This window comes from Providencia sp. PROV261 (genome assembly GCF_028477945.1).
Lineage (GTDB): Bacteria > Pseudomonadota > Gammaproteobacteria > Enterobacterales > Enterobacteriaceae > Providencia > Providencia stuartii.
Map to the genome: position 1 here is coordinate 115,344 of NZ_JAMPMC010000017.1, position 57,671 is coordinate 173,014.

General features: G+C 43.5%; 54 protein-coding genes (2 of these 54 cut by a window edge). 33 read left to right on the forward strand and 21 right to left on the reverse strand.

Translation table 11 applies throughout. From position 1 onward, the window contains the following. The 15 genes from hemN to greB form a co-directional block, all read right to left on the reverse strand. On the reverse strand, positions 1-318 hold the beginning of the coding sequence (gene hemN / locus PR675_RS12190; RefSeq protein WP_060561277.1) for an oxygen-independent coproporphyrinogen III oxidase. 1,056 nt of this gene lie to the left of the window's left edge; the window shows 318 of its 1,374 coding nt (coding positions 1-318); its start codon is at positions 316-318; its stop codon lies off the left edge, out of view. A gap of 210 nt (positions 319-528) precedes the next feature. After that, positions 529-1,056: a Der GTPase-activating protein YihI gene (yihI, locus tag PR675_RS12195; protein ID WP_004923620.1), complete on the reverse strand. Its 528-nt coding sequence runs from the start codon at positions 1,054-1,056 to the stop codon at positions 529-531. A 200-nt stretch (positions 1,057-1,256) separates the two neighbouring features. Then, the gene (locus PR675_RS12200; protein WP_004923617.1) at positions 1,257-2,591 is read right to left on the reverse strand and encodes an NCS2 family permease; all 1,335 of its coding nucleotides are present in this window, start codon (positions 2,589-2,591) and stop codon (positions 1,257-1,259) included. 215 nt (positions 2,592-2,806) lie between these two features. Next, positions 2,807-3,559, reverse strand: a complete 753-nt coding sequence (locus tag PR675_RS12205; protein WP_004923612.1) for an amino acid ABC transporter permease — start codon at positions 3,557-3,559, stop codon at positions 2,807-2,809. 1 nt (position 3,560) lies between these two features. After that, positions 3,561-4,313: an amino acid ABC transporter permease gene (locus PR675_RS12210; RefSeq protein WP_014657009.1), complete on the reverse strand. Its 753-nt coding sequence runs from the start codon at positions 4,311-4,313 to the stop codon at positions 3,561-3,563. A 102-nt stretch (positions 4,314-4,415) separates the two neighbouring features. Then, the gene (locus PR675_RS12215) at positions 4,416-5,246 is read right to left on the reverse strand and encodes an ABC transporter substrate-binding protein (protein WP_004923605.1); all 831 of its coding nucleotides are present in this window, start codon (positions 5,244-5,246) and stop codon (positions 4,416-4,418) included. A gap of 308 nt (positions 5,247-5,554) precedes the next feature. After that, positions 5,555-6,271, reverse strand: a complete 717-nt coding sequence (gene phoU / locus PR675_RS12220) for a phosphate signaling complex protein PhoU (RefSeq protein ID WP_014657010.1) — start codon at positions 6,269-6,271, stop codon at positions 5,555-5,557. Between the two features lie 13 nt (positions 6,272-6,284). After that, positions 6,285-7,061, reverse strand: a complete 777-nt coding sequence (pstB, locus tag PR675_RS12225; RefSeq protein WP_004923601.1) for a phosphate ABC transporter ATP-binding protein PstB — start codon at positions 7,059-7,061, stop codon at positions 6,285-6,287. A gap of 37 nt (positions 7,062-7,098) precedes the next feature. Next, a complete protein-coding gene (pstA, locus tag PR675_RS12230) occupies positions 7,099-7,980 on the reverse strand; it encodes a phosphate ABC transporter permease PstA (protein ID WP_004923598.1) in 882 nt (293 codons plus the stop codon). A 1-nt stretch (position 7,981) separates the two neighbouring features. Beyond that, on the reverse strand, positions 7,982-8,938 hold the full coding sequence (pstC, locus tag PR675_RS12235; protein WP_004923595.1) for a phosphate ABC transporter permease PstC: 957 nt from the start codon (positions 8,936-8,938) through the stop codon (positions 7,982-7,984). A gap of 112 nt (positions 8,939-9,050) precedes the next feature. Then, positions 9,051-10,094, reverse strand: coding sequence for a phosphate ABC transporter substrate-binding protein PstS (gene pstS / locus PR675_RS12240; protein WP_004923592.1), 1,044 nt, complete (start codon positions 10,092-10,094; stop codon positions 9,051-9,053). Between the two features lie 484 nt (positions 10,095-10,578). Beyond that, complete coding sequence (locus PR675_RS12245) at positions 10,579-11,337, reverse strand: hypothetical protein (protein ID WP_272526079.1); 759 nt, start codon at positions 11,335-11,337, stop codon at positions 10,579-10,581. Positions 11,338-11,524: 187 nt separating this feature from the next. Beyond that, positions 11,525-12,856: a two-component system sensor histidine kinase EnvZ gene (envZ, locus tag PR675_RS12250; RefSeq protein ID WP_071599669.1), complete on the reverse strand. Its 1,332-nt coding sequence runs from the start codon at positions 12,854-12,856 to the stop codon at positions 11,525-11,527. After that, the gene (gene ompR, locus PR675_RS12255; protein WP_004923581.1) at positions 12,853-13,572 is read right to left on the reverse strand and encodes an osmolarity response regulator transcription factor OmpR; all 720 of its coding nucleotides are present in this window, start codon (positions 13,570-13,572) and stop codon (positions 12,853-12,855) included. The genes envZ and ompR overlap by 4 nt, the downstream gene beginning before the upstream one ends. Positions 13,573-13,819: 247 nt before the next feature. Further along, positions 13,820-14,305: a transcription elongation factor GreB gene (gene greB / locus PR675_RS12260; protein ID WP_014657013.1), complete on the reverse strand. Its 486-nt coding sequence runs from the start codon at positions 14,303-14,305 to the stop codon at positions 13,820-13,822. A 158-nt stretch (positions 14,306-14,463) separates the two neighbouring features. Between greB and PR675_RS12265 the strand changes: the two genes are divergently transcribed. From PR675_RS12265 to PR675_RS12285, 5 genes are all read left to right on the forward strand, one after another. Next, a complete protein-coding gene (locus tag PR675_RS12265) occupies positions 14,464-16,797 on the forward strand; it encodes a Tex family protein (RefSeq protein WP_014657014.1) in 2,334 nt (777 codons plus the stop codon). A gap of 337 nt (positions 16,798-17,134) precedes the next feature. Further along, positions 17,135-17,365, forward strand: a complete 231-nt coding sequence (gene feoA / locus PR675_RS12270; protein ID WP_036942241.1) for a ferrous iron transporter A — start codon at positions 17,135-17,137, stop codon at positions 17,363-17,365. A 56-nt stretch (positions 17,366-17,421) separates the two neighbouring features. Beyond that, on the forward strand, positions 17,422-19,740 hold the full coding sequence (gene feoB / locus PR675_RS12275) for a Fe(2+) transporter permease subunit FeoB (protein WP_060561279.1): 2,319 nt from the start codon (positions 17,422-17,424) through the stop codon (positions 19,738-19,740). Between the two features lie 12 nt (positions 19,741-19,752). Continuing rightward, positions 19,753-20,004, forward strand: coding sequence for a FeoC-like transcriptional regulator (locus PR675_RS12280; protein ID WP_040132687.1), 252 nt, complete (start codon positions 19,753-19,755; stop codon positions 20,002-20,004). 94 nt (positions 20,005-20,098) lie between these two features. After that, complete coding sequence (locus tag PR675_RS12285) at positions 20,099-21,385, forward strand: hypothetical protein (protein WP_060561280.1); 1,287 nt, start codon at positions 20,099-20,101, stop codon at positions 21,383-21,385. A gap of 44 nt (positions 21,386-21,429) precedes the next feature. On the opposite strand, the gene bioH is transcribed toward PR675_RS12285, so the two are convergent. Beyond that, positions 21,430-22,209, reverse strand: coding sequence for a pimeloyl-ACP methyl ester esterase BioH (gene bioH / locus PR675_RS12290; protein WP_060561281.1), 780 nt, complete (start codon positions 22,207-22,209; stop codon positions 21,430-21,432). 33 nt (positions 22,210-22,242) lie between these two features. On the opposite strand from bioH, the gene PR675_RS12295 reads away from it, so the two are divergent. The 7 genes from PR675_RS12295 (at position 22,243) to PR675_RS12325 (ending at position 29,333) form a co-directional block, all read left to right on the forward strand. Continuing rightward, a complete protein-coding gene (locus PR675_RS12295; RefSeq protein WP_014657020.1) occupies positions 22,243-22,926 on the forward strand; it encodes a hypothetical protein in 684 nt (227 codons plus the stop codon). A 63-nt stretch (positions 22,927-22,989) separates the two neighbouring features. After that, entirely contained in the window at positions 22,990-23,568 is a 579-nt protein-coding gene (gene nfuA / locus PR675_RS12300; protein ID WP_014657021.1) for a Fe-S biogenesis protein NfuA, read from the forward strand. A gap of 89 nt (positions 23,569-23,657) precedes the next feature. Beyond that, positions 23,658-23,981, forward strand: a complete 324-nt coding sequence (gene glpE / locus PR675_RS12305; protein ID WP_004923549.1) for a thiosulfate sulfurtransferase GlpE — start codon at positions 23,658-23,660, stop codon at positions 23,979-23,981. Positions 23,982-23,997: 16 nt separating this feature from the next. Beyond that, a complete protein-coding gene (gene glpG, locus PR675_RS12310) occupies positions 23,998-24,843 on the forward strand; it encodes a rhomboid family intramembrane serine protease GlpG (protein WP_014657022.1) in 846 nt (281 codons plus the stop codon). A 30-nt stretch (positions 24,844-24,873) separates the two neighbouring features. Then, on the forward strand, positions 24,874-25,632 hold the full coding sequence (locus tag PR675_RS12315) for a DeoR/GlpR family transcriptional regulator (protein ID WP_004923543.1): 759 nt from the start codon (positions 24,874-24,876) through the stop codon (positions 25,630-25,632). A 294-nt stretch (positions 25,633-25,926) separates the two neighbouring features. Then, on the forward strand, positions 25,927-27,435 hold the full coding sequence (gene glpD, locus PR675_RS12320; RefSeq protein ID WP_272582750.1) for a glycerol-3-phosphate dehydrogenase: 1,509 nt from the start codon (positions 25,927-25,929) through the stop codon (positions 27,433-27,435). Positions 27,436-27,764: 329 nt separating this feature from the next. Next, entirely contained in the window at positions 27,765-29,333 is a 1,569-nt protein-coding gene (locus PR675_RS12325; protein ID WP_150376107.1) for an ATP-binding cassette domain-containing protein, read from the forward strand. Positions 29,334-29,375: 42 nt separating this feature from the next. Here the strand turns inward: PR675_RS12325 and PR675_RS12330 are convergent, their stop codons facing one another. From PR675_RS12330 to PR675_RS12340, 3 genes are read right to left on the reverse strand one after another with little or no spacing between them, the layout of a single operon-like run. Further along, positions 29,376-29,870 carry a DUF2569 family protein gene (locus PR675_RS12330; protein ID WP_014657024.1) on the reverse strand — a complete coding sequence of 165 codons (495 nt, stop codon included), beginning with the start codon at positions 29,868-29,870 and terminating at the stop codon, positions 29,376-29,378. A 13-nt stretch (positions 29,871-29,883) separates the two neighbouring features. Then, the gene (locus PR675_RS12335; protein WP_014657025.1) at positions 29,884-30,243 is read right to left on the reverse strand and encodes a DUF488 domain-containing protein; all 360 of its coding nucleotides are present in this window, start codon (positions 30,241-30,243) and stop codon (positions 29,884-29,886) included. 37 nt (positions 30,244-30,280) lie between these two features. Next, the gene (locus PR675_RS12340) at positions 30,281-30,835 is read right to left on the reverse strand and encodes a DUF2569 family protein (RefSeq protein ID WP_060561283.1); all 555 of its coding nucleotides are present in this window, start codon (positions 30,833-30,835) and stop codon (positions 30,281-30,283) included. 198 nt (positions 30,836-31,033) lie between these two features. Between PR675_RS12340 and PR675_RS12345 the strand changes: the two genes are divergently transcribed. Then, positions 31,034-31,933: a DNA-3-methyladenine glycosylase family protein gene (locus PR675_RS12345; RefSeq protein WP_004923520.1), complete on the forward strand. Its 900-nt coding sequence runs from the start codon at positions 31,034-31,036 to the stop codon at positions 31,931-31,933. 86 nt (positions 31,934-32,019) lie between these two features. On the opposite strand, the gene poxB is transcribed toward PR675_RS12345, so the two are convergent. After that, complete coding sequence (gene poxB / locus PR675_RS12350) at positions 32,020-33,744, reverse strand: ubiquinone-dependent pyruvate dehydrogenase (protein ID WP_004923516.1); 1,725 nt, start codon at positions 33,742-33,744, stop codon at positions 32,020-32,022. A 1,105-nt stretch (positions 33,745-34,849) separates the two neighbouring features. Here poxB and proP point away from each other — a divergent pair. From proP to PR675_RS12365, 3 genes are all read left to right on the forward strand, one after another. After that, on the forward strand, positions 34,850-36,352 hold the full coding sequence (gene proP / locus PR675_RS12355; protein WP_004923504.1) for a glycine betaine/L-proline transporter ProP: 1,503 nt from the start codon (positions 34,850-34,852) through the stop codon (positions 36,350-36,352). Between the two features lie 27 nt (positions 36,353-36,379). Continuing rightward, positions 36,380-37,831, forward strand: coding sequence for a deoxyribodipyrimidine photo-lyase (gene phrB, locus PR675_RS12360; RefSeq protein ID WP_014657027.1), 1,452 nt, complete (start codon positions 36,380-36,382; stop codon positions 37,829-37,831). A gap of 77 nt (positions 37,832-37,908) precedes the next feature. Next, the gene (locus PR675_RS12365; protein WP_060561284.1) at positions 37,909-38,220 is read left to right on the forward strand and encodes a monooxygenase; all 312 of its coding nucleotides are present in this window, start codon (positions 37,909-37,911) and stop codon (positions 38,218-38,220) included. A 92-nt stretch (positions 38,221-38,312) separates the two neighbouring features. On the opposite strand, the gene paaZ is transcribed toward PR675_RS12365, so the two are convergent. Beyond that, positions 38,313-40,373, reverse strand: a complete 2,061-nt coding sequence (paaZ, locus tag PR675_RS12370; protein WP_004923491.1) for a phenylacetic acid degradation bifunctional protein PaaZ — start codon at positions 40,371-40,373, stop codon at positions 38,313-38,315. A 321-nt stretch (positions 40,374-40,694) separates the two neighbouring features. On the opposite strand from paaZ, the gene paaA reads away from it, so the two are divergent. The 17 genes from paaA to PR675_RS12455 form a co-directional block, all read left to right on the forward strand. Next, a complete protein-coding gene (paaA, locus tag PR675_RS12375; protein ID WP_036944051.1) occupies positions 40,695-41,633 on the forward strand; it encodes a 1,2-phenylacetyl-CoA epoxidase subunit PaaA in 939 nt (312 codons plus the stop codon). A 22-nt stretch (positions 41,634-41,655) separates the two neighbouring features. Further along, complete coding sequence (gene paaB / locus PR675_RS12380) at positions 41,656-41,943, forward strand: 1,2-phenylacetyl-CoA epoxidase subunit PaaB (protein ID WP_004923482.1); 288 nt, start codon at positions 41,656-41,658, stop codon at positions 41,941-41,943. A 9-nt stretch (positions 41,944-41,952) separates the two neighbouring features. Then, on the forward strand, positions 41,953-42,711 hold the full coding sequence (gene paaC / locus PR675_RS12385; RefSeq protein WP_004923476.1) for a 1,2-phenylacetyl-CoA epoxidase subunit PaaC: 759 nt from the start codon (positions 41,953-41,955) through the stop codon (positions 42,709-42,711). Between the two features lie 4 nt (positions 42,712-42,715). Then, on the forward strand, positions 42,716-43,225 hold the full coding sequence (gene paaD, locus PR675_RS12390; RefSeq protein ID WP_014657032.1) for a 1,2-phenylacetyl-CoA epoxidase subunit PaaD: 510 nt from the start codon (positions 42,716-42,718) through the stop codon (positions 43,223-43,225). A 10-nt stretch (positions 43,226-43,235) separates the two neighbouring features. Then, positions 43,236-44,294, forward strand: a complete 1,059-nt coding sequence (gene paaE, locus PR675_RS12395) for a 1,2-phenylacetyl-CoA epoxidase subunit PaaE (protein ID WP_060561286.1) — start codon at positions 43,236-43,238, stop codon at positions 44,292-44,294. Between the two features lie 9 nt (positions 44,295-44,303). Continuing rightward, positions 44,304-45,077 carry a 2,3-dehydroadipyl-CoA hydratase PaaF gene (gene paaF / locus PR675_RS12400; protein WP_004923466.1) on the forward strand — a complete coding sequence of 258 codons (774 nt, stop codon included), beginning with the start codon at positions 44,304-44,306 and terminating at the stop codon, positions 45,075-45,077. Between the two features lies 1 nt (position 45,078). Continuing rightward, complete coding sequence (gene paaG / locus PR675_RS12405; protein WP_014657034.1) at positions 45,079-45,873, forward strand: 2-(1,2-epoxy-1,2-dihydrophenyl)acetyl-CoA isomerase PaaG; 795 nt, start codon at positions 45,079-45,081, stop codon at positions 45,871-45,873. Position 45,874: 1 nt separating this feature from the next. Then, complete coding sequence (locus PR675_RS12410; RefSeq protein ID WP_036942264.1) at positions 45,875-47,413, forward strand: 3-hydroxyacyl-CoA dehydrogenase; 1,539 nt, start codon at positions 45,875-45,877, stop codon at positions 47,411-47,413. Next, complete coding sequence (gene paaI / locus PR675_RS12415) at positions 47,410-47,847, forward strand: hydroxyphenylacetyl-CoA thioesterase PaaI (protein ID WP_060561287.1); 438 nt, start codon at positions 47,410-47,412, stop codon at positions 47,845-47,847. Before PR675_RS12410 ends, paaI begins: the two co-directional genes overlap by 4 nt. Continuing rightward, positions 47,847-49,049 carry a 3-oxoadipyl-CoA thiolase gene (gene pcaF / locus PR675_RS12420; RefSeq protein ID WP_014657035.1) on the forward strand — a complete coding sequence of 401 codons (1,203 nt, stop codon included), beginning with the start codon at positions 47,847-47,849 and terminating at the stop codon, positions 49,047-49,049. Before paaI ends, pcaF begins: the two co-directional genes overlap by 1 nt. A gap of 201 nt (positions 49,050-49,250) precedes the next feature. Continuing rightward, positions 49,251-50,561, forward strand: a complete 1,311-nt coding sequence (gene paaK / locus PR675_RS12425; protein WP_014657036.1) for a phenylacetate--CoA ligase PaaK — start codon at positions 49,251-49,253, stop codon at positions 50,559-50,561. A gap of 163 nt (positions 50,562-50,724) precedes the next feature. After that, entirely contained in the window at positions 50,725-51,663 is a 939-nt protein-coding gene (gene paaX / locus PR675_RS12430) for a phenylacetic acid degradation operon negative regulatory protein PaaX (protein WP_004923446.1), read from the forward strand. 45 nt (positions 51,664-51,708) lie between these two features. Then, positions 51,709-52,302, forward strand: a complete 594-nt coding sequence (paaY, locus tag PR675_RS12435; protein ID WP_004923444.1) for a phenylacetic acid degradation protein PaaY — start codon at positions 51,709-51,711, stop codon at positions 52,300-52,302. Positions 52,303-53,516: 1,214 nt separating this feature from the next. Continuing rightward, positions 53,517-54,095: a fimbrial protein gene (locus PR675_RS12440; protein WP_004923436.1), complete on the forward strand. Its 579-nt coding sequence runs from the start codon at positions 53,517-53,519 to the stop codon at positions 54,093-54,095. A 55-nt stretch (positions 54,096-54,150) separates the two neighbouring features. After that, positions 54,151-54,846 (forward strand): fimbrial biogenesis chaperone, encoded by a 696-nt coding sequence (locus tag PR675_RS12445; RefSeq protein ID WP_072503009.1) that lies wholly within the window; start codon positions 54,151-54,153, stop codon positions 54,844-54,846. Between the two features lie 21 nt (positions 54,847-54,867). After that, a complete protein-coding gene (locus tag PR675_RS12450) occupies positions 54,868-57,360 on the forward strand; it encodes a fimbria/pilus outer membrane usher protein (protein WP_272582751.1) in 2,493 nt (830 codons plus the stop codon). Positions 57,361-57,373: 13 nt separating this feature from the next. Continuing rightward, positions 57,374-57,671: the 5' portion of a fimbrial protein gene (locus tag PR675_RS12455; protein WP_040132675.1), read on the forward strand. 770 nt of this gene lie beyond the right edge of the window; only the first 298 of its 1,068 coding nucleotides appear in the window; the start codon lies at positions 57,374-57,376; its stop codon lies beyond the right edge, outside the window.

Consider the following 57,671-nt stretch of genomic DNA (forward strand, 5'->3'; position numbering starts at 1 on the left):
TGTAACGGTTCGCCCTTTTAATAAGGCTGCACGTTGAATAATCTCTTTTTCGATGACCTGCAAGTATTCATCTGCTTTATGTTTTTGCCGTGTCACCAGTTTATTGCAGCCACAAAAATAACAAAGCTTATGGCAAAAAGGGATGTGAACATAGAGCGATAATGGGTTTTCAGGGTAGCGTTGAGTTGCAGCCACAAACGCACTCTCATCATACTCTTGGTTAAATTCCAAAGCTGTCGGGTATGACGTATAGCGTGGCCCTGAATAATTATATTTTTGGATGAGAGAGAGATCCCAAACGATATTTTGCTCTGACATTAACATTCCTCAATTGCGCCGAATACCTACTTACAGGCTGTATCTTATGTTTTTTTATTGGCGAACTTATATACACGACATAATAACATAAAAGAAATTATAACTTGTGATTGGCAAGAGAGAGTTGATGCAGCACCAAAAGTCGCATGACTTGAATGAATTTTAACCAAAACCTCCTCCGGCAGTGCACCGGAGGAGATAGAAAAACGATTATTTACTTTTCAGGATACGCATAATGTCATCCAGTTTATCTTCGTCTTCTTCTTCATCGTCGTCGGTCAGTTCAATACCTAAAATAGACATCAGCTCATCAATGCGGTCTAAACAAGTATCAATATACGCCTGCTCTTCCGCTGTCACCGTTTCACCATCTTCTAAACGCGCCAACAAGCTATCTAAACGATCGTCCTGCTCAAGCATTTCAAGCTCTTGCTCTGGTGATAATTTAACTTTTACTGCCGGCTCTTTAGCGGGCGCTGGGCGTGTTACCACCGCATTATCATCAACAACCAACGGAATCGGTTTTTTGCTACCCACACGTGGGTCTAGGGCCTGATTTTGATTTCCAGACTTGCTATTCGTTGATTTTTCTTGATAACGCGCCCCTGATTTATTACCACGATGCTTTTTCTGGCGTTTGCGCTCACGCCCTTCTGCATTAAGCTCTTCTTTTGTTTTACGGTACTTTTTCTTGGTTTTGCTGGCGGTTTTACTTGCCGGTTTTTTTGGTGAATTCATGGTCTGATACCTTGATAAGTCAGTTTCTGCTGCGGAATCTAGCAGAATCCCTCAAGCTGTGAAAGCACTTGAGCAGCAATTAAAACGGTTTTTTGCATTTTGCTTGTCAGTCTTATTGATTATAGCTCGAATTGATAGCAATTAAGAGTATTTGATGACAAAACGGCTCCAAGAAGGGAGCCGTTAGATAAGGAAGGTGATTAGGCGTCGACTAAAACCATTTTTAAAATAAATAAAATGGAAACTAAAACAACACATAACCCTAAGTCGCGCCAACGACCAGTACCGATCTTCATTGCACAGTAAGCGATAAAGCCTAATGCAATACCTTCTGTAATCGAAAAGCTAAATGGCATCATGACCGCAGTAATAAATGCAGGCACCGACTCCGTCAAATCATCCCACTTCACACGCGTTAAACTGGATGTCATCAACACGCCAACATAAATCAGCGCGCCCGCGGTTGCATAAGCAGGAACCATACCCGCTAAAGGAGAAATAAACATGGTTAATAGGAATAACACCCCGACCACAATGGCAGTCAGACCAGTACGCCCACCAACAGATACCCCCGAAGAGCTTTCGATATAAGCGGTTACCGATGATGTTCCCATTGCAGAGCCGGCAACAGAACTTAAGCTATCCACATAGAGTGCTTGCTTCATGCGCGGGAATGTTCCGCGAGCATCAGTAATGCCAGCTTTATCCGTAACCCCAATCATTGTGCCGGATGAGTCGAATAAGTTAACCAACATAAAAGCAAAGATGACCCCAGACAGCGCCAAGTCCAGTGATCCCAAAATATCGACTTGCCCCACTACACTGGTGATGCTAGGTGGCAAAGAGAAGATGCCGTTGAACTTCACATCGCCTAATGCAAGGCCAATCAAGGTAGTGACCACAATGGAAACTAATACTGCTGCATGAATATTACGGGCAGCTAAAATTGCAATAATGAAAAAGCCCAGAGCACCTAACCAAACGTTATGTTGGGTGAAGTTACCAATGGAGACTAAAGTGTCTGGATTCGCCACGATAATACCTGAATTTTTCAGCCCCATCATGGCAATAAATAGACCGATACCGCTGGTGATCCCCACACGCAAACTCAATGGAATATTTGCAATGATCCAGTAGCGGATACGAAAGAGTGTTAGAATAAAGAGACCCACAGCGCCCCAGAACACAGCGCCCATCGCAACTTGCCATGAATACCCCATCGCCCCAACGACGACAAAAGCAAAAAAGGCATTTAGCCCCATTGCTGGTGCCACCGCGATAGGTAGGTTTGCTAATAACCCCATCAAAATACTGCCGATAGCCGCAATTAAACAGGTCGTTACGAATACGGCTTTAATGTCCATCCCTGCGACAGATAAAATTTGAGGGTTAACAAAGACAATGTAGACCATTGTGAGGAAGGTTGTAAAACCTGCAACGACTTCAGTTTTCGCCGTTGTTCCGTGTTCTTGTAATTTAAACACGCGTTGGAACAGACCCTGTTGTTGCACAGAGCCAGAAGATTGATTACTCATTAGATATTGCGCCCAAAAAAAGTTTTTTTCGCCCTATCCTACAACAAACAAATCGAGAGTGTTACCGTTAAAATGAAAAAAAGAAAACGTTTGCGTGATGATAATACTCAAAAGTGCGTTAACTTACTGATACAGCAAGATGAATTGGAATTTACAGAAAAAAGAAATTTTTGCGTGATCGTGGCGGCGCCATTTGCACCGCCACATTATGATGATTACGATAAGGCGAGTAGCTTCTGCCTACGCCAAAAGAGTAATGACCGCTTCGCAGCAAATGGTTTAGCCCCACGATGATGACTTAAACGTTTTGCTATCAAGTTGGCGACAATTTCTAATGTCAGACAGATGACAAAGTAAATAAACGCGACAAATAAGAAAATTTCGAGTGGATAAACCATTTCACGGTTATTCACCTGTGTTGCCAAAAATGACAGTTCAGCAACGCCCACAATGTAAGCCAAAGACGTGTCTTTAATCAGCGCAACCCATTGGTTAATAAACGATGGCACCATCATGCGTAATGCTTGGGGTAAAACTATTTGCCAAAGCACTTGCCAACGGCTAAAACCTAACGATAAGCCAGCCTGCCATTGCCCTTTGCCTATTGCTAAAATGCCCGCCTTAACCGCATGGGCCAAATACGCCGACGTGATTAAGGCGAGAGCGCAAATCACTGAGGCGATACCCGGTATTTCGGTTCCGAGCACAACGGGCAAAAAGAAATAAGTCCAAAAAATCAGCATAATGACGGGAATGGCGCGGAAAAAGCCTAAAACAGCAGCGAACAGGTTCATCCAGAAACCACGTAACATCGCTAAGGCAACACCACCAAGCGTACCGAATACAATCGACATTGCCCCCGCGACCAAGCTGATAATTAATGTTAATGCGGCACCTTCAATAGGGCCATCTGGAAACGCACCAAACAAAAGGTACTGCCAGTTTTGCTCAATGACTGAAAAATCCATCTTACACACTCTCCACTAAATTACGTTGCGCTCGCCACTGCCCCCAACCTTCCATTACCGCGATAATCGCAATATACAGCACAGTGGCTAGGCCAAATGCCGTAAATGTCTGTAGTGTTTGGCTTTCAACCTGACGTGATACATAAGATAGCTCAGCCACACCAATCGCCATGGTTAAAGAGGAGTTTTTAACGACATTCATGTATTGCCCGAGAAGAGGTGGCATGGCTATTTTAACGGCCTGGGGTAGCACCACATGTTTCATCGCTTGCCACCCTGTTAAACCCAGCGCAAAAGCGGCATATTTTTGGCCTTGTCGTACACCACGAATACCGGAGCGTATTTCTTCGGCAATAAATGGTACGGTATATAACGTTAAGCCAATAAAACCTGCTAAAAATTCAAACGAAGGCCAACTGAGCGTCATCCCCGCAAATGTGATTTCGTGGGGAGTATTAAGCCACGCCATCATATCCGATGATAAAATTTCACCGGAAGCGAAATACCAGAAAAAGAGTTGAACCAACAACGGGGTATTGCGAAAAACGGAAACATACACTCCGACAATCCAGCGTAGCGGAGCAATTTGGCTATCCCTTGCCGCAGCAACCACAAAACCTAATAACGTTGCAGCGATAATGGTACAAATGGAGATCCAGAGGGTCAGTAAAAAACCATAACCAAACCATTCCAAATACTCGGGAGCTAAAAAATGCTCAGAAAGAAACTCGCCGCTCGTTAATTTTTCAAACATAAGTGCTGCCTTTTATAACTAAGAACCCCGCGATAATATGCGGGGCTATTTATTCTATGCTTATCGACCAGTGAGCATGGAATCGGCGAAATAGAACGCCTATTATTTTTGCTGATCCAGTGGTGCAAATTTGAACTCACCGCGAGGTTGAGCGGCCTTTGTATCAGGGCCAAACCAACGGTTATAAATCTGTTCTGCTTTGCCTTCTTTTTCAAGCTTCAACAACGTGTTATTCACATTTTCGATTAAACGTGTTTCACCTTTAGCGGCAGCAACCGCTTGATATTCGCGAGTGATGCTAAATGGAGAGATTTCAAAATCTGCTTTGACTTTCTCAGGTAAGTTACCAAGTAATCCCACTAATTTTGCATCGTCTTGGGTAATTGCTTGCACGTTACCATTGCGTAAAGCCGCAAATGCCTGTGGTGTATCATCATAAGAAATGACTTTTGTATTCGGATAACGTTCACGTAATGTCACTTCTTGCACGGTACCTTTGTCGGCACCAATACGTAAAGGTGCGATATCATCAGGCGTCTTCAATACCCCTTTACGCGCAATAAACTTTTGCCCTGTTGCAAAATCAGGAATAGAAAAATCAACCTGCTTAGCACGTTCATCAGTGATAGTGAAATTTGCCCCAATTAAATCGACTTTACCTGAAGTCAGTAGTGGAATACGGTTTGCTGGGTTGGTTGGACGCAACTCTAACTTGACGCCAAGGTCATCCGCTATCGCCTGTGCGATATCAACATCATAGCCCGCGAGTTTTTTCGTTTGTGGGTCAATAAAACCAAATGGTGGGTTACTGTCAAAAACAGAGATACGGATCACACCCGCTTGCTTAATATCATCCAGCTTATCTGCATTGGCGACATTGGCCACCAGCGCAAGGCCTGCAAGTAGTGCGGTAGTTAAAACGCGAGCTTTCATTGAACACCTCTGACGGTAAACTTATGTAAATTGACCATCCCAAGTTATCAAGGAACGCTTATTTCTTGAAATACTATTAGTTAATATATTTATATCAAAAAAGAATATATAAATGCGGATATAAAAAAAGGGCAAACACCATCGGAGACGCCCTAAATTATGGTCTAAACCATGAATAGCCTTTTCTTATAACGAAAAGGAAAAACGGAAATGTTTAAAGGTTGACTAGAGCGGGTATCACCCCAGACGAAAAAGAAAGTTTGTACCAAGGAGTCACCGTGAGGCGGCCCCTTGGCGGCATTACCTCGTTATTCCTTCTTAGTGATCATCTTTTCTAAGCGATCACCACCTACATGACGGAAGTCTTGGCCTTTGACATAGTAAAAAATAAATTCACAGATGTTTTGGCAACGATCACCGATACGTTCAATAGAGCGAGCACAAAACAGCGCAGTCAGTACACTTGGGATAGTCCTTGGGTCTTCCATCATGTACGTCATCAGTTGACGCACGATCCCTTCGTATTCTTGGTCTACCTTTTCATCTTCTCGATAAATCCGAATGGCTTCTTCCAAGTCCATGCGTGCAAAGGCATCTAAGACATCATGCAACATTTGCACAGTATGACGACCTAATGACTCTAGGCTCACCAATAACGGCTGGTGCTGGTGAGAAAACTTTTCCAATGCAGTTTGGCAAATTTTATCGGCAACATCACCAATACGCTCAAGTTCGGCAATCGTTTTAGAAATTGCCATAATCAGTCGCAAATCGCTCGCTGTCGGCTGGCGTTTTGCGATAATTTTCACGCATTCTTCATCAATAGCCACTTCCATCATATTGACTTTATGGTCATTTTCGATAACTTCGCGCGCAAGAGCCTCATCCTGATTATGCATCGCTGTGATAGCTTTGGTGAGCTGTTCTTCAACCAGCCCTCCCATTGTCATCAACTCTGTATGGATATGTTCCAGTTCAGCATTGAACTGCCCAGAAATATGTTTGTTGTGGTTCAGCGTATCCATAGTCGGCTCCATATCAACCGTAACGACCAGTAATGTAGTCTTCAGTTTGTTTCTTTTCAGGTGTGGTGAACATCTTGTCTGTATTATTAAACTCAATCAGCTCACCCAAATACATAAAGGCCGTATAATCAGAACAACGCGCAGCCTGTTGCATATTATGAGTTACGATCACCACGGTGTATTCAGATTTGAGTTCGCTGATCAACTCCTCAATGCGCCCTGTTGAAATTGGGTCAAGAGCTGAACACGGCTCATCAAGCAATAACACTTCAGGGCGGATAGCAATACCACGTGCGATACATAGACGCTGTTGCTGACCACCAGATAGGCTATAACCACTTTGATGTAATTTATCTTTGGTCTCATTCCACAGAGCCGCTTTGGTTAATGCCCATTGAACGCGCTCATCCATCTCTACACGAGAGAGTTTTTCAAACAGGCGTACACCAAATGCAATATTATCGTAGATTGACATTGGGAATGGCGTTGGTTTTTGGAATACCATTCCGACCTTGGCACGTAACAGAGCGATATCCTGTTTGTCTGTCAGAATATTTTGACCATCAAGTAAGATTTCACCTTCCGCACGCTGTTCACCGTACAGCTCATACATTTTATTGAAGGTACGCAGTAAGGTCGATTTACCGCAACCAGATGGGCCGATAAAGGCGGTGACTTTATTTTTTTCGATATCTAATGAGATATTTTTTAATGCGTGGAATTTCCCGTAATAAAAATTAAGGTCACGTACTTTAATCTTACTGTTTGCAATATCATTTGCATTAATCATGGCAACTTCTCTCTATAAATCTTTATTCAATCCGGGGTTAGTGTTTTTTCTGAGCAAACACAACACGTGCGACGATGTTAATTAACAAGACACATAGGGTGATTAATAGAACCCCTGCCCATGCCAGTTGTTGCCATTCAGAGAACGGGCTCATCGCAAATTTAAAGATAGTGACGGGTAAGTTAGCAATTGGCTCATTCATATCCGTACTCCAGAACTGGTTCGACAGTGATGTGAACAGTAATGGTGCGGTTTCCCCCGCAATACGAGCAATAGCCAGCAAAATACCTGTAATGATCCCGGAGACAGATGCTTTAAGCGTAATCGATAAAATCATTTTCCATTTTGGCGTACCTAGCGCATATGCGGCTTCTCGTAAGCTATCCGGCACTAACTTCAACATGTTTTCAGTGGTACGGATAACAATCGGAATTTGCAACAACGCCAATGCGATAACGCCAGCCCAGCCAGAGAAGTGCTGCATTTGCGCCACCACAATGGTATAGACGAATAGCCCCACCACAATCGATGGTGCTGAAAGCAAAATGTCATTAATAAAACGCGTTACAGAAGCTAGCCATGATTTACGGCCATACTCTGCCAAATAGATCCCTGCTAAGATCCCAAGCGGTGTACCCACGACCGTTGCCCACAAGATCAACAGCCCACTACCTACGATAGCATTAGCAAGGCCGCCCCCTTCCGTATTCGGTGGAGGAGTCATTTCTGTGAACAAGTTCAATGACATGCCATCGAACCCTTTGGTAACGGTTGAGAACAAAATCCAAATTAACCAGAACAGCCCAAATGCCATTGTTAGCATCGAAACAAACAGAGCGATTCGGTTAACTTGGCGTCGCCATGCCTGACGACGGGCTCGTTCTTTTTGATTAACGACAATATTATCGGATGTCGACATATTAACGGCCCTCGTTCTTCGCTAAACGCATAACCATGAGTTTTGATATCGCCAGAACAATAAAGGTGATAACAAATAGAATTAACCCAAGTTCCATCAGCGCAGCGGTATGTAGACCACCTTCCGCTTCGGCAAATTCATTCGCCAATGCAGAAGTAATACTGTTACTCGGCATAAACAACGAGAAACTATCCAGTTGATACGTATTACCAATTACAAAGGTCACCGCCATTGTTTCACCAAGCGCGCGCCCTAAACCTAACATTACCCCACCTATCACACCGTTACGTGTATAAGGCAGAACAATATTCCAGATCACTTCCCATGTGGTACAACCGATACCATATGCTGACTCCTTCATCATGACAGGTGTTTGTTCAAACACGTCACGCATGACAGAGGCAATATAAGGAATGATCATAATGGCGAGGATAATACCTGCTGCCAAAATACCAATCCCGAATGCAGGACCTGAGAAAAGCTCACCGACAATTGGGATACTCGACATCACATTGCCAACAGGCTCTTGAAAATATTCCGCAAACAGCGGCGCAAAAACAAACAGCCCCCACATACCATAAACGATACTAGGAATGGCAGCGAGAAGCTCAATCGCAATCCCTAATGGGCGTTTTAACCAATTAGGTGCAAGTTCAGTTAAGAAAAGAGCAATACCAAAGCTCACGGGTACTGCAATAATCAGGGCTATCAGTGATGTGACGATGGTGCCATAGATAGGCACAAGCGCACCAAACTCCTCAGCGGGAGCATCCCATTCTTTAGTCCATAAAAACGAAAACCCAAATTTTTGCATACTCGGCCACGAGGCAAAAATAAGGGAAATAATGATGCCACCAAGCATTAACAAAGTGATTAGCGCGGCAATTTTGACTAATGCGCCAAATATCACATCGCCTGACTTGCTCGGTGCTTTAAATGCCGTTGTTTTTTCGGCCATGCGCTTTGTCTCATCCTACACCTACTTTATTTAGTAGGATTTAGTTACTACGTCAGAAGGCGGATGTTAATCCTAAGCATCCGCCTACCATTACCAACCCGAGGCTCACTGATTAGAACAGTGGTTTGCCTTGGCTATCTTTGACTTCTGTTTTCCATGCTGCACGAATTGCTGTCACAACTTCTTGAGGAAGGATAGCATAATCCAATGCTTCTGCTTGCTGACCACCTTTCTCATAAGCCCAGTTAAAGAAATCGAGCACAGCTTTTCCTTTTTCTGCATTCGCTTGATCTTTGTGAACTAAGATAAACGTGGTTGAGGTAATTGGCCATGCGTTCTCACCATTACGGTTAGTCAGGTCTTGAGCGAATGACTTAGACCAGTCAACTTTCTTCGCTGCTGCGCTGAAGCTTTCACCTGTTGGGGAAACAACCTTACCATCTGCGGAAATGAGTTTAGTATAAGCAAGGTTATTCTGTTTCGCATAGGCATACTCCACATAACCGATAGAGCCTGGTAAACGCTGGACGAAAGCTGCAACGCCATCGTTACCTTTACCTGCGACGTTGTTTTTCGGCCAGTTTACTGTAGAGCCTGCACCAATATCATTTTTCCAGCTTGAGCTGACTTTTGATAAGTAGCTCGTAAATACGAACGTCGTACCTGAGCCATCAGAGCGTCTTACCACTGCAATGTTTTGATCGGGTAAGTTAACACCTGGGTTCAATTTAGCGATGGCAGGATCATTCCATTTGGTGATTTTACCGAGGTAGATATCACCTAATGTTGTACCGTCTAATGTCAATTGACCTGACTGGATACCCTTTACGTTAACCGCCAGTACCACACCACCAATTACGGTTGGGAACTGGAATAGGCCATCTTCTTTCAATTTTTCATCGGTTAATGGCGCATCAGACGCACCGAAATCAACCGTTTTTGCATTAATTTGTTTAACACCACCAGAAGAGCCAATCCCCTGATAGTTCACTTTATTACCTGTTTCTTTCTGATAAGAGTCCGCCCACTTAGCATAAACTGGAGCAGGGAATGTTGCACCCGCGCCAGTTAAGCTTGTGGCAGCAAAAGAAGACATTGCAGTCATTGAAAGGGTTGCTGCCATTACGCTAGCTAAGGTTGTACGCATCATTTTCATAATCCCTCCGGGGATGTATAGAAACAATTAAGTAGTAAATTGTTGGTGAAATGTCACGGTAGGAAAAATAGGACAATTTGATGACAACAACATGTCTGATTTATGACAGTTTTATGACAATTGACGATTTTCGTCTAGCTATCGAAAAAAACAGCAGCTTAAAAAACAAAATTGACCATAAAATCAATGAGTAATGAAATACAGAGCAGAATATCTCTATATTGAGACCACCATGACAAACTGTCATAAAAAAGTCGTAAAATCCTTTTTTACTGCTTCTCTATTTTGATAATACGGTTTAATTCACCGTTTCAAGGGAGAAACATGCGCTTGCCATCAAGGGATTAAAATCAGCAATTTGCGTATGCGGTCAGACTACCATCACAAAATGGTCATCTCGCGTGGTGCCTGCTTTATGATAAAGCAGGCAGATAATCAGCGAAAATTGAGCCTCACGCCAGCTACGCAAACAACAAGCAAATATTCATTGTTCTTTATTTGACTTGAAAACCGGATGTTGTTTGAGCTGAGCGATTACTTGATCCATCCCCGTTTTATCATGAGCGGTCTGCGATAATGTCGCTATAGTGTTGCGAAGACCTGCAAATTTTGCCATCGGCGGTGGAGGTGGCGGTGTATTTGTCGACGTCGGTTGCTCCGTGGCTGCGGCTTGGTATTTCTGCGCATTGGCTTTAAATACTGGGCTATTTTTAAGTTCAGCAATCACTTGATCCATCCCCGTTTTACCATGAGTGGTCTGCGATAATGCCGCTATATTGTTGCGAAGACCCGCAAATTCTGCCATCGGCGGTGGAGGTGGCGGTGTATTTGTCGACGTCGGTTGCTCCGTGGCTGCGGCTTGGTATTTCTGCGCATTGGCTTTAAATACTGGGCTATTTTTAAGTTCGGCAATCACTTGATCCATCCCTGTTTTTCCGCCATCTCCTGTTTGAGCGGGCTTAATATCAGGCTTTGGCATAGGGGGTGGCATAGGAATAGATAATGCCCCTTTCGATGCTAAGGGTTGATTTGGAGGTAGTTGTATAACGGTTGCCAGTTGTTTGCTCCATTTCACCTGCTTAAAGGCCTTTTTGGGTTCTTGAAACAGCCCTACGACTGTGTTTTTGATATTAATTATTCCCGTGGAGAGTGTAGCCTGCTTTTGCTTTCCCTCTATTCCAGCGAAAGCTAATGCCGCTTTACTCTGAAAACAGCAAATAGGTTTAGAAAAATAGATATGCATAAATTCACCTGAGTTATTTTATTTATGTTTATTATCTAAATAAAATAACTATCAGATCTTTTATATAACGATGGTATTACTTATAGAGTAAGTTATTTTTTATATGATGACTGGCGCGTAAGATAGGCGTTAATACCGAAATAAAATAGAAGGTAGGTCGTTTTATACGACCCACTACCGACAATGGTTACTCTTCTTTTTCTTTCAATGGCAGGAGTGCACGAATGGCGAAACCGCCGCGTTCACTTTTATGGATTTCGATACTACCTTCATGGGCATCGACAATACGGCGGATAATTGCCAATCCTAGCCCTGTTCCCTTATTGCTACGGGCTTTTTCACCTTGCACAAAAGGTTGGAAGAGGCGTTGAATATCTTCTTCTTTGATACCTGCACCATCATCTTCCACTTGGAACCAAACCGAATCCTCATTTTTGCCACTGCTCACTTTGATCCAGCCGTTACCATAGCGATAAGCGTTAACAATCATATTGGTGATGGCGCGTTTAATGGCTAATGGATTCGCATTCACGATCAGACTACCCGGCTCCAGTGCCGTTTCAATTTCACCAGTCACGCTCGTTTCAGCGGTAACTGCCTCATTGAGGATGCTATTTAGGTCACAAAACTCCATATTCATTTCCTGACCCGTTTTCAGGTAGTCCATAAACTGACCAATAATCGCATCACACTCTTCAATATCCTTATTGATGGATTCTGCTAGGTAGCCATCTTCAGGGCTCATCATTTCCGTCGCCAATCGGATCCGTGTCAGTGGGGTACGTAAGTCATGACTGACCCCCGCCATTAAAATTGTCCGATCATTTTCAAGCGTCTTTATGCCCGCAGCCATATGATTAAAGGAGCGGATCGCGGCTCTTACCTCAGTTGCCCCTTTTTCTTGCATGGCGGGTAATATGACCCCTTTCCCCACTTGCCCTGCATGGTATTCAAGTTCAAGTAATGGCTTGTTTTGGTAACGAATATAGAGCCAGACCCCTGCAAAAATAGACAGGAAAATAGCTAAAGTATAACGGAATACTAACGAAAATTGGTTTTGCCCAATTTCAGTTAATGGCACACGCACCCAGATATCAGGCGCAAGATAGGAGGTTAACCAAAGAATAGGATATTCGCGGCCAAGCTCAAGACGCACTTGGGCTTCGCCACCAATATATTCCGACATGTTTTCGCTGAGAAAATCGTATTCTTTCGCCCAATTTAAGCCTTCTTCCATCGCGGCTGATTGAGCATAAAAGGTGATCCCCAACTCATTGTAGATTTTTTTACGTAATGCGGGAGAGACCCGTACTGTGGTTCCATCTTGCAGCACCATCCGCTCCGTCATTAATGTTCGCACTTCATAAGCCAACACTTTGTTGAATTGCTGCAAACTTGGCATAACAACAAAATTCAGCACCACCATATAGCTGGTGACAAGGCTGGCAAACAGTAATGCAACAAACAAAAATAACGAACGCGAAAATGTACTACGGCGAGAGAACCTCAGTCGCTTCATGCTTTACTACCGTCCGGCACAAATACATAGCCCAAGCCCCAGACTGTCTGAATGTAGCGAGGGTGAGCTGGATCTTCTTCAACCATACGACGTAAACGTGAAATTTGAACGTCAATTGAACGTTCCATCGCACTGTATTCACGGCCTCTCGCTAAGCTCATCAGCTTATCACGAGATAATGGTTCCCTTGGGTGCGAAACCAATACTTTAAGTACAGCAAACTCACCGCTCGTCAAAGGCATATTTTCTTCGCCTTGGAACATTTCACGGGTGCCTAGGTTCAGTTTAAACTTACCGAAGGTAATAATCGCATCATCCTGAGATGGTGCGCCTGGCAATTCGTTTGCTTGGCGACGTAATACAGCACGAATACGTGCAAGTAATTCACGCGGGTTAAAAGGTTTAGGAATGTAATCGTCGGCGCCAATCTCTAAACCAACAATACGGTCAACCTCTTCACCTTTAGCCGTTACCATAATAATCGGTATTGGATTGTTTTGGCTGCGTAAACGACGACAAATTGACAGACCATCTTCACCTGGCAACATCAAATCTAAAACGATTAGATGAATCGACTCCCTCGTTAGGATCCTATCCATTTGTTCAGCATTCGCGGCACTACGTACCTGAAATCCTTGCTCTGTGAGGTAGCGTTCAAGCAAGGCACGCAAACGCATATCATCATCGACGACAAGAACTTTATAGCTTTCTTGCATTTTGTAGCCCTCAAGATGTGCAATCTATCGAAATTATTTTTAAAATAAGAATATACCCACCATGCTCCAAGCTGTATGGGTGTTACAAAGCGCTGCTATCTAAATCACAAAAATAGTCATGACGATAAATTTTTACTTGCGCTTAATAACGGCATATCACCTGAATTATTTTGTGTATAAGTAAAATATAAGATAGTTAACGTCCTAATTTACCATCAACTTGAAATTTAATGAATAATTTTACGCCTTATAGGACTAGCGGTTTATAACTAATTTCTAACACTGTATAGGTTACCCGCCCCCCAGGTGTATTCACCGTAATTTCATCATCAACCTGCTTACCAACTAGCGCGCGAGCAACTGGAGAATCAATAGAAATCCAATTTTTGGATGGATTAAACTCATCGGCACCGACCAATCGGAATATTCTGATATTTTCATTATCGTCTTCTAATTTCACCCATGCGCCAAAAAAGACTCGCCCTTCTTGCCGTGGGTCTGGTTCGACAATTCTTAGTTGATCCAATCTTTTAGATAAAAAGCGTACTCGACGATCAATCTCTCGCAAACGCTTTTTACCATAAATATATTCCGCATTTTCTGAACGATCACCTTGAGCCGCAGCTTCAGAAACCGACTGAGTGACTCTTGGGCGCTCCTCTTTCCAAAGATATTTAAGTTCTTTGTCTAGCGCATCCCAACCTTCGCGTGTGATTAAGAGACTCTTATTCATAACCTTCATAAATCAGTAAGCAAGTTAGATAATTATAAATTATATACAGAATTAATCTTTAACTTTAGCAAAGTTCACCCTAGAAATTCTGCTTCTGTGCAAGTATAACAGTGCCATAAATTTTTTAACCATTCTTTGACTAGGTATTAAAAAGCGACATGAATGAAACTCTAAGCCAAATAATCGCGGGAGAGCTACAAGTTCAACCGAAACAGGTATTTTCTGCTATCACCTTGTTAGATGAAGGGAATACGGTTCCTTTTATTGCTCGTTATCGTAAGGAAGTCACAGGAGGCCTTGATGATACTCAGCTTCGCCAATTAGAGAACCGTTTAGGCTATTTACGAGAGTTAAATGAACGCAAGCAAACCATCCTCAAGTCAATCGAAGAACAAGACAAACTCACTCCCGAACTCGCCGCTGCTATCAATAACACCTTAAATAAAACCGAGCTTGAAGACCTCTACTTGCCCTTTAAGCCCAAACGCCGCACTCGTGGGCAAATTGCTATCGAAGCAGGCCTAGAGCCGTTAGCAGACACATTGTGGAATGACCCCACTCAATCCCCCGATGATGTCGCTCAATCCTTTGTCAATGCCGAAAATGGCGTGGCAGATACGAAAGCGGCTCTCGATGGTGCTCGTTATATCTTAATGGAGCGTTTCGCCGAAGATGCAGCATTATTAGCTAAAGTTCGCGACTATTTACTGAAAAATGCCCATTTGGTTTCCAAAGTTATCGATGGCAAACAAACCGAAGGCGCTAAATTTAGTGACTACTTTGATCACCAAGAACCTGTTTCTTCCGTTCCGTCGCATCGCGCATTAGCCATGTTCCGTGGTCGTAATGAAGGTATTTTACAGCTATCACTAAACTGTGACCCGCAATTTGAAGAGCCACCAAAAGAAAGTTACTGTGAAGAGATCATTACTCGCCACCTTGATGTTCGATTGAATAATGCACCAGCAGACCAATGGCGTAAAGCGGTTATTAGCTGGACATGGCGCGTCAAAGTATTGCTACATCTCGAAACTGAGATTATGAGCTCACTGCGCGAAAAAGCAGAAGAAGAAGCAATCAATGTGTTTGCGCGTAACCTCAGTGACTTATTGATGGCGGCACCAGCCGGTATGCGAGCGACTATGGGGTTAGATCCGGGTCTACGGACAGGGGTGAAAGTCGCGGTGGTGGATGCGACAGGTAAACTTATCGCAACGGATACTATCTATCCACACACAGGTCAAGCGGCTAAAGCGGCGGCTAGCGTTGCGGCCTTATGTCAAAAACACCAAGTCGAGTTAGTCGCTATCGGTAACGGAACGGCTTCAAGAGAGACTGAGCGCTTCTTTGCTGACGTGCAAAAACAGTACCCCGAAGTCACAGCACAGAAAGTGATTGTGAGTGAAGCGGGGGCCTCCGTTTACTCGGCATCAGAGCTGGCCGCTCAAGAATTCCCTGATCTTGATGTGTCACTGCGCGGAGCCGTGTCTATCGCACGCCGCTTACAAGACCCCCTCGCCGAATTAGTGAAAATCGATCCGAAATCGATTGGTGTTGGTCAATATCAACACGATGTGAGCCAAACTCAATTAGCTCGTAAACTCGATGCCGTGGTCGAGGACTGTGTAAACTCTGTCGGCGTTGACTTGAATACCGCTTCTGTTGCCTTACTAACCCGCGTTGCAGGTCTAAGCAAAATGATCGCGCAAAACGTGGTAAATTGGCGCGATGAGAATGGCCGTTTTGCAGATAGAAAACAGCTTCTAAAAGTCACTCGCTTAGGACCAAAAGCCTTTGAACAGTGTGCGGGCTTCTTACGGATCACCAACGGCGATAACCCACTTGATGCTTCTGGCGTTCACCCAGAAGCTTATCCCGTTGTTGAAAAGATCCTCGAAACTGTTCGCCAGCCCCTTAAAGAGATTATGGGCAACTCCTCTGTTTTAAATAGCTTAAGCCCTCGCGACTTCACAACAGAGCAGTTTGGGGTTCCTACTGTTACCGATATTATCAAAGAGCTGGACAAACCGGGCCGCGACCCACGCCCTGAGTTTAAAACGGCGACCTTTGCCGAAGGCATTGAAACCATGAATGACTTAGTCGCAGGCATGATTTTGGAAGGTTCGGTGACTAACGTCACTAATTTCGGCGCTTTCGTTGATATTGGTGTGCATCAAGATGGCTTAGTGCATATTTCATCGCTGTCTAACAGCTATGTTGAAGACCCACATAAAGTGGTTAAAGCAGGTGATATCGTTAAAGTAAAAGTGATGGATGTTGATATCCCTCGCAAACGTATCGCCTTATCGATGCGCCTTGATGAACAACCCGGCGATACCAATAGCGCACCACGCCGCCATAATGACCAGCAAGAGAGAAACTCACGTAAACCGCAATCTGCACAACGTGACATGTCACGGAAAAACCAAGCCGCCACTGGAAACAGTGCGATGAGTGATGCCCTCGCTGCCGCATTCGGTAAAAAACGCTAATCCCTCAACCTCTACAATCCGATTTCTCTTTGATTGTAGAGGTTTTTACTCACGCCCAAGCTATTTCGCTCCGTGAATAATTAACAAAACAAATACATTAATCGATTTTAATTTACTCTATAAATTTATTGGGTTTCGCCTTGGTGCGCGGCAAACTCAATGCTTAGTTGATCCACATCAATTAAATTTGACGAAAAAAGAGGCTAAATATAACGAATAGTTGATGATTATTATTATCATTATTGATTAGATTTTTTTCTGTTTATGCTGACTTTTTACTTGTATCTCTCTTAATAACAATCATCAGTATTATTACCTATGACTAATGGAAGGCGATATGTCACTACTTCCTCAACACAGCTACAAAATACTCGGTTTTTCACCGCAGATAAGCCCCGCTTACCGACAAAAACTGCTCTCGCTTGGTTTATTACCGGGTTCCATTTTTAAAGTAGTACGTTTTGCTCCTTTAGGAGACCCAATACAAATCGAAACGCATCGAGTTAGTCTTGTACTACGAAAAAAAGATCTCGCCTTACTCAACCTTGATGAAGCCACGCCGACTTAATATCAGGTGTTGTTATACCACGTTACTATTTTGTATTTTTATTATCGGTAAACACTATGAAACCATTAACCATCGGCCTCATTGGCAATCCAAATGCAGGTAAGACAACGCTATTTAACCAATTAACTGGCTCTCGCCAACGGGTTGGTAACTGGGCTGGTGTCACCGTCGAAAGGAAAGTTGGGCGTTTTAATACGGCTGAGCATCATATTGAATTAGTTGACTTGCCCGGTACTTATTCGCTAACCACCATTTCAGAACAGACATCTCTCGATGAGCAAATCGCCTGCTATTTTATTTTAAGCGGCGAAGCCGATATGCTGATTAACGTCGTCGATGCCTCTAATTTAGAGCGCAACCTCTACCTCACTTTGCAATTAGTGGAGTTGGGGGTGCCTTGCATCATCGCACTTAATATGTTGGATATTGCACAAAGCCAACACATTGAGATTGATGTTGAAAAACTGCAACAGCAGTTGGGTTGCCCTGTCATTCCGTTGGTTTCAACCCGTGCGACAGGGATTGATAAACTCAAACAATCGATTGATAAACATCCTCAGAACAATATGACAGCGCTGGTTGAATATCCGGCGGCCTTATTACAAGAGGTGGATTCACTCTCTGAGCAGATCTCGGCGCAGCAATTTAGTCAGCAACAACGTCGTTGGTTAGCATTGCAGATACTCGAAGGCGATATTTATAGCCGCCAGCGCGCGAATATTACAGAAGCGCAATTGCAGGCAACTCAACAGCACTTAAAAGCTAGCTTAAATGAAGAGCCTGAACTGTTAATTGCCGATGCCCGCTACCAATCCATTGCTGCAATTTGTGAGAAATCCATCAATAACAGTGCCGCGGAGCCCAACAAATTAACGCAATCCCTTGATAGACTCATCCTTAACCGCTGGCTTGGCGTTCCGATTTTTTTATTTGTCATGTACTTAATGTTCGTCTTGGCAATTAATATTGGTGGCGCTTTGCAGCCGTTCTTTGAAGGTGCCTCAGAAGCCATCTTTATCCATGGTATTCAGTGGGTAGGGGCGTATTTCAGTTTCCCTGATTGGCTCACCGTCTTCCTTGCACAAGGTATTGGTGGCGGTATCAATACCGTACTCCCTCTCGTACCGCAAATTGGTATGATGTACCTGTTTTTATCTGTCTTAGAAGACTCGGGCTATATGGCACGAGCCGCCTTTGTGATGGATAGATTAATGCAGGCCTTGGGCTTACCGGGTAAATCCTTCGTGCCATTAATTGTGGGTTTTGGTTGCAATGTTCCCGCCATTATGGGCGCACGTACGTTGGATGCACCTCGTGAGCGCCTCATTACCGTATTAATGGCTCCATTTATGTCTTGTGGTGCGCGGCTCGCTATCTTCGCGGTATTCGCCTCCGCGTTTTTTGGGAAAAGTGGCGCAAGTATTGTTTTTTCACTCTATATCCTCGGAATTGTTGTCGCTATCTTAACGGGTTTGCTACTGAAACATACCTTAATGCGTGGTGAAGCCTCTCCCTTTGTGATGGAACTCCCGGTGTATCATGTGCCCCACCTAAAAACACTGTTGATCCAAACTTGGCAGCGCCTAAAAGGCTTTGTGATCCGTGCGGGTAAAGTTATCGTGGTTGCCAGTATGTTTATCGGCGCTTTAAATAGTTTTTCCCTTTCAGGAAAACCTGTCGATAATATTAATGACTCCGCTCTTGCTTCCGTCAGTAAAGTGATTACCCCTGTTTTACAGCCTATCGGAGTGCATACCGATAACTGGCAAGCCACTGTTGGTTTGATTACTGGTGCGATGGCAAAAGAAGTTGTTGTAGGAACATTAAACACCCTCTACACCGCGGAAAATATCACAGCCGAGCCATTCGATGCCCAATCCTTTGATTTACTCGATGAGTTGGGGGATGCAGTCGCAGAAACTTGGGATAGTTTGAAAGAGACCTTTACCCTAAGTGCACTTTCTAATCCAATCGAGGCAAGTAAAGGCGATGGTGAAATGGCTTCTGGATCCATGGGCACCATGGCAGCCAAATTTGGTTCCGATATTGCCGCATACAGCTACCTTATTTTTGTCTTGCTGTATGTCCCTTGTGTTTCGGTCATGGGGGCTATCGCTCGTGAAACCAATAAAAGCTGGATGGCATTCTCCATTTTATGGGGGCTGAATGTGGCTTATAGCCTTGCGGCTCTGTTCTACCAAGCTGCAACTTTTAGCCAGCACCCGCAAAGCAGCTTAATTATTATTGTTGCAGTTATCATATTTAATCTTGTGCTGTTTACCTTATTGCGCCGAGCACGGAGCAGAGTAACACTGAATCTGGCAAATCAAACCGCCAAATCTTGTTCCGACTGCTCAGGCAAGGCCTGCCACTAACGGGGAATAACGATGGTCAGCTTGTTACAAATCAGGGATTTCATTGCACTGTATGGGCAAGCTGACCTCGACTTACTCAGCCAACGACTCCATGCCCCTAAATCACTTATCCAAGCGATGCTCGATAAACTAGTCGCAATGAACAAAATCGAAAAAGTCGATATAACAGCCTGTTTAACCGGAACAAGCTGTAAAGGATGCCCCGAAAGCAGTAATTGCTCACACCCTTTATATAAAATAAAGTCACCCCCGCTCTGTGAGTGACTTACGCGACCTCGACAATGTCTCTTTTTTAAAGTTTTAATCAAATTACTCACTAAAATACATGACTTCATTCAGGTTAAAAGAGGAAGTATGTATGACAAGATTTGATAAAAGCCTATTTTTAAATAATACGCTTAATTACCTTCGTCAATTCGGCTATCAAGCAATCCCATCAGAAGTGAAATATAATTTAACCAAAGGCCTTACCGCTTATTTCCTCGTTACCTCAGTGAAAAATAGTGGTAACAGTTACATCAGCTTGTTATCGCGAGCGCAAGATTATCTTAATCGTACTCACTTAACTTCAAATAAAACCGATATCTCCCATGAATTACTCACAACAAGTATCAAAAAAGTACTTGATATCCAAAAACCCTTAGATGTGATTAAACGCTATCAAGACTATCATGCCAGCTCTAGCAAAATTGATCGCCGAGGCTTAGGCGTCAAACAATCACTCACACCCCACCAAAAAGCAGATATTGAAAGCAGCCAACATTTCAAAAAATATAGTGACAGCGTTCATCAATTAGCTGAACAATATTTTAATGCACTGAAAAATAAAGCACTTAAAAACGTTGATGAGCTCGCCCCCTCATTAAATAAGGTTTTATTTAAAAAATTACTCAGCAGATACCCCAATAATTTATCAAAACTCATTACCAAATCCGATAAAAGCCTAATAGAGGCCTGCTTTAATACCGCTGCGGAACAAATGCGTTGCCCCAAGTTAAAGCAATATGACCAATTTATGGCAAAAAATGGATTTATCACAGCGAGTGAAACTGAGCTTAGCTATTTTTTTCAAATAAAAACGCCTGTTGAAATTAAACTAGGGTTACGTGAAGACGCACGGCAGGCTGAAACAGGCAATAAAGAGACAGGGATACAAATTTTTGCCGGTAAAGATACATTAGCGGCCTATATCCGTAAAAATCCAGCGGATGATGTCACAACTTTCACCCTCTTTGACCCTAATATCGGTGTTGAAAAATTCTATAGTATTGACGCCTTTCTTACGACGCTGATTAGCAAAGCTACGGCTTATAACCTTGAAAATGGCTATTCTACCGAAACATTGAAATACAAAAAGTTTTATTACCACCGACCACCTGCCGCCGACCAAGAACAAACGGCAACCCATCGTGCAAACCTTTTTGCGCCGTCCGCGCCACCACTCCCTTTTGAGCCTTCCGCCCCACCCGAGGCGTTGATGGCAGAAGACACGGTTGGCTCTACCTGCTCTGCCGTTCCTCCATCTTATGGCGAACTATTTCTAGGGGATAAATCCCCTTTAGCGCTCCATGACGCACATCTTTCTGGGCAGCACAACGCACCAGCTCCCCCTTATGCTCTATTTTCGCCTACCCAGCAACGTTAGTTTTATCATTTTACTCAGTGGCTTATTGCCACTGAGCTAATAGGTCACTCTTCCAATCGTGCCAGAAAGTCCAGTAAATATTCACAAAATTCATCTGGATGGGAAATGAAGGGTGCATGGGCGCTATGGCGCATCACAACAGAAGGTGAATTAGGATAACGTTCATCAAGTAATGTCGCGACTTTACGTGGCACCAAACCATCTAAGTAACCATAAAGACGTAAAAATGGCACGGTGAGAGCTTTAAGCTCCTCACGTAAATCTGTAATACGTAAAATTTCTAGCCCTGCATTTAGAATTTCCACTTTTGGCATAGGCTGCTCGAGCACCACAGATTTTAGCAATTTAGCATCTTGACGAGCGCTTTCAGTGCCTAACGTTTGCAATGCTAAAAAACGTTCGACTGTGCGCTGAAAATCTGTCGATAGTTGCTGTTCAAACCCAAGTAGCACCGTTGATTTTATCCCCGGCCAGCTCCCCTCATGGGCTTGAAAACAAGGTGATGAAGCGACCGTAATCAATCCTTTTATCTGCTGAGGATGGCTAAGTGCAATATGACTGGCGATTAATCCCCCCAGTGACCACCCGAGCCAAATAGCCTCTTTAGGCGCCTGCTGCCATAAAGTATCAGCCATCGCGGCTAAATTCATCGCATCAAACCCTTGGCTACGACCATAGCCAGGCATGTCAACTAAATGCAAACGAAAATGCGGTGAGATTCGCGGAATAATGGAACGCCACACTTCGGCATTCAGCCCCCATCCGTGCAGCAACACAAGATCTTGAGAACCTTCACCGATTGTCTCCCAGTACAACTGCGTCATGGTTACACTCTCTTTTTTCACAGGAATATGCTTATGCTAACAATGCAAGGTGCCTGTTGGCTATGCCAGCAGCCATTAAAATTAGTGGATCACGGGATTTGTGCGTTCTGCATAAAGCGCATCCCAACCATGTCAAATGTCTGCCATCGGTGCGCACTACCAGCCGAACAAGGCCACATCCTATGTGGTCGCTGCTTAATTCAGCCGCCTGCGTGGCATCGGTTAATCGCTGTTAGCCCCTATCAAGCCCCTTTACGTAAATTAATCCATCGTTATAAGTTTAACCCACAGCCTCAATTAGCTTTCACGCTTGCTAAAGTGTACGCATTACATTGGCTTAATGGTTATCGCCAGCAGCTTTGGCCTAAGCCTGATAGGCTTTTGACAATCCCTTCACACCCTAAGCGGCTATGGTTACGTGAATTTGACCACATTGCTTTTATCGGTGAATATTTAGCCAAGTGGTTAAATATTGCCTATTCACGAAATTCATTATTGCGCACTCGTGATACACTGGCTCAGATAACATTAAAACGTAAACACCGCCACAGCAATCTTAATGGCGCATTTACCCTAACAACCCCTGTCATAGGGCAGCACGTCGCTATTTTTGATGATGTGCTGACGACAGGCGCGACGATGCAAGCCGCGGCACAATTGCTGATTTGTGCGGGTGTAGAGACAGTACAGGCTTGGTCACTCTGTCGCACCTTGTAGGAATGGGGCAAATGGGCGTATTATAACCAACTAAAGCGGTCAACTATTATTGAGCAAATGATTATGATTAATATTACTGAAGCAGCACAGGCTCATTTTGCCAAATTACTGGAAAACCAAGAGCCAGGCACCCAAATTCGCGTGTTTGTCATCAACCCAGGCACACCTTCTGCTGAATGTGGCGTTTCCTACTGCCCACCGGACGCTGTTGAAGCAACAGACCAAGAATTGAAATTTGAGCGCCTATCCGCTTATGTTGATGAGATCAGCGCACCATTCTTAGAAGACGCAGAAATTGATTTCGTGACAGATCAGTTGGGTTCACAACTGACGCTCAAAGCGCCTAACGCAAAAATGCGCAAAGTCTCTGATGACGCACCTCTTATCGAACGTGTTGAGTATGTTTTACAATCACAAATTAACCCACAACTTGCAAGCCATGGCGGTCGTGTCTCACTAATGGAGATCACTGATGACGGCTTTGCTATTTTACAGTTTGGTGGCGGTTGTAACGGCTGTTCAATGGTCGATGTCACATTAAAAGAAGGGATTGAAAAAGAACTTCTCAAAATGTTTGAAGGCGAGCTAAAAGGTGTTAAAGATCTTACTGAGCACCAACGTGGTGAGCATTCGTTCTACTAATTGTTCACCTAAACTTGCTAATCTGACGGCGCCCGTATCTCATTGCGGGTGTCTTTTATTATTTCATCACCTTTATAATTCGGTATTTTATGGAACAATTTGAGACGCTAACGCCTGCACAGGCATACCAACATTGGGTTGATGGCACCGCGATATTAGTGGATGTTCGTGACCCACAAAGCTTCCGTGCGGGGCACGCAAGTGGCGCCTATCATTTGACCAATGAAACACTGAGCGCATTTTTAGCACAAACAGACTATGAGCAGACCATCATGGTGATGTGTTATCACGGTCATAGCAGCCAAGGAGCTGCACAGTACTTAATTAATATTGGCTTCGAATCCGTCTACAGTATCAATGGTGGTTTTGAGGCTTGGTTGAGGGAATATCCACAAGCCGTTACGGCTCTCTAAGCGAGAAAATCCATTCATGATCCATGTTGTTTCATTCACAAATCCCAGAATGGCCCAGGCTTTTGTCGATTATATGGCAAGCCAACATATCGAATTAAAAGTCCATCCTGTTCCAGAGCAGCAGCAAATAGAGCTTTGGCTTCAAGATGAGCAATATCTCGCAAAAGTACAGCAAGAGCTTAACCTTTTTTTGCAAGATCCATCAAACCCCCGTTATACCGAAGCAAGCTGGAAAATAGGTAACACCCAAACCGCGTTTAAATATCGCAACACTTTGACCTTGGCTAATCTCAAAGCACAATCAGGTCCTTTAACCATCGCCGTCATACTGATCTGTGCTGGCGTTTATTTTTGGTTAGCCATAACCCAGCACCTTGATGTGCTACGTTATCTTGCATGGCCACGGGAAGGGCAGCAATTTGAACTTTGGCGGTGGTTTAGCCCTGCATTCGTTCAATTTTCCCTATCTCAGCTCATTTTTAACCTCGTTTTGTGGTGGTATTTAGCTAGCCAAGTTGAACGTAGGCTAGGCTCCGGTAAATTACTAACGATCTTTTTAGTATCTGCCTTATTCTGTAATTGGGGGCAATCGCTGTATAGTGCATCTAATTTTGGTGGACTATCTGGGGTTGTCTACGCGCTGATCAGCTACGTTTGGCTAATGGGTGAACGTCAACCCGAAAAAGAGGTCAGTGCTCCGAGAGGGTTAATCATTCTAGTTGTTGTTTGGCTCGTGTTAGGTAACTTAGAAATTTTAGGTCCTGATATCGCAAATGCCTCACATATATCGGGGTTAATTATCGGATTATTGATGGGAATATGGGATAATCGACATACTTTTACATCCCATCGCTCCAGATAGAACATACATATTTAGTTAGAGGCTAACACCGTGAAACAGACCCAGAGACATGATGCAATCATCGAACTCGTTCGCCTTCAGGGCTATGTGAGCACTGAAGAGCTTGTTGAGCATTTCGAGGTTAGCCCTCAGACGATCCGTCGTGACCTCAACGACCTCGCAGAACAAAATAGGATCCAGCGCCACCATGGTGGTGCAGCCCTGCCTTCTAGCTCGGTTAATGCGGCCTATCACGACCGTAAAATCATGTGGTCAAATGAAAAAGCTCGCATTGCTCAACGCGTTGCCAGCCAGATCCCTGATGGTGCAACCTTATTTATCGATATCGGTACAACCCCTGAAGCCGTGGCTCATGCACTGGTGAATCATAAAAATCTACGGGTCGTGACCAACAACCTAAACGTCGCCACACTACTAATGCCAAAAGAAGACTTCCGCTTGATCCTCGCGGGTGGCGAAGTACGCTCACGCGATGGCGGCATTGTTGGTGAGGCAACTCTGGATTTTATCTCACAATTTAGGCTGGATTACGGTATCTTAGGGATCAGCGGCATTGATATGGATGGTTCACTACTTGAGTTTGATTATCACGAAGTGCGCACCAAACGCGCAATTATCGAAAACTCACGTTGTGTGATGCTAGTCACTGACCACTCAAAATTTGGTCGTAATGCCATGGTCAACCTCGGCAATATGAATCTGATCGATCATTTATTTACCGACAAGCTACCACCTGAAAGCATTCAAAAAGTGATTGAACAGCACAATGTACAACTCGAGCTGTGCTAATACTTTAATCTAGATGGTAGTATCGGCTACCATCTTTCCTTTCCTGCCAAACTTAACCTTTTCGTTAACCCTCTCGATAACGCTCTCAATGACATTCTTTCGTTAATGTTCGAACATTTTCACTTTGTAAAAATAGCCACAGTATATGTGTGGTTATTGAAAATAATTTGTTACCTTTATCACGAGTTGTTGTTTTTTGTTGGTTAACAGTTGGCATATTAATCGATTTTGATTACAATCAAATGAGCGAAAACGAACATTATAGAAAACGTTTCGAACATCTCAGGGGGATGCATGGAAACTAAAGACTTGATTGTAATCGGCGGCGGTATAAACGGCGCTGGTATCGCGGCAGATGCCGCTGGCCGTGGATTATCTGTATTGCTGCTTGAAGCTCAAGACTTAGCAAGTGCGACATCATCTGCGAGTTCAAAACTGATCCACGGTGGTTTACGTTATCTTGAGCATTATGAATTTCGCCTTGTGAGTGAAGCACTTGCTGAACGCGAGGTGTTATTAAAACTTGCGCCACACATTGCGTTTCCAATGCGCTTCCGTCTGCCGCACCAACCTCACTTACGCCCAGCTTGGATGATCCGTATTGGCTTATTCCTGTATGATCACTTGGGTAAACGTACCAGCTTGCCCGGCAGTAAAGGGTTAAAATTTGGTCAAAATTCCGTCCTTAAGCCTGAACTTAACAAAGGTTTCGAATATTCAGACTGTTGGGTCGATGATGCGCGTTTGGTTGTATTAAACGCTCAAGAAGTGGTACGTAAAAATGGTGAGGTTCGCACACGTACAAAAGTCACTCGAGCCTATCGTGAAGATGGCTTATGGGTAGTTGAAGCAGAAGACCTGCGCACTGGTGAAAAAGAAACTTGGAAGGCGAAAGGTTTAGTTAACGCCACTGGCCCATGGGTAAAAGAGTTCTTTGACGATGGTTTGAAACTCAAATCACCTTATGGCATTCGTCTTATCAAAGGTAGCCATATTGTTGTGCCTCGCGCTCATGATGAGCCACAAGCTTATATTTTACAAAATGAAGACAACCGTATTGTGTTTGTGATCCCTTGGATGGATGAATTTTCCATTATCGGCACCACCGATGTCGAATACAAAGGCGATCCAAAAAATGTTCGTATTGATGACAATGAAGTGAACTACTTACTAAAAGTCTATAACGATCATTTCAAAAAACAGTTGAACAAAGCGGATATTGTTTGGGATTACTCAGGGGTTCGTCCATTATGTGACGATGAGTCTGATTCACCACAAGCCATTACACGTGACTACACACTCGATATTCACGATGAAAATGGCAAAGCACCGCTGCTGTCTGTTTTCGGCGGTAAATTAACCACTTATCGTAAACTCGCAGAAGCGGCTGTCGGTAAACTTGCGCCTTACTACCCAAATGCAGGTGCAGCATGGACTAAAAATGGTGTGCTGCCTGGCGGTGACATTGAAGGTTGTGATCGTGATGGTTATGCACGCTTACTACGTCAACGTTACAATTGGCTACCAGAAGGCCTTGCTCTACGTTTTGCAAGAACATACGGCAGTCAAAGCAAGTTGATCCTCGAAGGTGCTAACTCACTCAGCGATCTTGGCGAAGCATTCGGTCATAACGTCTATGAAGCAGAGCTACGTTACTTAGTCGAACATGAGTGGGTTACTGAATTAGATGACGCTATCTGGCGTCGTACCAAATTGGGCATGTGGCTGAACGAAAGTGAAAAACAGCGCATCGCACAATGGTTGGCAGAGCATGTGAACGTCGCTCAACCAGCCACAGTTTAGTTGTAAAAATCTCGTTGGCAATGCACCAAAAGCCAGTCGGTTTATCATCGGCTGGCTTTTCTTTTGGAATTTATACGGACCCATAGAGCACAATACCTACTACTTTATCAGTTGCCTAAACGCATAGAGTTTGATTAAATAATCAAATCACTCTTTCTTCCACCTAGCTAAAGGTATTCCCCGACGATGATTTGAGATCTGCCAGAAAATGCTTACAGATACCCAACACGGTATTTCTTTTTCTGTTTTTGGCAGACAATGGTCATCAATCGTCTCATTTCTTGAAAGATAGCACGCTGTTGTCTGCCCCCTGCTCTCAGGAGGTACACATGACTGTTGCTTGTCATTTTTCACAACTTAATATCGAATTTCACCAAACAGCGCTTTTTCCCCCCTTAAATGGCTCCTTGATATGCCAAAAAAATGCGTTAATTGGCAACAATGGCAAAGGAAAGTCTGTATTAATGCGGCTACTTGCTCAACAAATGCAACCAACCTCAGGCTACGTTAGTTGGGCGATGCCTTTTATGCACGTTGACCAGCTCACACGCTTAGAAGGAGATACCATCGCAGACGCTTTAGGTGTTAGCCCCTTGGTCGATGCATTTACAAGAGTCGATTCGGGTAATGCGACTATGGAGGACTTAGAGCTATTGGAAGATAAATGGCATTTACCTGCCATTTGGCAGAGCTTATTGGACTCAGCCAAATTACCCGTGATGATAGATGCTCCAATTAATCACTTAAGTGGTGGTGAGCGAACTCGTCTTGCATTATGTCGAGCCTTCTTACATAAAGACCATTTTCTGTTATTAGATGAACCCGATAACCACCTTGACCATGAGGGTCGCCAGTGGCTAAGCAATAAATTGGCAGAACATAAAGCAGGCTCTTTGGTTATTACTCATAACCGAGCTTTACTGGCTCATATGCAAATGATTTTTGAGTTAACCGATAAAGGGCTACATGAATATGGCGGCAACTATGCCCTTTATGAAGAACAAAAACATTTTGCTATGGCAGCCATTGAGGCCAAAACCGAACGGCTAGACAACCAAATCCGCCAAGAAAAACGCCAACAACACGCCACGTTGCAAAAAGCAGAGCAACGACGCAAACAAGGCGAAAAAGTTCGTTATAGTGGCTCTCAGTCCTTATTGCTACTGGATATGCAAACCAATCGTGCGCAAAAAAGACAATCTAACGTGGCTGAACGCCATCAGCGTGTTATGAACGATTTACAAGGCCAATTACAGGACGTACAAGACAAACAGATCCATAATAAACAACAGAAAATGACGTTAAATTACCAGCCAGATGGTCGTAAGGTCACGATTTTTGCCTCTCAGCTACAACTGCCTTATGGCTACACGGAGCCTGTTTCTTTCACTGCCTATACAGGGGAACATTGGCACATTAAAGGCCGTAATGGCAGCGGTAAATCAACATTGTTAAAAACCCTTGCGGGGATGATTACTGCGGTATCCGGAGAATACCGAATTAACCCTGCATTTTGTTATCTCGATCAACATCTCAATTTATTGGATAAAACACTCCCCGTCGCGGAAGCGCTACAACGCTATCAACCTGCATTTACCGTTGAACAATGGCGCACCCAATTGGGCATGCTCAGGATCCGAGGGGATAAGTCACTCCAACCACTTAGCCAACTTAGCGGTGGTGAACAACTAAAAGCGACGCTATTAGCGCTAACCCATAGCCCAACCCCCCCTGCGATATTGTTACTGGATGAACCTGATAACCACCTTGATTTAGATTCAAAAACACTATTGGAAGGATTACTCAGCGACTACAAAGGCACGCTTTTTTTGGTGTCGCATGATGAGACTTTTGTTGAACAATGTGGGATGACCAATGAATTAGTGCTGGCAAATTAACCTTTTTATGCCATTGGCTGCCTACTGGCAGCCAACGAGCGACTAGTGAATAAACGTCTGCTTGACTCTATCTGACATCAAAACATAGGGGATCCAGATAAAGCAGTAGAAACAGCTATTTACCACATTAATAATGTAGCTATACTCAATTTCAATACCAAAAATATTTGGGAAAACAAAGCGCGAAACAACAACCATCACGGTATAAAATAGCATCGAGATAATAAATAAAGGTTTCGCGATTTTTAGGCCTTTGAAGGCTGCGATAACGTTCCACGCCAACAAAACTATCAATATACCTTGGGCCATTTGTAGCATATAAAAAGCGTTTGAAAACCCATCGACATAAAAATCAGATTGCTCATTCGTCACAAGGTGCCAAGCTGATTTAACTTGCAGGATATCTAAGTACATCATGATGATAGTCTGATAAAGCATATAAAACAGACCCAGCATAGGTAAAATAAGCCATCCTCTAATGCCTTGTAGTGGTGTTTTTTGAGGGCCCGTTAAGACTGCGGGTGTGTTGACATCCATCTGATTAATAACCTTATTCTTGTGACTTAATACAGCGTTCTAAATATGCTTTCAATACGTGTGCCTGATTATGCACCTTATCTTTAGCACTATACAGCAAGGTGAGATTGCCTAGCTTCGCTTTCTCTACAAGAGGCATCCAAGCCGCTGAATGATGACTTAATTCTTGATGATAGTCTTCAACAAATTTATTGAATTGGTCAGGATGTTGATGAAACCATTTACGTAACTCATTGGATGGCGCAACGTCTTTATTCCATTCATCATAATCGAGCGCGACTTTTTTTATCCCTCTTGGCCATAACCTATCAACCAATACACGGTATCCATCTTCAGACGAAACGGCATCATAGACTCTTTTACAGTAAATCATGCACCCTCACATTCGCGATATTCAGTATCGCTATTACTTAATTAACAAACGTATTTTTTACCCTGACAGAAACTAAGAAATATAAGCCCCAAATAAAGAGGCGTATCCCACTACCGACAATATCTACAATATCTTCATCCTCTGCTGATATTGAGAATAATGAACTCAATAAAACGACACTTGCTATGGATAGTATGAAGTCACTCGCGTAAAAGAGAATAATGACTTTAATCACCAATTTTTTCTTATAAATAAAGAGATAACATACGAATAACAATAAGCCATAAATCAATGCACTCGAGAGTAAGTTAAAATATATGAACTCCCTAGCCATTGGAATAAATGATAATGACGTAGGGTCAGTCATCTTCTCCAAACCTTCTAGCTGCTCTGGAAGGTCTTTCAATAAAGTATAAGGAGTGATAATTAGCGTAAGAAATAATCCTAACATAGGGATTAGTAGCCATCCCCCAAAACCGACGGGTTCAGAAGAAAGAGGCTCATTTTCAACCGTTACTGATGGGCAATCCGTTTTTTGATCTGAACCCTCATTAATTCTACTTGAGGAGAGATGTTCTTCAGATTGGTTCATGGCTAGCTCCTTGCTTTTTAGTTTAACCTCAATGCAACTAGTTAACTTAAATGGAAAATTTATTTTATATAAATCTAACGCTTTTCGATTAAAATATCACCTTTGAATTAAAAATTATCAAAGCCAAAATACGAAAAATATCAAAATAACCTCATATTTTTTGTCCATAAAAATAATAATCCCGATAAGGCCTACTCTATGCCAAAAATAACCGCCCAGCTGTCTCTACCTCCCCATTATCAGACGAATGACTTTTTCGCCTTTCATTTAAGAGATCAACATAATATTGCCGAAATTGTTGAAGGTAATTTATTGCGCAAAGGTATATTGTGGGCGCACTCTCCAGCTCAATTACTTATTGAGATTGATAAAGACAAGGCACACATTACCCTTGATATTGATAACGCTAAAAATCGGCCCAGCGAATACGATGTTGTTGAACTAGGGAAACATATGCTCGGTTTACGGCAAGCCGTCGAACAGTTTGAAGCGGAATATTTATCACATCCCATTATCGGTAAGCTGATTAAGCAACAACAAGGTTTACGAATATATCAATCTTCAAGCCCATTTGAAGCATTAGTGTGGGCGATTATTGGCCAACAAATCAGTGTAACAGCCGCGATTGCAATACGTCGTCGCTTTATTCAAGCCACTGGTTCAAAACACTCATCGGGCATTTGGTGTTTTCCAGATGCACAGCAGGTGTCAAAAGTGACTGATGAATCACTACGCCAAGCTGGATTTTCTACTGGTAAAATCATCGCCATACGAGCGCTTTGTCACGCACTGTTAAGTCAGCAAATCGACCTATCACAACCTATCAGCAACCATAATGTCACAATATTGACCGACCAATTAGTCAGCCTTAAAGGTATTGGCCCATGGACGGTAAATTATGCGCTTTTACGCGGTTTTAACTACCTCGATGGCTCGTTACATGGCGATGTGGCCGTGAGGCGCAATTTGCAGTCTCTACTTGGCGCAGAGAGCCAGCCTACAGCAAAAGAGACGGAAAAATGGTTAGAGGCATTTTCGCCATGGCGTGCCTTAGTTGCCGCTCATTTATGGCGTAGCCAATCGGCTGCGGGGTATTAATTCCCTCATACAGATAGCAGCCAACCCTAATTGGTTGGCTGCGTAAATTGCCTAATTCGGCAAAGCAGATCAGTCAAAATGACCGATTAACGTAACCAGTTGGTTTTCGCTAATTCAACAACTTCATCACCACGACCACTTAAAATGGCTTTGAGCATATATAGGCTAAAACCTTTTGCTTCTTGCAAATTAATTGTCGGTGGCATAGAAAGTTCTTGTTTTGCTGTGACAACATCAACAACAACAGGGCCATCATGAGCGAAAGCTTCCTTCAATGCGGCATCCACATCTTCACTCTTCTCAACGCGGATCCCTTTGATCCCAGCAGCATTGGCAACTGCCGCAAAATTAGGATTATGGAGATCAGTGCCTTCTGTTAAGAAGCCACCTACCTTCATTTCCATAGCGACAAAACCTAACACGCCGTTATTCAGAACAATGACTTTCACAGGTAAATTCATTTGTGCCAGTGACAACAGATCCCCCATCAACATACTAAAACCGCCATCACCACTCATGGTTACAACTTGGCGTTGTTTATCGACAGATTGGATCCCCATCGCTTGCGGCATCGCATTTGCCATTGACCCATGATTAAACGAGCCAATTAAACGGCGTTTACCATTCATTTTTAAGTAACGAGCCGCCCATACCGTTGGCGTTCCCACATCACAGGTAAATACCGCGTCATCATTCGCCAATGCACTGATCCGGCTTGCTAAATATTGAGGGTGGATCACACCGTCTTTACCCGGTTTCGCTAAATCATCAAGACCTTCACGCGCTTCGGTATAATGTTTCAATGCGCTATCTAAGTGGTGCCTATCTTGTTTCACGTCTAAGTGAGGTTGCAATGCGGTCAAAGTGGCTTTAATGTCACCAATCATACCCATATCGATATGGCAATGGGAGCCTAAGCTACCTGCATTAATATCGATTTGAATAATCTTAGCCCCTTGAGGATAGAATGGGCGGTATGGGAACTGAGTACCCAGTAACACCACCGTATCGGCATTCATCATTGCATGGTAGCCGGATGAAAAACCAATCAGCCCCGTCATACCAACGCTATATGGGTTATCCCACTCAATGTGCTCTTTACCGCGTAGTGCATGCACGACTGGCGCTTTTAATGTTTCCGCCAGCTTAATCACTTCATCGTGTGCACCAGCACAGCCTGCCCCACAAAATAGGGTGATATTTTGTGCTTGGTTTAGTGCGTCCGCTAACTTCGCAATTTCAGCAGGCTGAGGCATGATCAACGGAGCTTGCGGCTGATACCATGTATCATTTGCTGTTTCCGGTGCTTCACGTAACGCAATATCTCCTGGCAGTACAATGACAGAGACACCTTTTTCTAGAATCGCTTTACGCATCGCAATCCCAAGCACTTGAGGAAGCTGCTCAGGGTTAGAGATCAGTTCGCAATAATGACTACATTCGCGAAATAGCTCTGTTGGGTGCGTTTCTTGAAAGTAGTTACTACCGATTTCACTAGAAGGGATATGTGCAGCAATTGCTAATACAGGCACGCGATTACGATGGCAATCATACAACCCATTGATTAGGTGCATATTACCCGGACCACAAGAGCCTGCGCAAACGGCTAGCTTACCCGTCATTTGCGCTTCTGCACCTGCGGCAAATGCTGCAACTTCTTCGTGACGGGTGCCTAACCATTCGATTGTGCCAAGACGGCGTAAGCTATCACTCAGCCCATTGAGTGAATCACCCGTAACGCCCCAGATGCGCTTCACACCAGCATTATCTAGGACTTTCGCGACATAGGATGCAACTGTCTGTTTTTTCATAATGGCACTCTTTCCAGTCAGATTAGGTTAAAATATTCACAGAGCATCAAATCTATTTTCTCTGTAATACATCATCATTATTAAACCAATTTACGCACTTTAAACTTAGTGTAACGAATTAAATTTGCGGTTCCTACCGAGGAAAACAAATAGCTATTAAGAACAGAACAATCCTCCACTAATATCAAAAGAAGAATCTAGATACAGCATAAATTAAATATTCATTGTGCGCTGAAATATCAAAAAACAATAATATTAACAATTATTTAATAACCAGTCATAATAAGAGTATTTAATAAATAATATTGATAATGATAAGTAATTTGTTGATTATCCTAGAGGAGTAAAAATAAGATAAATAATTGTATTGGTTAAGGTACCAGAATATTTAAATTGGTGATTGAAGAGCAAGAAGCTGGCATCAAAATAGAAATATTCACGAAATTCAAACCAGAAATAAGACTCAAAAATAGCTATCGATAAATAACTCAAATTCCATACCCTCCATCGGATAAATGGTATGGTTTACCAATAGGCCAAACGCGATATTTTTGCGCGCTGCTGCATAACTCCCCCTCTTGTAAAAAATTTAAGATAAGCATCATATTATTAAGCATTAAACACATCGCAATTTTTTATTAAAAAACAACACACTAAGTATAAAAACCAATTAAGTATTTTTGGCAAGGTTAAAAAATTAATAAAGACACTAAAATCAGCATAAATAACCGACATTTTACATTTAATCGATATTATTGTATTATTGATGACCTGTTTAAGTCACATAAAGGTTCTCATTTTGCTTTTTTTACAAAATGCACAACAACAAACTAGCTCACAACACTTCTCTATTCCCTGCTCTTCTCTGCGCAATTGTTAGCGGTGATTTTCCCCAAGTCGTCTTAGCAAATTCGATATGAAACACTCGTCATATTGATGATCTTTGCCAGTGATAAATAAAATATTGATGCATTCTACAGATAACGACTATTCTAATATAACGATCTCTGTTTTTATCTGGCGCGAGCAAGATATAGAGATATGGACCACACAGATCATGAATGCAATTCATTACGTTTCGAAATTCAGATAAAAGGATGGTTCCATGAAGTTCAAAAAGAAAAAAGAAAAGCCTTTAAATATTAATGATATTACTATCATTGATGATGGAAAATTAAAAAAAGCCATCACTGCGGCGTCGCTGGGTAATGCGATGGAGTGGTTTGACTTTGGGGTATACGGTTTCTTAGCCTATGTACTCGGTCAAGTTTTCTTCCCTGGCGCATCACCGAGCGTACAGATGATCGCCGCTCTAGCCACTTTCTCTGTTCCCTTCTTAGTTCGACCGCTCGGCGGTGTCGTCTTTGGTATCCTAGGGGATAAGTATGGCCGACAAAAAGTCTTAGCCGTCACCATTATCATTATGTCGATCAGTACCTTCAGTATCGGTTTGATCCCTTCATATGAGACTATTGGTATCTGGGCGCCTATCCTACTATTGTTAGCAAAACTCGCCCAAGGCTTCTCCGTGGGTGGAGAGTATTCAGGTGCAGCTATCTTTGTTGCCGAATACTCACCTGACCGTAAACGTGGTTTTATGGGAAGTTGGTTAGACTTTGGCTCTATCGCAGGTTTCGTGCTAGGTGCCGGTGTTGTGGTACTCATTTCAAGTATTGTTGGTGAAGAAAACTTCCACGAATGGGGCTGGAGGATCCCTTTCTTCCTTGCACTGCCTTTAGGTATCATTGGCCTGTATTTACGCCATGCACTTGAAGAGACCCCAGCATTCCAACAACACATTGAAACGCTCGAAAAACAAGATAAAGCCAATATTCAAAATCCACCGAAAGTCTCTTTCCGTGAAGTCGTTTCTAAATATTGGAAAAGTTTGATGATCTGCGTTGGTTTAGTTATCGCAACAAACGTGACTTACTACATGTTGCTGACTTATATGCCAAGTTACCTGTCGCATAACCTAAACTATTCTGCTGACCATGGTGTGCTGATCATCATTGCCATTATGATTGGTATGCTCTTTGTCCAACCAATTATTGGTTTAACCAGCGATAAAATTGGTCGCCGCCCATTCGTTATTGCGGGGAGTTTAGGTCTGATAGTGTTAGCCTATCCTGCCTTTATGCTCATTGATAGCGGCTCTGTTGGCTTGATTTTTGTTGGTTTGCTTATTTTAGCTGTGCTACTGAACTGTTTTACAGGGGTGATGGCATCAATTTTACCGGCTATTTTCCCAACGCACATTCGTTATAGCGCCCTCGCAATCGCCTTTAATATTTCAGTTTTGATTGCCGGTGCCACACCAACAGTAGCAGCATGGTTAGTTGAATCAACCAATAATCTGTATATGCCCGCCTTTTATTTAATGGTTATCGCCTTAATTGGCCTCTATACTGGTATTACTATGCCAGAGACCGCAAACAAACCATTAAGAGGGGCAACGCCTGCGGCATCTGATAGAGCAGAGGCGAAAGAGATCTTAAGCGAGCACTATGACAATATTGAACAGAAAGTTGAAGATATTGAACAACAGATCGCTGAGCTAGAGAAAAAGCGTCAGTCATTAATTAATCAGCACCCTAAATTGGATTAAACCTGATGTAAGGCAAAGGAGCAGAAGATGGCGAAAAAACAGGCTTGTCACCTAGTCTGGTTTCGTAATGACCTTCGTGTCACCGATAATAAAGCGCTGTCATCTGCTTGTGCTGATCCTGATGCTAAAGTGCTCGCCGTGTTTACGGCTACACCAGAACAATGGCGAGCACATCACCTCTCCTCTCGGCAAATCACCTTTTTGCATCAAAATCTCATTGCGCTTCGTGACTCGCTGGCCAAATTAAGCATCCCTCTGTTTTGCCAAACAACCCCCGATTTTTTAAGTGCCGCACAATGGGTACTGGATTTTGCTCAACAGCAGCAAGTTGACCACCTATATTTCAATCATCAATATGAACTCAATGAGCATAGGCGAGACGAATGGTTGATTCATCACCCACAACGCGCTTTCCGAGTGCATGCTTTTGATGATGCCTTACTATTACCACCAAAATCCGTCACAAATCAGAAAGGCGAAATGTACCAAGTGTACACTCCGTTTCGTCGAGCCTTTATTAGCCAATTAGTGACCACCGATTTTCGTTCCTTACCAGCACCTCAACCACGAGGGGAAGCACTTGCTATCGATGACCTATCACTCCCCTTGTTTGCGCATCACGCCGTCGATATTGCGCCACATTTCCCAGCGGGTGAATCAGCAGCACGACAACAACTCAGGCAATTTTGTCGCCTAAAAGTGCAGCATTACCAACAGCATCGCGATATTCCCTCAATTGAGGGTACCAGCCTGTTATCCCCATATTTGGCAATTGGGGTACTCTCACCACGGCAATGTTTAAATCGCCTGCTCGCTGAGTATCCACCGCTTTTTGATTCCCCAGATAGCGGGGCATTCACATGGCTTAATGAATTAATTTGGCGAGAGTTTTACCATCATCTACTCGTCGCTTTTCCACGCTTATGCCGCCACCAGCCTTTTATTGAATGGACCAACCACATTCAGTGGAATAGCTCCGATGCTGACTTTAAAGCGTGGCAGCTTGGGCAAACGGGATACCCCATCGTTGATGCTGCAATGCGACAACTCAATACCACAGGTTGGATGCATAATCGCTTAAGAATGATCACTGCGAGTTTTTTAGTGAAAGATTTACTGATTGATTGGCGACTCGGCGAACAATATTTTATGCAGCAATTAATTGATGGCACACTCGCGGCAAACAATGGAGGCTGGCAGTGGTCTGCTTCGACAGGTACTGATGCACAACCTTGGTTTCGTATTTTTAATCCAACCACTCAGGGTAAAAAATTTGACCCTCAGGGTGCATTTATTCGCCAGTGGCTTCCAGAATTACAATCCGTACCCGATAAATATATTCACACACCGCATGAGTGGGCAGAGGCTAACCACGTTACTTTAGATTATCCCGCACCAATTGTTGACCATAAACAAGCACGTTTAGCCACATTAGCCGCTTTTGAAGCAGGAAAAAGCGATAGCGTAAAACACCATTAATTATCAAAGTAATAATTTCAGTTAGGGATTATACTGTCTACTACTCATCCATAGAACAAGCAAAAATCGGAGTCGTTATGCAGGTGATTTTACAGGTCGATTTCCCTTATCAAGGCCCTTGGGGAGAGCAGATGGCTGATGCAATGAAAACATTAGCCGAGTCTATCAATGATGAACCTGGCTTTATCTGGAAAATTTGGACGGAGAACCCATCGACACAAAAGGCTGGAGGTATTTACCTGTTTGCGTCAGAAGGGCAAGCTCAAGCTTACTTACAAAAGCACAGTGCGCGGCTAAAATCCTTTGGTGTTCCTGAAGTCCGAGGGGAGATCTTTGCCGTCAATCATGCGCTTAGCCAACTGAACCAAGCGCACTTTATTAACAATTAATTTCTGACTGCTGATAAGAGGCTGGACAGCGGCTAGCCTCACCGCAACCTGCTATTGGATACGGGCGAATCATCCCCGTATCCGTTCAGCCGCTAAAAATCCCCTTCACGGCGCTCAACAAGCGTCAGAATACTGTATAAGGCAACGGCAACATTATTTTGATTGAAGACTTGAACATCCCATTCAACCACGCCATTTGGCTTATCTTCTGCCGTTTTTTGTGCTTTTTTAATCTTTTTCTTGCAAGTTAAACGCACTTGGATGGTATCACCAATTTTTACAGGCTCAATAAAACGTAAGTTTTCCATACCATAGTTGGCGATCACAGGACCGACTGCCGCATCAACAAATAAACCAGCCGCTGCTGATACAACAAAGTAGCCATGAGCCACTCGCTCACCAAATAATGATTGCGCAGCGCCAATTTTATCCATATGTGCATAGAAATGGTCACCACTTAAACAAGCGAAGTTGACTAAGTCTGCTTCCGACACCGTGCGTCTTGCCGTCAATAAGGTATCGCCAATGACTAAATCCTCAAAATACTTCCTAAACGGATGCACTTGATCCGTCACTACATCTGCACCACGGATCCACTGCTTGGTGACGGCAGTCAGCATAGAAGGGCTACCTTGAATAGCCGTTCGCTGCATATAGTGTTTAACTGCTCTCAATCCGCCTAGCTCCTCGCCACCACCCGCGCGACCCGGGCCACCATGCACTAATAGTGGTAATGGTGAGCCATGCCCCGTTGATTCTGCCGCTGAGGCTTCATTCAGAATCAACATTCGACCATGTGCCCGTGCACTTCTACGGATAACATCTTGCGCTACTGAGGTGTCTGCCGTTACTAATGTACCCGCAAGGCTCCCTCCTCCCATAATGGCCAACTCAACCGCTTGGTCACTCGTCTCATAGCCAATCAATGTTGCAACCGGCCCAAATGCCTCCGTTTCATGGACGGCCTGATTAGTATAAGGATCGGCGCAATAGAGCAAGGTAGGCGGATAGAATGCCCCTTTTTGGCTATCGGCCCCCATCACATTCAGCTCTTGAAGATCCCCTCCACACAGGATTTCACAACCGTTTTGCTGTAAATACATAACCTTTTCATGAACATCATCACGCTGCTCTTGATTGATTAAAGCCCCCATGCGCACGCCTTCAACGGCAGGGTCACCGACAGTGATACCCGATAAGCGTTTTAATAATGCCTGTTTAACTGTTTCTAACTGGGGCTTCGGCACAATGATACGACGGATTGCTGTACATTTTTGCCCTGCTTTCACCGTCATTTCACGGGTCACTTCTTTAATAAATAAAGAAAATTCAGGTTGTTCTGGAGTAACATCAACCCCAAGTATTGCGCAGTTAAGGGAGTCTGCTTCCATGGTGAATGGGATCGACTTTTCACGTAATCGAGGGTGAGATTTTAATTTTTGCCCTGTTGCTGCCGAGCCAGTAAAGGTCACCACATCCTCAAAATCGAGATATTCAAACATATCACCGATCCCCCCGCAGATTAGCTGAATAGCACCTTCAGGCACTAACCCACTTTCAACGATCAGGCGCACCATTGCTTGAGTAACTTGAGCGGAAGCCGTCGCAGGTTTAATAATCGCAGGCATCCCCGCTAGCCACGTTGGTGCCAATTTTTCTAGCATTCCCCAACAAGGGAAGTTAAATGCGTTGATATGTAATGCCACACCATGGCGGGAAGTTAAAATATGGCGAGCAATAAATTGGCCTTGTTTCGATAGCGGGATCATCTCATCTTCGGGCCAAATCGTATCATCTGGCAACTCGCGATTTGCAAGCCCTGCAAAAGAGAAGAGTGTTGCGATCCCACCTTCAATATCAACCCAACTATCTGCTTTAGTCGCCCCTGTTTGTGCTGATATTTCATAAAGAGACGCTTTATGCTCTAGCAAATATTTAGCGACGGCTTTTAACATTTGGCCGCGCTGCTGGAAAGTCATGGCGGATAAAGCATCCCCGCCTTTTTTCCGACCGTAATCAAGACAATCAACCAGAGGTAAACCCGCAGTGGTAACCTCATATAACGCCTGCCCAGTCAATGCATGATAAATTTTGCGGCCTTCACCTTCACCATATAACCACTTCCCCGTTATATAACTTGTTAATTGCTGCATGGCATCTCTCCAAAATAAAAAACAACAAACACAAATATTAAATAAATATGTATCACAATATGGGCAGCGAATGCCAACCTCAATTTAACAAATTAAGAACAAAACTTATCCATTAGCTACTAACAAATAAAAACCACACTAATTTACACAAAATTAACTCTATGATTTAAATCAATAAACTTAAATTGATTGTGAAGCCAATCGCAAAAGAAGAATAAATGAGATTGATTTTATTGTTAACGATTCCTAGCATTAATGTTAAATATTGTGATTCATTTTTTATTTTTATTTAATTTAATACGAATCATTTGGAAGAAAACAATGAATGAGCAAAATCAGGCAAACTTCGAGGCCAAAATCGAAGCCGACATTAATATTGAGCCAAAAGATTGGATGCCCGATGCCTATAGGCAAAACCTGATCCGCCAAGTTGGACAACATGCACACTCGGAAGTTATCGGCATGCTGCCAGAAGCAAACTGGTTAACTCGCGCACCCACATTGAGACGTAAAGCTATCTTGTTAGCAAAAATCCAAGATGAAGCAGGTCATGGCCTCTACCTTTATAGCGCAGCCGAAACATTAGGATGCACTCGCCAAGACATCTATCAAAAGATGCTTGATGGCAAAATGAAATATTCGTCTATTTTTAACTACCCCACCCTAACTTGGGCCGATGTAGGTGTGATTGGCTGGTTGGTTGATGGTGCCGCCATTGTTAACCAAGTTGCCCTCTGCCGAGCCTCATATGGCCCCTATGCACGAGCGATGGTGAAAATCTGTAAAGAAGAGAGTTTTCATCAACGTCAAGGTTACGAAGCTGTCACTGTACTGGCGAACGGCTCTGATGAACAAAAAGCCATGTTACAAGATGCCATTAACCGTTTCTGGTGGCCTGTTCTGATGATGTTCGGCCCGAACGACAGTGACTCCCCACACAGTGCACAAAGTATGGCATGGAAAATTAAAAGATTTAGCAACGATGAGCTACGCCAAAAATTTGTTGATAACACAGTACCGCAAGTGGAAGCCCTCGGTATGACTATTCCAGATCCAGAACTGAAATGGGATGAGGAGCTAGGGCACTACCGCTTTGGTGAAATCGACTGGGAAGAGTTTTATCAAGTCATTAAAGGCGAAGGCATCTGTAATTACGAACGCGTGCATGCCAAACGCAAAGCTTGGGAAGATGGAGCATGGGTACGCGAAGGTGCCATGGCACATAGCCGAAAACAGAAAGCCGTTAAATCCGCCGCCTAGCACAGAATAAAAGGAAAAGACCATGAGCAATCAAGATTGGCCATTATATGAAGTTTTTGTTCGGAGCAAACAAGGGCTTGCGCATCGTCATGTCGGTAGCCTGCATGCCGCTGACGATCAGATGGCACTAGAAAATGCACGCGATGCTTACACTCGTCGTAGTGAAGGATGCTCCGTTTGGGTGGTCAAAGCGACGCATATTATTGCCTCTCAACCAGAAGATAAGAGCGCTTTCTTTGACCCTGCTGACACCAAAGTCTATCGCCACCCAACTTTTTATACCATCCCCGATGGCATCAAAAACATGTGAGGCAACGATATGAATCAGCATGAAGCACTCAAACAATATGTTTTAAGGCAAGGCGATAGCGCATTGATCCTGGCTCAACGGCTATGTGAATGGTGTGGTCATGCACCAGAATTGGAAATCGACCTTGCTCTCTCCAACATCGGTTTGGACTTACTCGGTCAGGCAAGAAACTTTTTAGCGTATGCCGCAACCCTATCAGGAACAGAGTTTGATGAAGATAAAATTGCCTTCCTCCGAGATGAACGTGAGTTTTGCAACTTACTGCTGGTAGAGCAACCAAACGGCGGCTTCAACGACACGCTAGTACGCCAATTTTTTATGGATGCCTACCATGTTCCGCTTTATCAAGCCTTAATTCACAGCGCAGATGAACAATTGGCAGCCATCGCGGAAAAATCGCTCAAAGAGGTGCTCTACCACTTACGCTTTAGCCGTAACTGGATGATCCGCTTAGGTGATGGTAGCGAAGAAAGCCATCGGCGAATTCAGCAGTCGGTCGATCAACTGTGGCGCTTTACAGGCGAATTATTCCACGCCGATGAAGTCGAGATTACGCTCGCGGAGGTAGGTATCGCTGTTGACCCTCGAACATTACGTGAACAGTGGTTAGAAACGATCACAGAGACTTTCGCGCAAGCCACGCTGACGATGCCTGAACAAAATGCATACCGTTTAGGTGGCAAACAGGGTAACCACACTGAACACTTAGGCCTCATTTTAACCGAGCTACAGTTTGTCCAACGCGCTTATCCAAATTGTGAATGGTGATGCTATGGAACAGAGATTGCAAAACAGCGGGTTACAACCCCCTCAAATTCATCAGATCTGGCAGCAACTACATCAAATCCCCGATCCTGAGTTACCTGCACTCTCCATTACTGATCTTGGCATGATCCGCAATGTTTTTGCCACATCTCGTGGCTGGAAAGTGATGTTTACACCCACTTATTCCGGTTGCCCAGCAACTGAATTTTTAATTAACGAAATCAAAAATGTTTTAGAGCATGCCGGGTTTCCCAATGTGGAAATCGAGGTCGTTCTCACGCCGGCATGGACAACAGATTGGATGAACCAAGACGCCAAACAACGCTTGCGTGAATTTGGTATTGCGCCGCCAGCAGGAAAAGCCTGTGAACACCCCGAAAAATCGGGGCCAATCTGTTGCCCACGTTGCGACAGTCAACACACAGAGAAAATCAGCGAATTCGGCTCGACCGCCTGCAAAGCACTATATCGCTGTCTCGAATGCTTTGAGCCATTTGATTATTTTAAATGTATTTAAGGGCACACTCATGACTGTATTTCATCGTTTAAGTATTGCTGCAATTGAACGTGACACGCCTGATGCGGTTGCTGTGACCTTCTGCGTTCCTGATAATTTGCGCGAGCACTATCGCTACCGCCCTGGGCAACATTTAACCCTAAAAGCCTTAGTCAATGGCGAAGACTTACGCCGCTGTTATTCCATTTGCAGTTCACCTGACGACGGGGTTTTAAAAATTGGTGTTAAAGCCATCCACGAAGGACGTTTTTCAAATTTTATTAACCAACAACTTCATGTTGGCGATAGCCTTGATGTGATGATCCCCCAAGGGAAATTTGGTTATCAACCTCAAGTCACAACAGAAGGTCGTTACCTTGCGGTTGCGGCAGGCTCCGGTATCACACCTTTACTTTCCATTATTAAAGCCACCCTACAAACTGAGCCACACAGCCGCTTCACTTTAATTTATGGCAACAAAAATAGCCGTTCGGTGATGTTTAAAGAGAGCATTGCCGACCTTAAAAACCAGTATGCAGAACGTTTTCAGGTGCTCTATCTATTTAGCCAAGAGCAGCAAGACAGTGCACTGCTTAGCGGTCGCGTGAATAAGCCACAATTAATGGCATTGGGTAAAACCTTGCTCAATTTTAAGCAATTTGACCATGCTTTTGTGTGCGGCCCTGAAGAGATGATGGACGATGTGCAATCTGCATTAGCTGAATGTGGCATGGCGCCAGAGCGTATTCATAGTGAGCGTTTTAACACTTCCGGCATGAAATTCCGCCCATCTGCAACATTAGCAACGGATAACCGCCAAGTCAGCATTCACCTTGATGGACGTACAATGACCATCAATATGGATAGCCAAGACGACAGTATTCTGGATGCGGCCTTACGCCAAGGCGCAGACCTTCCCTATGCCTGTAAAGGCGGTGTTTGCGCAACATGTAAATGTAAGCTTAAAGCGGGCGAAGTTGAAATGGGCGTCAACTACAGCCTTGAGCCGGACCAAATTGCGGATGGTTATATTTTAAGCTGCCAAGCATGGCCGAAAGGCGATGGCGTAGAACTCGATTTCGATGTGTAGGAGGCTCATATGCAAACTGATTGGATCCTAGCTCATATTGAACATCGCGTCCTAACATTGACGTTGAATCGCCCTGATGTGCGTAACGCCTTAAGTACTGATTGCCTCGAATTACTTGTCGATCACCTTGAACAAGCCGATAAAGACCCACAAATCGGCGCCATCGTTATTGCCGGCAACCCACGTTTTTTTGCGGCTGGTGCTGACCTTAAAGAGCTCCAGCAACAAACCGTTGCGGCGGCGATCACGGATAGGCGCCCTCAAGTTTGGCGCCGTTTTTCGCAAATTTCCAAACCCATTATCACCGCAGTCAATGGTTATGCATTGGGTGCTGGCTTTGAATTAGTACTTGCAAGTGATGTGGTCATTGCCGGTGAAACGGCGCGTTTTGGCTTACCTGAAATCACCCTAGGGCTAATACCTGGCGCGGGAGGAACTCAACGTCTGGTTCGCGTGGTTGGCAAATCCCTTGCGATGCAAATGGTACTCACGGGCGAGGCGATTCCTGCACAACGTGCCTTACAAGCAGGATTAGTGAGTCAAATTTGTGTGGATGGGTTAGTTGTTGAATACGCACAGAAACTTGCCCAACGCATGGCGGATCACGCCCCACTTGCCGTGAGAGCGGCTAAAGCATCCATTAATGCAGCTCAAGAAATCTCACTTTCAGAGGGATTACAGCTTGAGCGCCAATATTTTGTCACCTTGGCAGGTACTGATGACCGCCGCGAAGGGATCAATGCTTTCTTTGAAAAGCGACAGCCAAAATTTACAGGACAATAAGATGCCAAACAGCGCAATGATACTGACAACACTGGAAAATGGCGTACTCACCATTACATTAAACCGCCCTGACCGGTTAAACAGCTTTAACGATGAAATGCATCGTCAACTAAGTGATGCACTAAAAATTGCTGAACGTGATGATACCGTGCGTTGTTTAGTGATTACAGGAGCCGGTCGTGGTTTTTGTGCAGGTCAAGATTTGAATGATCGCAATGTTTCGGTTAGCGAACAGGCACCGGATTTAGGTTATTCCGTCGAAACTTTCTATAACCCCCTGATCCGCCGACTCACTTCACTACCGAAGCCTATCATCTGTGCCGTTAATGGCGTAGCCGCAGGTGCAGGCGCGGCAATCGCCTTAGCGGGTGATATCGTTATTGCGGCTAAAAGCGCCAGTTTTATTCAATCTTTTTGCCGCTTAGGTTTAGTACCGGACTCCGGTGGTAGCTGGTTCTTACCTCAATTAGCAGGCCATGCAAGAGCCATGGGGATGGCATTACTTGGCGATAAAATTAGCGCTGAGCAAGCACTACAGTGGGGCATGATTTGGCAAGTCACTGAAAATGATGAGCTGACAACCACCGTTAATCAATTAGCCCAGCACCTCGCCACACAGCCAACTTATGGCTTAGGACTAATCAAAAAAGCTATCTATCGTGCCGCAACTAACACATTAGATGAGCAGCTAGACCTAGAACGTGATTTACAGCGCTTAGGTGGACGCAGCGAAGACTATCGCGAAGGAGTCGATGCCTTTTTGAATAAGCGCGAACCTAAGTTTAAAGGACGCTAATATGACTTTAACTCTTAATACCGTCGCTGTCATTGGTGCTGGCACAATGGGTATCGGCATTGCACAGGTGGCAGCAAGCGCTGGACATACGGTACTGCTATTTGACATCAACACACAAGCACTGAATAAAGCAAAACAGTCTTTAACTGAACGGTTAAATAAGCGCGTTCAGCAGGGCAAAGCGGATGCGCAAACAACAGAGGCACTGCTTGCGCGTATTACACTTGTACATACGATGGCTGACTTAGCACCGGCTCAATTAGTCATTGAGGCTGTCGCTGAGAAACTGACTATAAAACAAGCGATATTTAGCGAACTTGAAGGCATTTGCAAAGAAAACACCCTCTTTGCAAGTAACACCTCTTCGTTATCGATTACCGCCATCGCCAGCCAACTTAAACACCCAGAGCGCTTTGCTGGCCTCCATTTTTTCAACCCAGCTCCCATTATGAAGTTGGTTGAAGTTATTCGTGGGCGCGAAACCGCAAGCGCTGTTATTGAACAGCTAAAAAACTTGGCGGTCGCATGGGGCAAAATTCCCGTTATCTGCCGCTCAACACCTGGCTTTATCGTTAATCGAGTTGCTCGCCCTTTTTATGCTGAAACATTACGCGCACTTGAAGAGCAAATCGCAAACCCTGCAACATTAGATAGTGTTCTACGTGATGCCGGTGGGTTTTCCATGGGCCCTTTACAACTGACCGACCTTATTGGTCATGATGTGAATTACGCGGTGACGGATTCGGTTTTTCAAGCATTTGGCTACGACCCTCGGTTCCAAACCTCCTTTGAACAATTAGAGCTGGTCCAAGCGGGACATCTCGGTCGAAAAACTGGCCGCGGCTTTTATCATTACGATGACAACAAACCACTGCCTAAAGCCACAATGGCAGAAAAAGTGATATTAAACAATCCCCCCTCCGTTACGGCTCGAGGCGATTGGCAAAGTTTACCTGAGTTTGCACAATTATTAAGGCAAAACGGGATCCCTCTCGAAGAATCTAAAATAGATAGCCACGAATTGCCTACACTCCGAGTTAACAATGTTATTGTTATGTTAACGAATGGTGAATTAACTTCTGTACGAGCGCAAAAAGCCAATCAGAGCATGGTGCAATTTGATTTATCCGCTGATTATGCCAAAGCAAACGCAATTGCAATCAGTTGTGCAGTCCAAAACAGCCACCAAGAAAACCAGAGTGTCATTGCCTTTTTTCAATCGCTCAACAAGGACGTGATTGTATTACCTGATTATCCCGGCCTATTGACGATGCGGACGGTTGCCATGCTATGCAATGAAGCTTTAGATGTTGTCAATAAAGGCGTCGCTAGCCCAAAAGATACTGATAACGCAATGCGTTATGGCGTGAACTACCCTAAAGGGCCGCTCGCTTGGGGCGCCGAAATTGGCTGGCAACATATCCTTAATACACTCGATCAGTTATCGCAGTTTTATGCCGACGGGCGCTACCGGGCGAATCCCCTGTTGCGCCAATTGGTTGCTGGGGTGCGGTCATTACCTGCTAAGGAGCTGCAATGAGTTCACAAACCACAATAACATTGGCTCAACAATCCGCAGACATCATGTACCGTGACGATGCTTGCGCAAAAGCGATGGGGATGGTGATAGAGCAAGTTTCTGAGGGAGGCGCTCAACTCTCCATGACCGTCACTTCGCACATGCTTAATGGCCATAAAACCTGCCATGGCGGTCAACTATTCAGCCTAGCTGACACCGCGTTTGCTTACGCTTGCAATAGCCATGGACTCGCCGCTGTTGCCTCAAGCTGCTCCATTGATTTTATCCGCCCTGCATATGAAGGGGATACATTGACCGCAGTCGCAAACGTTAAGCATCAGGGCAAACGTACTGGCTTATATGAAGTAGAAATTGTCAACCAACAAGGCAAAACCTTAGCTTGGTTCTACGGGCGAGCACATCGCCTAGGTCACCGTTTAACAGGAGAAGAGTGATGAGAGATGCCTTTATCTGTGATGGTATCAGAACCCCAATTGGCCGCTACGGAGGCGCACTGTCCTCTGTACGCCCTGATGACCTCGCCGTTTTACCTTTAAAGGCTCTAATGGAAAGGCATCCTCAATTAGATTGGTCAATAACTGATGACATTATCTTAGGTTGCGCAAATCAGGCTGGTGAAGATAACCGTAATGTCGCACGAATGGCGAGTTTATTAGCGGGTCTTCCATTATCCGTATCGGGCACTACCGTGAATCGTCTTTGTGGTTCAGGCCTTGATGCAATTGCACTTGCGGCTAGAAGTATCAAAGCGGGGGAAGCGAATTTTATGATTGCAGGCGGTGTCGAATCAATGAGCCGCGCGCCCTTTGTTATGGGTAAATCAGAATCGGCCTTTTCAAGGCAAGCACAAATATTTGATACCACAATTGGTTGGCGATTTGTCAATCCACTGATGGAAAAGCAGTTCTCAACACATTCGATGCCAGAAACGGCGGAGAACGTTGCAGAAGAGTATCGCATTCATCGAGCTGACCAAGATGCCTTTGCTCTACGTAGCCAACAACGCACCGAACAGGCTCGTCAACAAGGCGTTTTCGCACAAGAGATCATCCCCGTCACCATTAAACATCGCAAAGGGGAGACGATTGTTACAGAAGACGAACACCCAAGACCTGAAACAACCTTGGAACAATTACAAAAGTTAAAAACACCGTTTCGTGAAAATGGCTCAGTGACAGCAGGTAATGCTTCTGGGGTGAATGATGGTGCAGCCGCCTTGATTATCGCTTCGCAAGAAACGGCTAAAGCTCAGGGGTTAACCCCTAAAGCACGAATTATCGCAACAGCAACCTGTGGTGTTGAGCCACGGTTTATGGGGATAGGACCATTACCCGCGACTCAAAAAGTCCTCAAAATGACGGGGCTAACAATCGAACAAATGGATGTGATTGAGCTAAACGAAGCTTTTGCTGCTCAAGCACTCGCTGTACTAAGAGGATTAGGTTTACCTGACGACGCGCCACAAGTGAATCCAAATGGTGGTGCCATTTCCTTAGGCCACCCTCTTGGTATGAGTGGGGCAAGGTTGGCGATTACCGCCGTGAACGAATTACATCGTCGCCAAGGGCGCTATGCCTTATGCACCATGTGTATTGGTGTGGGCCAAGGCATAGCCATGATTATTGAACGAGTTTAGACCGATTAACCTACCCAAAATCACACCGTTCTAATGAGATGAATGATGGGTAAAAAATAAAAACGCCTGAAACCCTACACCTGCTCAGGCCAATACTGCACTCGCTTTTCGCCATTGCATATATACCCGCCCTGACTCGGCAATATATCGCAAAAAAGGCTTAAAGCATGCGGATATCAATAATTATAAGGACTAGCAATTATGAGCACTCTACAACACACTATTGATCCAATTGAGTTTGCATCGAGAGATGAAATCGAGGCATTGCAGTTCTCAAGACTGAAGTGGACACTCACTCACGCTTATGAAAATGTGCCGATGTATCGCAAAAAATTCGATGCGGCCGGCGTTCATCCTGACGATTTCAAGCAACTGAGTGATATCGAAAAATTCCCGTATACCACAAAGCAAGATCTACGCGAGAATTACCCATTTAATACCTTTGCAGTGCCCATGGATAAAATCATCCGTATTCATGCCTCTTCGGGCACGACGGGTCGCCCCACTGTTGTCGGCTATACCCAACAAGATATTGATAATTGGGCTGATTTAATCGCTCGTAGCCTACGCTCTGCGGGAGCCACGAAAGGAGATAAAATCCACGTTGCCTACGGCTACGGCCTATTTACCGGTGGCTTAGGCGCTCATTATGGTGCTGAGCGTCTTGGTGCAGCCGTTATTCCTATGTCTGGTGGTCAGACAGAAAAACAGGCTCAATTAATTGCTGATTTCAAACCTGACGTCATCATGGTAACCCCCTCTTACTGTCTAAGCATCATTGATGAGCTAGAGAAAATCATGGGCGGAGACGCAAGTAAGTGCTCACTAAGACTAGGCGTATTTGGTGCAGAGCCATGGACTGAGGCATTAAGAACAGAAATTGAAACTCGCTTAGGCATCAAAGCGCTTGATATCTACGGCCTGTCAGAAGTCATGGGGCCAGGTGTGGCCATGGAGTGTGCCGATGCCGGAGAAAGTGGGCCTACAATCTGGGAAGATCATTTTTATCCGGAGATTATCTCACCTGATACCCTAAAAACACTCTCGCCCGGTGATAAAGGTGAGTTAGTATTCACTACCCTAACAAAAGAGGCTATGCCTGTTATCCGCTATCGCACTCGCGATTTAACCCACTTAATGCCGGGGATTAATCGTAATATGCGCCGTATCGGTAAAATTACCGGCCGCTCTGATGACATGATGATCATTCGTGGAGTCAACGTTTTCCCATCGCAGATAGAAGAGCAAATCATGCAGTTCAAAGAGCTTTCCCCTCATTACCAGCTAGAAATTAGCCGTAAAGGGAATATGGATAGCTTAGCTATTCGCGTCGAGCTGAAAAAACCCGATCTTCTGACCTATGATGAGCGTTGTAATATCTGCCATAACCTTAAGCATCGAATTAAGTCAATGGTAGGCGTAAGCACACAGATCAGTATCGTTAATTGCGGTGATATCCCTCGTTCACAAGGCAAAGCGGCTCGTGTTATTGATACAAGGATCGCCATATAAATCTTCTCTACGAGGCACCTCACAATGGATAAATGTCGGGGTGCCTTTAATTTTAGTTTCCTAATATAACAATGCCCTGTGTAGCAAATAGAAGACAAGCAAGATGTTTTTGTCTACTATTCATTCATATTTTTGATACAGATATTCATCGGATAATGACAAAATGGAAACTAAACTTAACCAATTTATACAGCATGCGCTAACCAGCCAGCCAATTAGTGGAACATCACTCATTATCTCTCTTTATGGCGATGCGCTACACCACCGCGGGGGTGAAGTATGGCTTGGTAGCTTAACCAATTTACTTGAACCAATGGGCTTTACCGACCGCTTTGTCCGTACTTCCGTATTTCGCTTACAAAAAGAAGGCTGGCTAGATGCTGAAAAAATCGGTCGTCGTAGCTATTACCGAATATCTGAACGTGGTCAAAACCAATTTCGTCACGCTGAAAGTAAAATCTATCAAAGTGAGCAACCCAATTGGGATGGCAAGTGGGATTTATTGTTACTTGAAGCCGCTGACAAAGATGAAAAAGCAAGGCTCAAAAAAGAGTTAAGCTGGTTAGGATTTGGTCAATTTAGCACCTCACTGATGGCAGCACCAAGTAGCGCTCAAAGCGATATTCCGTCATTACTTAATGAACTTAATGCAAGTGAAGAGGTGATCTACTTTCGAGCAGATTACCCCTATAACCGCTCCGAAAAACACCTAAAAGAGTTGGTGTCAGACAGTTGGTCGTTACAACAGGTGGCTGAACATTATCACCAATTTATCGTGTTATTTCGCCCACTCGCACTCTTATTAAAAGAGTTATCGGATGAGCAAATAACACCTGAGCAATGCTTTCAACTACGCTTATTACTGATCCACTTTTATCGCCGAGTGGTATTAAAAGATCCGCTGCTACCCGATGAGTTACTTCCCGCACAATGGGAGGGGCAAATAGCCAGGAATCTGTGTATCAATATTTACCAGCGTGTTGAAGTAGCAGCAACACGCTACGTCAGCGAAATATGCGAAACAACTGTAGGGGAACTGCCGCAACCGACTACAACCTATTTCCGACGTTTTGGCGGTGTATTAAAAGAGATCGCGGCATAAATCTTCTTAAATACCGATGTAACTTAAACAGAAGGGGAACTCAATATGCCTTTTTATCAGATAGATGGCATCACGCCAGTTGTTAGTCCAGAAAGTTTTGTGCATCCAACCGCTGTGATCATTGGCGACGTGATTATCGGAAAAAATGTTTATATTGGCCCTAATGCGAGCTTACGTGGAGACTTCGGGCGCTTGATCATTAAAGAAGGGGCTAATGTTCAGGATAACTGTGTTATGCATGGTTTCCCGCAATACGATACCATCATTGAAGAAAATGGTCATATTGGTCACGGTGCGATTTTGCACGGCTGCCATATTAAGCGTAATGCCTTGGTTGGAATGAACAGTGTCATTATGGATGGCGCCGTGATTGGCGAGAATTCTATTGTTGGCGCTTGCTCCTTTGTGAAAGCAGAAGCGGTATTTGCAGATAATACGTTGATCGTAGGAACGCCTGCTAAAGCACAAAGAACACTGTCTGAAAAAGAAATAGCTTGGAAAAGCCGAGGTACGGCTGACTATCAAGACCTTGTTATCCGCTGCCAACAAAGCTTCAAAGAAGTTACCCCACTCACACAAGAAGAGCCAGATCGCCCGAAACTGACATTTGAAGGTGTCATTCCGAAATCAGCCCTATAGTTACCCCACAAATAAAATAATAAGCACTCCACTTCGAGTGCTTTTATACCCATAATTAAGTAAAGTCACTGATTATTGGCAATAAATCATCATTAAATTGATACTATTCTGATTCGCTTATATCGCCGTGTTTAATACAATCCCTTAGAAATAAAATAAGCAGTGGCTGTTTTTCAACCCACAATAACAAAGAATAACAATTCGTTATGGGTATTTATCGTGCAAAATACCACCCATATTGAAAAATTCACCGCCTTTTCTTCTATGTGCAAAAGAAAAGGTAAATTAATAATAAAGTTAATTTGTTTTTTGCCGATAATGAAACCTGTAGAAATGAATAAATCATTTTTCGATAAATTAAGTTTAACTGGCAGATCTTTTTCGAAGTAAGCCAATATAAAATAAACCTTATTATTAATATGGTTATTTTATAGATATTGGCTATTAATATGATAGTTAAAATCTAAAATTGATTAATATTTACTCATCGATACGTCATTGTTTATATCAAAAAAATATTTCACATGGTGAATATATTTATTAACAATAATACATATTAAGAATAGTTTCATTTTTATATAAATATTTATTTTGACTAAACTTATTTATTCAGATTAAAAATTTGAATAAAATAAAATTATTAAAATGATTTTCATCAAAAAAATTTATGTATTTTGACTATTTATCAACTACTACCAAAGGAGTACCTGACTTAACATATTGATTTAAAATCAATAAAGAAATACAAATCCACAAAATGAAACGTTTGGTAACAAGTTTTTAACTCTACTTTTGCAGCCAAAAAATACATATAGCTCTGAATTAACTAAAATTAAAAAATAAAACACTATCCTCTTTTCAAAATACGCCCTTTAACACGTAATCAGCAATCTTTTCCGAGCCTAATTCGATATTTAATTTTTAAATCTAATATGAGTAATAATCCCCCTCTTTTTAAACAAATGATTACACGTATAATAGCGCCCTATAAAATTTGATATAAATCAAATTACCCTCAAATTTAAATGAGGCTGAAATATAAAGCGCCTTTGTTAAAAAGTGCCGTTTCGTATTTCTGTTTTTTAAATTCAACGTAATTAATAAATTTTTTTAAACTGGCTGAGGATGGCTTTCTATTTCTATAAATAACAGAAGGCGCAAACTTTGCCATTCCTCTTTTATTAACATATATACAGCTTTTCTCGGAGAAGAAAATGAATAACAAATTTGCATTATCAGTTGCAACGGCATTAATTCTTTCTGCTACACCAGCACTTGCTGCTGAAAAAGCAGCTGGTGGTGTAATTAACTTTAGTGGCGCAATTACTGATACAACTTGTACTATCAATGGCGGTAAAAGTGCAGATTTCACTGTTGCATTAAATCCAATCACTGTTGAAGATGCAGGCACGACTCAAGGCATTATTACTAAAAATAAAAAAACAGTATCACTCACTTTCTCTAACTGTACTTCTGCAAGCGGCGCTGCTGATACCCCTCTGAAAATTTATTTCTCATCTGCAAATAATATTTCTACTGATGGTAAGTATCTGCAAAATACCACAGTTAATGAAAATGACACGAGCGTTTCTCGTAACGTTGGTTTCGCCATTACTAAAACAACAGACCAAATTCCTCTGTTATTAAACCAACCATTCGTTACTGATATCAAAGGCAACGACTCTAACACTGAAACCTTAGCATTAGATATCTATTACTATAAAACGAATGCTCTGCCAGCAAGAGTTGGTAGCTTAAGCTCTAACGTCACTTATACCATTTCATATCTGTAATTATTTACCCAAATAGCCAGGCTATTTTATTAGCTTGGCTATTTCTGAGTTTATTATTATGCGCCTACTTATTTTATTTTCCTTACTCGCTAGTATTAATACTGCCTTTGCTAATATTGTTGTTAATGGAACACGCGTTATTTATCCAGAAAAAAATAACGAAACCATCGTACAACTTATTAATAATGGAAATGATCCAGCCTTAGTCCAATCATGGATTGACGATGGTGATATCAATTCAACACCAGAAACAGCCAATGTTCCTTTTTTGCTTTCTCCCCCTGTTGTTAAGGTATCAGGGAATGATGGGCAACAGTTACGCATTAAAAAACTCCCCGCATCGCTGCCAACCGATCGCGAATCTGTTTTTTATTTAAATATATTAGATATCCCACCAACACCAGAACATCTGCAAGGGAAAAACACGATGCAGTTGGCGATTAAAACACGTATTAAACTGTTCTATCGTCCGAACCACTTACAAGCCGGTGTTGAACAAGCACTCGAACAGATTGAAGTGAAAGCGGAAAACAAACAATTCCGTATCACTAACAATAGTCCTTATTACGTCACTCTTGCGAATGTTGATGATAAAAAAGGTAAAAAAATATTGACCGATTCACTCATGGTAGCGCCGTTTTCACATGCTTTAGCACCAACTAAAACCGCTGTCAGTGCAGGTCAAAAATACAGTTTGCTCTATGTCGATGATCTCGGCGCCTATAAAAATAAAGATGTGATTGCAAAATAAAATATAAGAGAGCTTGTAATAATGAAGTTGCATGGCCGCCATAGGAGCCTATTAGCAGTTTGCCTAATTCTTGGAACATCAAAAAGCTGGGGGGTGAGTTTTGATACCTCTTTACTCGCTGGTGATTCCGCGAAATCCGATCTGTCTCGCTTTTATGAAGAGCAAAGCATGCCAGCGGGTACACAAGAGATGGATGTCTTTATTAATGGCGATTGGAAAGGCCGTTATCCTTTTATATTTACAGACTCTCACAACCGTATTTTTCTTAGTAAACGCGAAGCTGGACTTTTAGGGATCAAATTACCTGAAACATCGGATGAAGAGCAGGAATATACATTAGAACAATTGGTGCAAGGTGGTAGCTTTAATGTCGATATCAGTACATTAAGCATCAAAATGTCTATTCCACAAAGCTTTCTTTTGCGCAACGAAGTGGGCTATGTTCCTCCCGAATTTTGGGAAGAGGGTATCCCCGCAGCCATGCTTTCATATAACGCGACTTACTATAAAACAAAGAATAAAAATGGTGATAAATCATCGAGTGATGATCTCTACGCGGGTTTTGAATCGGGGCTCAATTTTAGCTCTTGGCAATTTCGCGATAGCAGCTCACTCCGAAAACATTCAGGTGATAGCTTAAAATGGGAAAATAATACACGCTATCTACGCAAAGCTTTACCATTATATCAATCCAATTTTATTGCAGGTGATTTTTACTCCCAGGGAACACTATTTGATTCAGTGCGAGTTCGTGGCGTTTCTCTCGCCTCAGACATTAATATGCGCCCCACTTCACAACAAGGCTTTGCCCCGATTGTTAGAGGTGTCGCTCAAACTAACGCCCTTGTCAAAGTCATACAAAACGGCAGTATTATTTACCAAGAAAACGTGTCACCAGGGCAATTTACCATCGATAATATTCAGCCAACGGGGTCGGCTGGCGATTTGTTAGTGATCGTAAAAGAAGCCAACGGGCAAGAACAATCCTTTACGGTTCCATTTTCTGCCGTACCGGGGATGTTAAAAGAGGGGGTAAGTAATTATGCCCTGCTCGCTGGTAAGGTGAACCAAGAAAATGGTCACTATCAGCCCAAATTTCTCCAAGGCACCTTCGAATATGGTTTTAATAACCTAATCACTGGCTACACGGGGGTGATTGCAAGTGAAGATTATCAAGCTTATCTGGTCGGCTCTGGTTGGAACTTACCTATTGGTGCTGTTTCTCTCGATATCACACATGCCAATACTCAACTACCTAATGACACGCAGAAAGGCCAAAGTATGCGAGTGTCATACAGTAAGTTTCTCAATACGACAGCTACCAACTTCACCTTAGCCGCCTATCGCTATTCGACCAAAGGCTATTATAGCTTCAGTGATTCGATTCATGCCCATGAGGGTTATCGTTTATATCAGGAAACTTTAGAAAAACAGGCCACAGAGACACTGCCTCATCGTGAATTACCTGCTTTCGATATAAATACGTGGGATTCTATGCGTGGGGTTCGTCCAAAAAATACCTTCACGATCAATTTAAATCAGCGCTTACCTGAAAACTGGGGAACCTTCTACGTTTCCGGCTCCCAACGTGACTATTGGTCGACTACCCCAACAACCCGCGAGTACCAACTAGGCTACTCGAATGCGTATTCAGATATCAGCTATTCACTGTCCGCTAGCCGAGTACGAGATGGTAAAGGCGAAGAAGAAAATCGCTACTATATTTCAATCAGTTTACCTCTGTCTGTATTTGATAATGATATATGGGTCAGCACAGGCCTTACTGCTACCGATTCTCACTATCAACAAAGTACCGTTTCTTTAAGTGGTACGGCTCTGGAAGCAAACCGATTGAGTTATTCACTTTCCGGCAGTAATCAGCAAGGTGGCCAAAACATGGCAAGCGCCAATGTGGCTTATCGCTCAAATGTTTCCACTATTGGTAGTTCACTCAGTGAATCTAATGACTACCATCAAACTGGGCTGAGTGCACGCGGCAGCTTAGTCGCTATACCTTGGGATATACTCGCATCTAACGAAATCGGCAATACAATGACCATCGTCAAAGCGCCCCATGCACAAGGCTTAATGGTGAATGGCGACCAAAGTATCGTGACCAATAAAGAAGGACTGGCATTAGTACCTTATGCAACGCCATATCGTAAAAATACGATTATGCTTTCAAATACAGAAAATACACAAGGCGCTGAAGTTATCGGCAATATGGCAAATAGCGCACCAATCGAAGGTTCAGTGAATTTAGTGAAATTCAAAACCGATACGCGCACCTCTTGGCTCAGTCGTGCATTACGACAAGATGGCAGTGCATTACCTTTCGGCGCAGAAGTAACTGACCTTCAAGGAGAAGCGATTGGCTATGTAGGGCAAGCCAGTGTGCTGTATTTAAAAGCAGAAGCTTTTCCTAAGTCGGTCATTATTCGGTTAAATGAGGGTCACTGCACCATTCATAACTTACCAGACAACCTTGACGGCCCCACTGGCGTTTGCCAATAACGAGATGAATGTCATGATGCGATCCTATCTTTTTTTAATCCTAATTCTCTTTAGCGGCTATAGTCAGGCAATTTGCCATGAAAGTGGCATAAGCTATGCTTCGCCAATTAGCATTGATTTGTCGGATAAACTCACCCCCGCCACCCCCGAGTGGACAACGACCATATCGACACAGTACTCAGGTAGCTTTAATTGTTCCACCCGCCAAAGCGAATTTGGTTATACCAAAATCCTGAATACTGACAACCAATATGCAACCATTTTGAGTTTTATGAATGGGAAATATCATGTCAGGGCACAAATCATTAATG

Excerpts from the sequence above, each read along its gene's own strand:
- PR675_RS12295 (WP_014657020.1), top strand. The coding sequence starts at position 22,243 with ATGCTAACAATGCAAGGTGCCTGTTGGCTATGCCAGCAGCCATTAAAA.
- paaF (WP_004923466.1), top strand. The coding sequence starts at position 44,304 with ATGCAAACTGATTGGATCCTAGCTCATATTGAACATCGCGTCCTAACA.
- PR675_RS12335 (WP_014657025.1), bottom strand. The coding sequence starts at position 30,243 with ATGATTTACTGTAAAAGAGTCTATGATGCCGTTTCGTCTGAAGATGGA.
- pstC (WP_004923595.1), bottom strand. The coding sequence starts at position 8,938 with ATGGCCGAAAAAACAACGGCATTTAAAGCACCGAGCAAGTCAGGCGAT.
- ompR (WP_004923581.1), bottom strand. The coding sequence starts at position 13,572 with ATGCAAGAAAGCTATAAAGTTCTTGTCGTCGATGATGATATGCGTTTG.
- PR675_RS12200 (WP_004923617.1), bottom strand. The coding sequence starts at position 2,591 with ATGAGTAATCAATCTTCTGGCTCTGTGCAACAACAGGGTCTGTTCCAA.
- paaG (WP_014657034.1), top strand. The coding sequence starts at position 45,079 with ATGCCAAACAGCGCAATGATACTGACAACACTGGAAAATGGCGTACTC.
- PR675_RS12345 (WP_004923520.1), top strand. The coding sequence starts at position 31,034 with ATGCCAAAAATAACCGCCCAGCTGTCTCTACCTCCCCATTATCAGACG.
- paaC (WP_004923476.1), top strand. The coding sequence starts at position 41,953 with ATGAATCAGCATGAAGCACTCAAACAATATGTTTTAAGGCAAGGCGAT.
- paaI (WP_060561287.1), top strand. The coding sequence starts at position 47,410 with ATGAGTTCACAAACCACAATAACATTGGCTCAACAATCCGCAGACATC.
- greB (WP_014657013.1), bottom strand. The coding sequence starts at position 14,305 with ATGAATAAGAGTCTCTTAATCACACGCGAAGGTTGGGATGCGCTAGAC.
- phoU (WP_014657010.1), bottom strand. The coding sequence starts at position 6,271 with ATGGATACGCTGAACCACAACAAACATATTTCTGGGCAGTTCAATGCT.
- bioH (WP_060561281.1), bottom strand. The coding sequence starts at position 22,209 with ATGACGCAGTTGTACTGGGAGACAATCGGTGAAGGTTCTCAAGATCTT.
- paaA (WP_036944051.1), top strand. The coding sequence starts at position 40,695 with ATGAATGAGCAAAATCAGGCAAACTTCGAGGCCAAAATCGAAGCCGAC.
- phrB (WP_014657027.1), top strand. The coding sequence starts at position 36,380 with ATGGCGAAAAAACAGGCTTGTCACCTAGTCTGGTTTCGTAATGACCTT.
- paaB (WP_004923482.1), top strand. The coding sequence starts at position 41,656 with ATGAGCAATCAAGATTGGCCATTATATGAAGTTTTTGTTCGGAGCAAA.
- PR675_RS12410 (WP_036942264.1), top strand. The coding sequence starts at position 45,875 with ATGACTTTAACTCTTAATACCGTCGCTGTCATTGGTGCTGGCACAATG.
- PR675_RS12340 (WP_060561283.1), bottom strand. The coding sequence starts at position 30,835 with ATGAACCAATCTGAAGAACATCTCTCCTCAAGTAGAATTAATGAGGGT.
- PR675_RS12330 (WP_014657024.1), bottom strand. The coding sequence starts at position 29,870 with ATGGATGTCAACACACCCGCAGTCTTAACGGGCCCTCAAAAAACACCA.
- PR675_RS12210 (WP_014657009.1), bottom strand. The coding sequence starts at position 4,313 with ATGTTTGAAAAATTAACGAGCGGCGAGTTTCTTTCTGAGCATTTTTTA.
- paaD (WP_014657032.1), top strand. The coding sequence starts at position 42,716 with ATGGAACAGAGATTGCAAAACAGCGGGTTACAACCCCCTCAAATTCAT.
- paaE (WP_060561286.1), top strand. The coding sequence starts at position 43,236 with ATGACTGTATTTCATCGTTTAAGTATTGCTGCAATTGAACGTGACACG.
- glpE (WP_004923549.1), top strand. The coding sequence starts at position 23,658 with ATGGAACAATTTGAGACGCTAACGCCTGCACAGGCATACCAACATTGG.
- poxB (WP_004923516.1), bottom strand. The coding sequence starts at position 33,744 with ATGAAAAAACAGACAGTTGCATCCTATGTCGCGAAAGTCCTAGATAAT.
- paaZ (WP_004923491.1), bottom strand. The coding sequence starts at position 40,373 with ATGCAGCAATTAACAAGTTATATAACGGGGAAGTGGTTATATGGTGAA.
- PR675_RS12450 (WP_272582751.1), top strand. The coding sequence starts at position 54,868 with ATGAAGTTGCATGGCCGCCATAGGAGCCTATTAGCAGTTTGCCTAATT.
- PR675_RS12205 (WP_004923612.1), bottom strand. The coding sequence starts at position 3,559 with ATGGATTTTTCAGTCATTGAGCAAAACTGGCAGTACCTTTTGTTTGGT.
- paaY (WP_004923444.1), top strand. The coding sequence starts at position 51,709 with ATGCCTTTTTATCAGATAGATGGCATCACGCCAGTTGTTAGTCCAGAA.
- feoA (WP_036942241.1), top strand. The coding sequence starts at position 17,135 with ATGTCACTACTTCCTCAACACAGCTACAAAATACTCGGTTTTTCACCG.
- pstB (WP_004923601.1), bottom strand. The coding sequence starts at position 7,061 with ATGATTAATGCAAATGATATTGCAAACAGTAAGATTAAAGTACGTGAC.
- envZ (WP_071599669.1), bottom strand. The coding sequence starts at position 12,856 with ATGAAGCGACTGAGGTTCTCTCGCCGTAGTACATTTTCGCGTTCGTTA.
- proP (WP_004923504.1), top strand. The coding sequence starts at position 34,850 with ATGAAGTTCAAAAAGAAAAAAGAAAAGCCTTTAAATATTAATGATATT.
- PR675_RS12215 (WP_004923605.1), bottom strand. The coding sequence starts at position 5,246 with ATGAAAGCTCGCGTTTTAACTACCGCACTACTTGCAGGCCTTGCGCTG.
- pcaF (WP_014657035.1), top strand. The coding sequence starts at position 47,847 with ATGAGAGATGCCTTTATCTGTGATGGTATCAGAACCCCAATTGGCCGC.
- yihI (WP_004923620.1), bottom strand. The coding sequence starts at position 1,056 with ATGAATTCACCAAAAAAACCGGCAAGTAAAACCGCCAGCAAAACCAAG.
- paaX (WP_004923446.1), top strand. The coding sequence starts at position 50,725 with ATGGAAACTAAACTTAACCAATTTATACAGCATGCGCTAACCAGCCAG.
- PR675_RS12245 (WP_272526079.1), bottom strand. The coding sequence starts at position 11,337 with ATGCATATCTATTTTTCTAAACCTATTTGCTGTTTTCAGAGTAAAGCG.
- PR675_RS12365 (WP_060561284.1), top strand. The coding sequence starts at position 37,909 with ATGCAGGTGATTTTACAGGTCGATTTCCCTTATCAAGGCCCTTGGGGA.
- nfuA (WP_014657021.1), top strand. The coding sequence starts at position 22,990 with ATGATTAATATTACTGAAGCAGCACAGGCTCATTTTGCCAAATTACTG.
- PR675_RS12280 (WP_040132687.1), top strand. The coding sequence starts at position 19,753 with ATGGTCAGCTTGTTACAAATCAGGGATTTCATTGCACTGTATGGGCAA.
- glpD (WP_272582750.1), top strand. The coding sequence starts at position 25,927 with ATGGAAACTAAAGACTTGATTGTAATCGGCGGCGGTATAAACGGCGCT.
- PR675_RS12440 (WP_004923436.1), top strand. The coding sequence starts at position 53,517 with ATGAATAACAAATTTGCATTATCAGTTGCAACGGCATTAATTCTTTCT.
- PR675_RS12325 (WP_150376107.1), top strand. The coding sequence starts at position 27,765 with ATGACTGTTGCTTGTCATTTTTCACAACTTAATATCGAATTTCACCAA.
- pstS (WP_004923592.1), bottom strand. The coding sequence starts at position 10,094 with ATGAAAATGATGCGTACAACCTTAGCTAGCGTAATGGCAGCAACCCTT.
- pstA (WP_004923598.1), bottom strand. The coding sequence starts at position 7,980 with ATGTCGACATCCGATAATATTGTCGTTAATCAAAAAGAACGAGCCCGT.
- glpG (WP_014657022.1), top strand. The coding sequence starts at position 23,998 with ATGATCCATGTTGTTTCATTCACAAATCCCAGAATGGCCCAGGCTTTT.
- PR675_RS12265 (WP_014657014.1), top strand. The coding sequence starts at position 14,464 with ATGAATGAAACTCTAAGCCAAATAATCGCGGGAGAGCTACAAGTTCAA.
- PR675_RS12285 (WP_060561280.1), top strand. The coding sequence starts at position 20,099 with ATGACAAGATTTGATAAAAGCCTATTTTTAAATAATACGCTTAATTAC.
- feoB (WP_060561279.1), top strand. The coding sequence starts at position 17,422 with ATGAAACCATTAACCATCGGCCTCATTGGCAATCCAAATGCAGGTAAG.
- paaK (WP_014657036.1), top strand. The coding sequence starts at position 49,251 with ATGAGCACTCTACAACACACTATTGATCCAATTGAGTTTGCATCGAGA.